Source organism: Streptomyces sp. NBC_00076 (assembly GCF_045041235.1).
Classification (GTDB): domain Bacteria; phylum Actinomycetota; class Actinomycetes; order Streptomycetales; family Streptomycetaceae; genus Streptomyces.
The window spans coordinates 7,876,645-7,931,599 of the sequence record NZ_CP108242.1; the positions used below are offsets into that span (position 1 = coordinate 7,876,645).

Consider the following 54,955-nt stretch of genomic DNA (forward strand, 5'->3'; position numbering starts at 1 on the left):
GGGCGAAGGCGTCCGCGAACTCGGCGGGGTTCTCCAGGAAGCGACGGGAGATCTGCTCGTACACCGGGTCGAAGCGGAGCGACAGGTCGGTCGTCAGCATCTGCGGGGCGTGGGTCTTCGACGCGTCGTGCGCGTCGGGGACGGTGCCCGCTCCGGCGCCGTCCTTCGGCCGCCACTGGTGGGCGCCGGCGGGGCTCTTGGTCAGCTCCCACTCGTAGCCGAAGAGGATCTCGAAGAAGCTGTTGTCCCAGGTGGTCGGGGTGTTCGTCCACGTCACCTCGAGACCGCTGGTGATCGCGTCGCCGCCCTTGCCGGTGCCGAAGGAGCTCTTCCAGCCCAGGCCCTGCTGCTCCAGCGTGGCGGCCTCGGGGTCGTCGCCGACGTTGTCCGCCGGGCCGGCGCCGTGGGTCTTGCCGAAGGTGTGGCCGCCCGCGATCAGGGCGACGGTCTCCTCGTCGTTCATCGCCATCCGGCGGAACGTCTCACGGATGTCACGGGCCGCGGCGATCGGGTCCGGGTTGCCGTTCGGGCCCTCCGGGTTGACGTAGATGAGGCCCATCTGGACCGCGCCGAGCGGGTTCTCCAGCTCACGGTCACCGGTGTAGCGCTGGTCGTCGAGCCAGGTGGTCTCGGGACCCCAGTACACGTCCTCCTCGGGCTCCCAGACGTCCACACGGCCGCCGCCGAAGCCGAAGGTCTCGAAGCCCATCGACTCCAGGGCCACGTTGCCGGCGAGGATCATCAGGTCGGCCCACGACAGGCTCTGGCCGTACTTCTTCTTGACGGGCCACAGCAGACGGCGGGCCTTGTCCAGGTTCGCGTTGTCCGGCCAGCTGTTCAGGGGGGCGAAGCGCTGCTGACCGGCGCCGGCGCCGCCGCGGCCGTCGCTGATGCGGTACGTGCCCGCGCTGTGCCAGGCCATCCGGATGATGAGCGGCCCGTAGTTGCCGAAGTCCGCGGGCCACCAGTCCTGCGAGGTGGTCAGAACCTCGGCGATGTCCTGCTTCACGGCCGGCAGGTCGAGGTTCTTGAACGCCTCGGCGTAGTCGAACTCCTCACCGAGCGGGTTGGCCACGGCCGGGTTCTTGGCAAGGATCTTCACATTGAGCCGCTCCGGCCACCACTGGCGGTTACCGCCGCCCTGGGTCGGGTGCTTGGCACGGCCGTGCACGACCGGGCAGCCACCTGCCTCCTCGGGCTTCTGATCGGTGACGATCGCGTCGTGGTTCTCGGTCATGGGGGAATCCTTCCAACGGGGTGGATCTAAGTACTCAGGAACTGGGGCTTCAGGAACTGGGGGCTGCGGAAGCGAGGGCTGAGGAACCGGGGCTGCTGGAACAGTCGGGGCACAGGCCCCAGTAGATGACCTCGGCCTCGTCGATGGCGAAGCCGTGGCTCTCGGCCGCGGTCAGACAGGGGGCGTCGCCGACCCCGCAGTCGACGTCGGCGACGACACCGCAGGAGCGGCACACGACGTGATGGTGGTTGTCCCCGACGCGGCCCTCGAACCGGGCCGGGCTGCCCGCCGGCTCGATGCGGCGTATGAGCCCGGCCGCCGTGAGGGCGTGGAGCGCCTCGTACACGGCCTGGACGGAGATGTGGCCGACGCGGTCGCGCACACCGGAGGCGATCGCCTCGACACCGAGGTGATCACCGACCCGGACGGTCTCCAGCAGCGCGACGCGGGCGGCCGTCACCCGCAGGCCGGCACCGCGCAGCTCGTCGGCGGTGCTCGAACTCCGGGGTGCAGTCATGCGGCCACCGTACCCCCATAAACACGAACGGTTCAAGAAATGGAATGGGTCCAATTCTCTGGCCGTGTCGTGGACCGCCCGAAGTCCGGAAGTCGTCATGTCCCGTTCACGAAGGCGAGAGGGAGTCCGATGACCTGGGTGTTCGGCGAGAGGGTCGTGGCTCCGCCGGGCCCCGTGCCCGACTCCGGTCACCCGGCCCCTCACTCCTGACAACCGTCCGATCACCCCCGCAGTCGCCGCAGTGCCCCCGCCGTCACCCTCAACGCCGCCGCCCCCGCGAGGCCCGCTCCGGCCAGGGCGAGGTCCTTGGCCGGGTGGCTCGGTGGGGTGGGGCGGGCGCCGGGGGGAGCGCCGCCGCGGGCGCACCCGCGTGGTGCCGGTCGTCAGTACCTCGAAGGCGCCCGGGTACCCCACGGCAGCACCAACCACACGGACCGGCCCTACTCGGCGGCGGAGGGCTCCGTGACGTCGGGCAGCAGCGCCGACATCGCCTCGCACTGGGCGGGTCCCACCACGTGGCCGAACGCCTGGACGACCGTCTCGGAAAGGGAGTCGGAGGCCTCCGTCAGCAGGCGCCGGGCCTTCTCGGTGAGGACGACCTCGACGCCCCGCTTGTCGCCGCAGACCGACTTGCGGGTGACGAGGCCGGCGTGCTGGAGGCAGGCGATCTGGTAGGTGAGCCGGGTCTTGGGGCGGCCCAGGAGCTCCGCGATCCGGGTCATCCGCAGGCCCGCGGGCTGCTCGGCCAGCAGGCACAGCACCAGGAACTCGTCGTGCGAGACGTCGAGCTGCTCCTTGACGGCCGCGCGCAGCCGCTGCTCCACGGCCCCGGTCGCCGCGAGCAGGACCATCCAGGCCCGCAGCTCCGCCGGCAGCAGTCCGCCGCTCTGCGCGGAGGGGCATTCGGGCAGGTCGGCGGGGCGCTCGTCGGGGGCGGTCATGGTCTCGAGTCTACCTGTTGTCCAATTTTGGAGAAGATGGTTGTTCAGATTTGGATAATGGGCTAGCGTGAGGTCATCCAAATTTGAATCACCAGCGTGAACGACCTGAACAGGGGCACACCATGACCGTCGCCGTGGAAACCGGGCTCTGGCAGCTCGACCCGACCGCCACCACCGTCGCGCTGAGGCACAAGACGATGTGGGGCCTGGTCACGGTCAAGGGCACCTTCGCCGGTGTCGCCGGCCGGGGCGAGGTGCGGCCCGACGGGTCGGCCGTCGGCACGCTCACCCTGGACGCCGCCTCCCTGGACACCAAGAACGCCAAGCGGGACACCCATCTGCGCTCCGCCGACTTCTTCGACGTCGAGAACCACCCCGAGATGACCTTCGTGGTCCGCAGCGCCGAGCTCCGCGACGGCGACACGGTCCAGGTCGTCGGTCAGCTGACCGTGCGCGGCATCAGCAGGCCGCTGTCCCTCGGCGCGCGCCTCGTCGGAGCGGACGCCGAGACGCTCACCCTGGAGGCCGAATTCCCCGTGGATCGCGAGCAGTTCGGCCTGGGCTGGAACCAGCTGGGCATGATCCGCGGCCTGACGACGGTCGCCGCCACGCTCCGCTTCACCCGGGCGGCAGCCTGACGTAGCTGCTCGACAGCGTCTGCGGTGAGGCCGTGAAGGCCCGCAGCCGGATCCGCGCGCCCGGCCGGGGCAGACCGTACGTCCCGGTGGGCGGCCGGAGTTCGTACGTCGCCGACGCACGGGCAGGCAGCACGGCCGGCCCCCGTAGGACCGTCCAGTACGGATCCATGCCCTGGCCCCCGGTGAGCGTGAAGTGCGGCCTGAGCGAGCCGTCGTCCGAGTTGGTGACCCGCAGGGTCAGCCGGGAGAGCGCGGTCGCCGAGGCCCGCCGCACCGACGTCACCCGCATCCGCAGCGGCGGCGACCCCGTCACCGCCAGCGCGGCGCTCGTCAGGGCGGGCAGAAGCAGCAGCACGGCCGCCGCGATCCGCGCCGGACGCCGGTGCGGGCCGGACAGCGGGCGCGGGCACGGCTGCCACGCACCGGCGAACTCATCGGCGGGCGCGGTGACCGCCGCGGTCAGCCACAGCGGGGTCATCAACAGGTAGTAGCCGTCCTGCGAACGGGTCGCCAGATAGAAGGCGAGCCATGGCAGCACGGTCGCCGCCGGCCCCAGCCGCCGGACGAACAGTACGAACACCGCCAGCAGACCGCCGAGCAGCAGCACGCTCGCGTGCCCGTACCAGTCGAGCCGGTCGCCGCCGTCGGTCAGGTACAGCGAGACGTCCACCAGGCCCTGCCCGTGCAGCACCGCGCCCTGCGTCAGCGGCAGCGCGACCCCGGTGAACCAGGCACCCGGCTCGCTCACCACGAAGTACGTGTTGATCAGCAGCCATACGGTGACGGCGACCCCGACGACCCGCAGCACCACCAGCGCCGCCGCCCGCGCCCCCAGCTCCCCGCGCCGCACGGCGTAGATCCCGGCCAGCAGGAACGGCGCGAGGAACCACGGCAGTTGCTGCGCCGCGCAGGCCGCCCCCAGACAGGCCGCCCGCGCCAGCCCGGCCGGACCGAGCCGGCCGCCCCGCCCGATCCGCGGCCAGCGCACCACCACCGGCACCAGCAGGGCGAGCGCCAGAACCGCCGGATAGCCGAGCCGGCCGTAGGTGGGGAGCATGCCGAAGCCGAGGCACACCATGGTCGCGCTCGACCGCCACGGCCCGGGCAGCAGCCGCCACAGCAGCACCGCGCCGACGACCAGCGCACCCGTGGCCACCGCCGTCGCCGGAACGCCGCCGGGGCCCAGCCACAGCAGCGGCGCGGTCAGCAGCGGGGCCAGCGGGGGATAGCCGTACGTGTAGTCGTAGCCGCCCGTCACGGTCGGGGTGAGGGCGACCCGGTGGCCGAAGAGCCAGGGCCACGGGTGTCCGTAGACGGCGTGCCCGGCGACCAGCTCCCGGGCGGCCTGCGCGGTGAGGTCCGCCTCGTCGGAGCCGTGGTGGTTCATGACCCAGGTGCACAGGACCAGCGTCACGGCGGTCACCAGCACCACCAGGTCCAGCCGCGCCAGCGCTCGCCGCCGGCGCACCACCAGCACCAGGACCCCGCACACCAGGATCGAGGCGTAGCACACGGAGATCGCCACGGCCACGGGCAGCCGATGGGTCGCCGCCTGTGCCCACACCGACCGGGTCCCGATGAAGAGGCTGATGTCGGCCAGCAGGGTCAGGACGCGATGCCACTGCGCGGGCGGTTCCTCCGGGCCGACGGACACCGCCGACCGCGTCAGTCGGCCGGGCGCCGCCGGCTGCGTATCTGTCAGGAGCACGGCACCGGACGCTAATCGGGCCCGGTGAGCGCGGGGCCGACGGAGGTGAAGATTCCGGTGTGAGGGCGGTAAGAACCATCCATAACGGGCGAAAAGACACCAAGAGGTTCTTCCGGTGAGACCCCGCTCGGTCAGTTGCTCTCAGTAGACGTCCCGCACGTACCGCTTCGCCGCCGCCAGCTGTTTCACCCACGCCGATGCCTCGGCCTCGTCCAGCCCGCCGTGCGCGACCGCGATGTCCCGCAGGGCCCGGTCCACGTCCTTGGCCATACGGGAGGCGTCGCCGCAGACGTAGAAGTGGGCGCCGTCCTGGAGCCAGCGCCACAGCTCGGGGCCGTGTTCGCGCATCCTGTCCTGCACGTACACCTTGTTGCGCTGGTCACGGGAGAACGCCGTGTCGAGGCGGGTCAGAGAGCCCTCGTCGAGCAGTTCGGTGAGCTCCCGCTCGTAGTAGAAGTCGGTGGCGCGGTGCTGTTCCCCGAAGAACAGCCAGTTGGGCGCCCGGTGGCCGAGCGCGCGCCGCTCCTGGAGGAAGCCGACGAACGGCGCGACCCCGGTGCCCGGGCCGACCATCACCATCGGGGTCGAGGCGTCGGCGGGCGGCCGGAAGTGCGGCGAACGCTGCACGAGCACCGGCACCTCGGTGTCCGCCTCGGCGTCGGCGAGGAAGGGCGAGCAGACCCCGCCGCGCGCCCGGCCGTGCAGGTTCTCGTAGCGCACGACGGACACCGTCAGCGAGACCAGCTGGGGGTCGACCAGCGGGCTGGACGATATGGAGTACAGGCGCGGCTGAAGCTTCTTCAGTACGTCCGCCCAGTCCTGCGCGCTCGCCCGCACCGGATGCTCGGCGAGCACGTCCACCGCCTGCCGGCCCCAACTCCACTGCGCCAGACCGTCCTTGTTGTCGGGCCGCAGCAGCCTGCGCAACTCCCGGTCGTCGCGGACGCGTTCGGCGACGAAGCGGAGCAGATCCGGGGTGATCCGGGTGATGTCGAGATGCCGGTGCAGGGCCTCGGTGACGGGGACCTCGCCGACTCCCTCCACCCGCACGGCCGTCGCGCCGTCCAGGCCCGTCACCGCCAGCCACTCCTCCACCAGCGCGGGCGAGTTGACCGGCCGCACACTGAGCGCGTCCCCCGTCTCGTACGTCAGCGGGGACCCGCTCGTGTCGAAGGTGAACCGCCTGACCTCCTTGCCCGCGCCGGCCCGGCTGAGCAGCCGGTTGCCGACCAGGCGGGCGGTGGTGGGCGCGGGCTTCGCGGCACGGGCGGTCTCGGGGGCGGTCCGGGTGGCCGGCTGCGGGTCGGCCTGGGGGGCGGGCTCGGCCGTCTCCGTCCCGGGGTCCAGCGCCGAGAGCACCTGGTCCAGCCAGACGCCGGCGGAGGACTCGTAGTCGGGTTCGCAGTCCGTGCGCGGTGCGAGCCGTACCGCGCCCAGCTCGTCCAGCCGTGCGTCGAGCCGGCGCCCGTGCCCGCAGAAGTCGTCGTACGAGGAGTCGCCGAAGGCCAGGACCGCGTACCGGACGCCGTCCAGGCGCGGGGCCTGCTGCCCGGCCAGCGTCTCCCAGAAGCCGGAGCCGTTGTCGGGCGCGTCGCCGTCGCCGAACGTGCTGGTGATCAGCAGCAGATCGGCGCCGGAGGGCAGGGCGCCGGGGTCGGAGTCGTCCATGCCGACGAGCGTGGCCGTGTGTCCCCCGGCGGACAGCCGGTCGGCGACGGCTCCCGCGAACTCCTCGGCGTTACCGGTCTGCGAGGCCCACAGGATGACGACCTCACGGCCAGGCGCCTCGCCGGACGAGGCCGGTTGGGTCGACGTCCGCGAGTACATGCCGGCCAGCACGCCGTTCACCCACAGCGCGTGCTCGGCGCTGAAGGGCGCGTCCGGCGGAAGCACGGGGACACCGGGGGCGCCGGAGTCGATGCCGCCGAGGAAGCCGGTGAGATAGAGCCGCTCCTGGGCCGTCAGGACGGGCGGCGGAGTCGGGTCGAGTCCGAAGGGGTTCGACCCCGGGGTGACGGCGGTCGGGGTGACGGCGGTCGGAGCGCCGACCGGAGTGTCGACCGCGGGGGCGATCACCCCCGCGGGCCGCACCGGCGAGGCCACCTTCGCCAGCGACACCGCGCACACCTTGAACTCCGGCTGGAACGACACCGGATCCACCGCGTCACTCGTCACCGCGTTGACGCTCAGATACTCCCCGAACAGGTCGTTCCAGTGGAACGGCGCGAAACAGGCCCCCGGCCGCACCCGGTCGGTGACCACCGCGGGCAGTACGGCCCGGCCCCGCCGCGAGGCGACCTCCACCCGGTCGTCGTCCGTGATCCCGAGCGCAGCCGCGTCCTCGGGATGCAGCTCCACGAACGGCCCGCCATTCAGCTTGTTGAGCTTGGCGACCTTCCCGGTCTTCGTCAGCGTGTGCCACTGGTGCTGCACCCGCCCGGTGTTCAGCAGGAAGGGGAAGTCGTCGTCCGGCAGCTCGGCGGGCGGCAGATGCGGGCGCGCGTGGAAGACGGCGCGCCCGTCGGCCGTCGGGAACCGCAGCCCGCCCTCGCCGGACACGTACCGGATCGGATTGCGCTGCGGCCCGTCCTCCGAGGCGGCCGGCCACTGCACGGGCGTCGACCGCAGCCGCTCGTACGTCGCCCCGCGCAGGTCCCAGCCCGTGACGGGGTTGAAGAAGCGCCGGATCTCCTCGAAGACCTGCTCGGCACTGTCGTACGAGAAGCCCTTCTCGTACCCCATCTCCCGCGCGACCGCCGCGATGATCCGCCAGTCCGCCATCGCCTCCCCGGGCGGGTCGGACGCGGCCCGGGTCAGCGTGAGGTTGCGCTCGCTGTTGACGTAGACCCCTTCGGCCTCCGTCCACATCGCGCCCGGCAGGACCACATCTGCGTACGCGTTCGTCTCGGTGTCCCCGAAGACGTCCTGCGTGACGACGAACTCGGCGGCCTCCAGGCCCTCGATGACGGTACGGCGGTTGGCGACCGAGGCGACCGGGTTGGTGCAGATGATCCAGCAGGCCTTGATCTCTCCCTCGGCCATCTTCTGGAACATCTCGACGGTGCCCTTGCCGACCCCGTCCCCCCGCAGGGTGCCCGGCGGCAGCTCCCAGACGTCCTCGGTGAACGTCCGCTCCTCCTCGACCAGCACCGACCGCTGCCCGGGCAGCCCCGGCCCCATGTAGCCCATCTCGCGTCCGCCCATCGCGTTGGGCTGGCCGGTCAGGGAGAACGGCCCGCTGCCCGGACGGCAGATCGCTCCCGTCGCCAGATGCAGGTTGACCAGGGCGTTCGTGTTCCAGGTGCCGTGCGTGGACTGGTTGAGCCCCATGGTCCAGCAGCTCATCCACTCGCCCGCCTCGCCGATCAGCCGGGCGGCCGCACGCAGGTCGTCCTCGGCGACACCGGTGAGCTCCGCGACGGCGGCGGGCGGGTAGTCGGCCAGGAACTCCCCCATCGCCTCCCAGCCCGTGGTGTGCGCGGCGACGAACTCGGGGTCGGTGTGCCCGTTCTCGACCAGCAGGTGCAGCAGCCCGTTCAGAAGGGCGAGGTCGGTCCCCGGCTCGACCTGGAGGAACAGGTCGGCCTTCGCGGCCGTGGCGGTGCGCCGCGGATCGACGACGATGAGCTTCGCCCCCGCCTTGACCCGCTCCATCATCCGCAGGAAGAGGATCGGATGGCAGTCGGCCATGTTCGAACCGATGACGAAGAAGACATCCGCCCGGTCGAAGTCCTCGTACGAACCGGGCGGCCCGTCGGCACCGAGCGACAGCTTGTAACCGGCCCCCGCGCTGGCCATGCACAACCGCGAGTTGGACTCGATCTGGTTGGTCCGCACGAACCCCTTGGCCAGCTTGTTCGCCAGGTACTGCGCCTCCAGGCTCAGCTGCCCGGAGACATAGAACGCGACCGCGTCCGGCCCGTGCTCGTCGATGATCGCGCGCAGTCGCCGCGCCGTGTCGGAGATCGCGTCGGCCGCGGGCACCGGCACCGGCTCCTCGCCCCGGTCGTCCCGCACCAGCGCGCTGGTCAGCCGGCCCGGCGCGGCGAGCATCTCGGCCGTGGTCGCGCCCTTCGTGCACAGCCGGCCCGCGTTCGCCGGGTGCTCCTTGTCCCCGGACGCCTTCAGGACCGTACGCCTGCCGTCCGGCCCCATGCCGACGTCGAGTACCAGGCCGCAGCCCACACCGCAGTACGAGCAGACGGTCCGCACCTGCCGTGTCTGCTTCCTCTGCGGGGGCGTCGTCATGCCGTCGACGGTACGAATTGCCCGTTACGCCTGTGTGACACGGCTTGATCTTGAGGAGTTACGCCCGCTGCACAGCCGTCCCCCGGCCGGTGTGAGGTGCACCGGAGTCGCGGAGCGTGTCGCATTGGGCCGAACGGGTGACCATGCGTAAGAATTGGCCGATGCAGACAGCAGTGCGAGCCAAGGACGGAGCATGCCGGTGAACAGCCACGATGTCACCGACGAACAGTGGGAGGGGCTCGCCCAGGTCGTGCCGCTACGGGGCCGGGACGCCTGGCCGTCCTCGGTCGGCCACCGGTCCATGCCGGAGGCCGAGACGGAGCTGCGGCGCCGCTTCGTCGTGCTGCGCGTCATGGTGTTCGCGGACGCGCGCGAGGTCGCCGAGACGCTGATGGCGGGCATACCCGTGCTGCTCGACCTGACCAACGCCGAGACCGAGGTCGCCAAGCGGGTCCTGGACTTCAGCACCGGCGTCGTCTTCGGACTGGCGAGCAGTATGCACCGCGTCGACCGGAACGTGTTCCTCCTCACGCCGGCCGGCACCGAGGTGACCGGGCTGATGGAGCAGACGGGGGTCCCCGGGGTGTGAGAGGTGCCGGGCGCCCGGCGTCAGGGGCGCGGGTCGTCCGTTCGTAGGAAGGTCCTTCGGGCAAAACGGTTCGCCCGACCGCGGAGCCCTACGGTCCGGACATGACCGTGCCCCCCGCGCTGCTCCCGGACGCCTCGTCGCCCCCGGCCTCACCCGACCACGACGCGGACCTTCCGGAGCGCCCGCGCGTCACCGAACTGCGGCTGTCCGCCTTCGCCGCACACCGTCACGCCCGCCTCCCGCTCGGCCCGCTCACCCTGTTCACCGGACCCAGCGGCTGCGGCAAGACCAGCGCGCTACGGGCTTACGAGGCGCTCGCCGGACTCGGTGGCGGCATCCCCCTCCCCGAGGTCTTCCCGGATCCGCTCGCCTGTGTTCCCGAACGGGCCCGGCCCGACGCCCAGCGCCGCCGCGGCTTCCGCATCGGCTGCACGACCGACGGTCCCGAGGGGCCCATCCGGCTCGACGTCGCCGTCCAGGCCGAGCCCGCGCTGCGCATCGTGGGGGAGCGGCTGAGCGCGGCGGGCGGCCAGGTCCTGCTGGAGACCGCCCTGCGCGACCCGAGCCGCCGCCAGGTGCAGGCGGCCTGGCACACGGCGGGCCAGTCGCCGGTCACCCGCGCCCCGCTGCCCGACGACCGGCTCGGCACCGCCCTGCTCCCGCTGCGCGTGGCCGGCAAGACCGACGGACAGCGCCGGGTGCTCGCCGCCGCCGAACAGACGGTGGTCGCCCTGCGCTCGGTCTTCGCCTGCGAACCCCGTCCCGGCCGGATGCGCGTCCCCGTCCCCCTCGGCTCCGGACGGCTGCTCGGCGGCTGCGAGAACCTCGCCGACGTGCTGTGGCGCACCCGCGCCGAGTGCGCCAAACGGCACGCGCAGTTCGTCACCGCGGTGCGCGCCGGATGCGCCGGCCCCGTCGCCGACGTGCTCGCCGAACCGCTCGCCGACGGGACGGTCCAGGCGCTGCTCGACCGGGGCGACGGCACCCGCACGGACTGCGGGCGGCTGGGCGACGGGGAGTTGCGGTACCTCGCGCTGGCGCTGGTGCTGTTCACCGGGCCTGGCGTACTGGAGGTGGACCCCGTCGGCGAGGTGCCGGTGGCCATGCAGGCGCTGACCGTGCTCGCCGACCACCTCGACCGGGGCCTGGACCCCCGGCAGCGGACCGAACTGCTGCGGCTCGCGGCCCGCATGTGCGACCGAGGGCACATCCGGCTCGTCGGCGCGGTGAGCGACGTGTCGTGGGCGGTCGGGGTGGACGGTGTGACGGTGGTACACCTGAAGCCGTGACAGAACCCCTTGACGTGGCGAAACTGCAGCGCAGGCTGGCCGAGTTCGCGGCGGCGCGCGACTGGCAGCCGTACCACACGCCCAAGAACCTCGTCGCGGCGCTGAGCGTGGAGGCCTCCGAACTGGTCGAGATCTTCCAGTGGTTGACGCCCGAGGAGTCGACGCGCGTCATGGCCGACCCCGACACCGAGCACCGCGTCAAGGACGAGGTCGCCGACGTGCTCGCGTATCTGCTCCAACTGTGCGAGGTGCTCGGCATCGACCCGCTGGCGGCGCTGGACGCGAAGATCGACCGCAACGAGCGGAGGTTTCCGGCGCCGTAGCCGACCGCCCTGCGCCGGAGTCGACCGCCTCGCGTCCTGGCCGACCGCCCTCGCCGGGAGCGATCAACTCCGTTATTACTCTCCGAAGTCAAAAACCCGCCTGAGACCGTTTCGTTGTCCGAAGATTTCCACCTTCCTCTGGTTTTCTGTCTCAAGCGCACTCACTCTGGGTAGTGAACAGGTGAGTTCGGGCGGACGTGCCGACGGCGCGTCGGACAGACGGGGGCAACGCATGGATGCGATGCGGCTCATAGGGATGAGCAGGCGTGCCCTGGCGGGAGGTGGTGACCCGCCTCGGATCATGGCGGAGGTGTGGCAGGCACAGGCCCTGGCGCAGGCGATAGGAAGCCGCCTCGCCGTCACGGGCCCGCCCGAATTACGGGGCGAGGCACTGGGGTTGACCGAACTGGCGGGGAGAGGATGCGGGGTTCTGGACCGCCCGGACATCGACACCGAGGCGATGCTGGCGGCCCGCCTCACCGACCTGGGCGACGCCCGCCAGGCCCTCACCTCCCTGGGCGGCCTCCTCGGCGAGGTGGGCATAGCCCTGGTCGGCCTCGCCTCCGCGGCGGACGACGAGGGCACGTACTGGCAGTGCATGGAGGCGATCGACGCGGCGGACGAGTCGAGGGACAGGGTGCGGGAGATGCTCCGCAGACTGACGGACAGGGATGAGGCGCTACCGGCGTCATGAGCGCCGGTCGGGACCTGTCCTGCCTGTCCTGGCCACGGGCGCCCCGCCGTCCGACTGCGGCAGCCACCGGGAGGAGGCGGCCGGGGGGACCGCCGCGGTCGGTCGTCCCCGCGGCGTGCAGGATGGGGGCATGGATCTCCGCATCTTCACCGAGCCCCAGCAGGGCGCCACCTACGACACCCTCCTCACCGTCGCCAAGGCCACCGAAGACCTCGGTTTCGACGCGTTCTTCAGAACCGGTACCGTATCTACCCATGGAGCTAATCGCCCTGGGGGACAGGGATCAGGACATGATCAGGGCCGTCACGTACGAGCGCCAGAGCCATAAGAGCGAGACCGACAGCCAGGCGTCACCGAAGATGCAGCGTGACAAGAGCGTGGCGTACATCAACAGTCAAGACAACTGGACGCACGTCGATGTCGACTACTCGGACGTCGGCATCTCAGGGTACGACCCTAACGTCTACCGCCCGGGGTTTGAGCGGCTGTTGGAGGACGCTCGGGCGCGAAAGTTCGACGTCGTAGTCATCTACATGCTTTCCCGGCTGACTCGGCAGGGGGCCGCGGAGGCTCTGAAGATCCAACAGGAGTTGGCCAACCACGGCGTCGCGCTCGTGTCGACGCAAGAGCCGTTCATCAACACGTCGGACGACAACCCCTTTGGCGTCGCTTTCTTCGCGCTCATTGCGGGGCTCGCCCACCAGGAATCCAAGAACAAATCCAAGTTCATCCGGGACGCTTTCGCGGAGCTGAAGTCACGAGGCTCGCACTCGTCCGGCCCGGTGCCGTACGGATTCAAGTCTGAGCCCGTACAGGTCGACAACGTCACCATTCGTAAGCTGAGCCCTGGCCCCATTAGCGGCGGTGGAATTGGGCCGAAGTCGACGCCGGCAGACGTCGTTCAGTACGTCATCTCTGAGGCGGAGTCAGGCTCGAAAGCCAACGCCATTGCGTCAGACCTGACGGAGAAAGGCGCCCCTACACCGCTCGGCAGTCTCGACGAGGAAGCCGCACAAGCGCGTCGGGAAGCGTCACAGAGCCGTCGGAAGAGCGGGAAGGGCGACGGCGCCGGTAATGAGTGGTCCTCGACCGTCGTGACGCGCATTCTCCGTGACCCGCGGTTGGCCGGCTTCGCTATCGGCGCCGTGGATCCGAAGTCGAGGCGCCGCACGATCCTCCGCAACGAGGAGGGTCAGCCCGTACAGCCGCATGAAGGCTTCGTCACGCCGACGAGGTGGTACGGCCTTCAGAAGATCCTCGACGGCCGCAAGCGTGAGCGGAACATGGACCGGGCCGGAGCGATGACATTCCTCGGGTCGTGGGGCGTCCTGCGTTGCGGCACGTGCCGGTCCGGGATGACAGTCGCCAACGTCGACGGAACGTACGTTTGCAACCTCCGGCGCAGCGTTGGCGACGCCCCCAAGCACGTTGTCCGTATCGCCATGGGGGAAACGGACAACGTCGTTGCGTCGCTCCTGTGGGCGAAGGTGGCAACGCTGGACCCCGAGGACGACAACGACGTTGCGCTCCTCGCGGCAGCTTCCGAACGCTTCGCAGCCCAAGGTGCGGACCCTGAAGCGGCGGCTGAGCTTGCCGAGCAGGAGGCACAGTTGGAGCACGTCCAGCAGAGCATGAAAGAGCTGTACGAGGACCGGGACGACGGACTGTATGAGGGTCCCACGGGTCGCGCAGCCTTCAGGGACACCATCCGCAAGTACCAGCAGCACGAGGCCCGCTGCACGGAGCGCATCGACGAGCTGCGTGCGTCCGCTACTACGGCCATCCAACTCCCCATGGATGAGTGGTTCGCCGACTCCGACAGTGAAGACCCGCTAGCGCCTGGAGGGCTCTGGAGCCGCTGGGACGTCGCCGACAAACGCTCGTTCCTGTCGCTGTTCGTCGATTCCGTCACCGTCAACCCGTCGACAACGCGGAGGGGAACGTCGTGGGAACGCGCGTTGGGGCGCATTGAGGTCGACTGGGCGACGCCAAGGGAGGCCGATGAGGGTGACGATTCGGTAACGGCGTAGTCGTGGGCGCCCTCCGCGTCGACGTCGAGCCGCGTCCCGCTCGTCCACAGGCGCCTGTGTATAACTCCAGAGGGTGACGGTGTAGCCCATGTTGCGACTCTGCGTAGCCAGTTGAGTCAATCTGAGGTCCAAATGGCCAAACTAACCCCTATTTTCTCTTCTCTACTACGCGCGTTAGAGAGAAAGGAAAAGTAGGGGTTAGTTTGGCGTTTTGGCGCCAGTCTGGCCAGGACGAGGACGCGGACCACTTCGACGGTCCAGCGTCACATCCTGCCCCGATTACGACACTACCTATCCGGGAGGTGGTGCTCGTGAGCGTGTGCCAGACGGAGGGGTGCGGCGGAGTAGCCGTCATAGCCGGGAGATGGTGCCCGGGATGTGCGGTCAGGTCGTACCGACGGGAGACGATCCGGCCGACGAAGCAGAGACGTCCGGTCCCGGTGACATCTCAGCTCTGTGCCGCGGGGCACGGATGCCAGTACCCCGCGGTGGGCGACGACCTGTGCGGGCGTCACAGGAGACAGATGGAGCGACGGGGGAGGACGACGCCGATTGCTCAGCGCCGGCCCCGTGGCGCAGCCCTGGAGCGGGACGAGCAGGGATGTAAGCAGTGCTCTGTATGCCTGACGTGGCAGCAGCTCGACGAGTACGGCGCATCACCCGTCCAGGCAGACGGCTTGCAGCCACGCTGTAAGGGCTGTGTGCGCTTCGCGACGTACCGGGTGACACCTGAGCACTACGCGTCGCTCCTGGAGGCTCAGAGCGGCGTGTGCGCCATCTGTGAGCGTCACTACTCCGCAGGGAAGAGCCTTGCCGTCGACCACGACCACAGTTGCTGCCCCGTGCCCCGGTCATGCGGCAAGTGTGTGCGCGGACTGCTGTGCACCCGGTGCGTTCTGGGCGTCGGACGGCTCGGGGGGAGTGCGGAGCGTGCTGCGACGGCAGCGGAGTACCTGCGTGCGTGGAGTGCCAGGGGCCCGAAGGTCGTCTCACCTCCGCCCCCGGCACCGCGTGACCGTCGGTGGTACGCGTTCAGGCTGACGCCCGACGAGTACGCCGCGAAGCTGGAGACGCAGGGCGGAGGGTGTGCGATATGCGGTCGGCCCCCAGGGGCGCGCGCGTTGACTGTGGACCACGACCACGGGTGCTGCCCACGAACTCCGACGTGCGGCGGCTGCACGCGCGATCTGATCTGCGGCAACTGCAACGTCGGGATGGGGCTGTTCGACGAGGATGCAGTCAGGGTGGATCGCGTGGCGTCGTATTTGAGCGGGGCTCTGACCAGCGCAGACGCGTTTCGATGATCCTGTTTGATTCTCTTACAACATAACAAGGGTGTGGGCAGGATGAGGCGGCCGTAGCGTGTAGCGTGCGGTCCCGCCTGCCCCCTCGACGGCCGGCACCGCTCCCGACGCTCCGTGGCACTCTCCTCCCACGTATAGAGCTCGGTTGAAGCGGTCCGGCCGTCCAAGACTTCCCCCCGCACGGTCTTAGGGCGCGGAGGGCGCGCAACAACCACATAAGCAGGTGCGGCTGATCCCCGCGCCTAGAGCAGCCCCGGTGTCCCTAAGCGCCGGGGCTGCTCGACGTTCTCTTAGGGGTGGACGTGAGTGATTCACGGGAGTGTGCGTTCGACGGGTGCGGTCGCAAGATCAAGGCTCGGGGGTTGTGCGGAACCCACTACGCTCAGCAGCGCAACGGGCTGCCGCTGACTCCGGTTCGGTGGCGGTGGGGTGCGAAGGACGGCGTGGAGTGCTCGTTTGACGGGTGCGGAACATCGGTGCGGTCCGCAGGGCTGTGCAGCGGGCACTACGCGCAGCAGCAGCAAGGTCGGCAGCTGACCTCGTTGAGGGTCGTGCAGCCTCGTGGGTCGGCATGTGAGTTTGGTGCGTGCAGCCGACCATGCGCGACGGCGGGTCTCTGCACGGGGCATTACGCGCAGCGCAGTGCTGGGAAGTCCCTGACCCCACTGAGGGAGATGCGTGACCCTCGTCTTCGCGACGAAGACGGTAACAAGCAGTGCCGGGGCTGTGATTCGTGGCTGCCTGAAGATGCCTTCAGCCGTAACCGCAGGTGTTCCGACGGGTTCGCCGTTTACTGTGGGAGGTGTGTCCGCGACGAGTACCTTCGGCGTCAGTACGGCATCACGGCTGATCAGTACGACACCATGGCGGACGCACAGAGTGGCGTGTGCGCCATCTGTAAGGCTCCTGACCCGGCAGGGAAGGGACTCGCGGTCGACCACGATCACGCTTGCTGTCCCGACCCCGCAAAGTCCTGCGGCGCGTGCGTTCGCGGCCTCCTGTGTTGGCCGTGCAACGTCGGGCTCGGGCACTTGCGCGACGACCCGACGATACTCAGCGCTGCTGCCACCTACCTGACAGCAGCGTAAGTTACTTGCTGCACCCGGACGGACGCTTAGTCAGCGACCCTCGTCCCGGGGCAGAGGGCGCGGCGGGGTGACACCCACGCAAACGCGCGGCGTCCATGACGAGCCGGAGCAACGGGGATGGCGGCATGTCCGTGCGGTCCGCCGGCTCGTCACGTTTCCTCGCTGGTGTAACCGGCAACACGCCCGCCTCTGGAGTGGGTAACTCTGGGTTCGAATCCCGGGCGAGGAGCAAGGGGCGTCAAGCGCCGCGGGCTCTCTCGCGGAGAGCCTCTGACGTCCGAGAGTCCCGGAGCGATCCCTGTAGCCCGCAAGGGCCGATCACATCGCCGGGGCCAAGCCTCCGTAGCTCAGTGGCCAGAGCGCCGCTCTCGTAAAGCGGAAGTCGCGCGTTCAACTCGCGCCGGGGGCTCCACGACGGCTGACCCGCCTTCGGGCCACTCGGCCGATCTTCGGGACGTGGCCAAGTTGGATCAAGGCACCCGCTTTGGGAGCGGGAGATCGTGCGTTCGAGCCGCACCGTCCCGACCACATGACACAGCCCCGCCGCGGAGGACGACTCCCGCGAGCGGGGCTGGCTACGTTCAGGACTTCGGCATCGTCACCGTGAACACGGGCCCTTCGGCCTCAGGGTCGTCCGACGCCACGTAGCTCACCGTCCCGCCCTTGCGCGTAATGTCGAGGATGATCTTCCCGGTGACGGACTGACCCGGTTTGTACGTCGTGTCGAGGTCCGGACCGTCGCCTACGCCTTCGAGCGTCGTCGCATCCTGTGCGGCCGTCTGCTCGTCCTCCCACTGCATCATGCCGTAGGACGAGAACTTCGCCGGCGCCTTGCCGACGTTCTTCACCGTGAGCGTTAGCTCCGCATACTGGCCCTGCTCGGGGTCGCTCGTGTCCAGCTCTGCGGCCGTCAGGTACTTCGCACTGACGACGGTGACTTCCAGCTTGGACGTGACCTTGTAGTTCTCCCCGTACTCATCCGTCTTGCCAACGTCGAACGTCCCCGATTCCCCAACCCCCAACTTCGGGGCCGGGGCGGACGAGGACGGCGTCTCTGACGGTTCCGCGGACGTCTCCTCGACGACGGGCGGAGCTGAAGCGTCTGCCTTCGGCTCAGTCGTAACGGCTGACGAGCAGCCCGTCAGAAGTACCGCGGATATCAGCACTGCCGGCACGCAGGCACGGCGAATGTAGGCGCGCATAGCGCATCCCCCCATGACTCAGTGGCCTCCCCTGGCCACGTGGAGCGACAAGCGTAAGGCACAGACGGAGGGCAGGGAGGCGCAATGTCGTGGCAAGGCAGCACGCGCAGAGCCCGCCTTCCGAAGGACTGGGCTCGTACACGACGCCGCATCCTGAGGCGCGATGGTCATGCATGTCAGACCCGCTTCTCTGACGGTCGCATGTGTGGCGCACCTGCGAATCAGGTGGATCACGTGGTGCCAGGTGATGACCACAGTGACGCCAACCTCCAGGCCCTGTGCCAGTGGTGCCACACCCACAAGAGCAGTAGTGAGGGTGGCACAGCAGCGGCTCTCACACGCGTGCGCACGGACAAGCCCAAGCCAGCCCACCCAGCACTGGAGGACTAGCCCATGAGCGGTGCCCATGTGGTGCTGGAGGAGGCAGACGACACAGGCGCAGACGGAGTCGTCGTGACTCGCGTGTCTGTGAACGGCGTTGATGTCGGCAAGCTCGCGAAGGCACCGAAGATCAGCGTCGGACACGACCGCACGTGCACAACGATCACGCTCACGCTCGTGCCGGCTCGCCTGGAGATCAAGGGCGAGCTGAGCGACGGTGAGCATCGAGAGCCTCGCGCCGGCTTCGCTGCGAAGATCAACTGACCATGATCACCAGGGGGGTAATCCCCTCCGGGTGATCTAGAGAACCGTAAAGGTGCTGGGCGTCGCTGTCTGTACGGGTCTGGGGATCCCAGATGTAACGGCTAGACCCCTGAAGCTGGGAGGCCGCGAGACGGCCGCACAGGGCTTCCTAGGGGCATCTGAGGGCCGCGCGAGGGCCTAGGTGTTACTCGCCGGCTGTGCCTGACGGATGTGAAACTCCCTGGTCAAAAGCCTGTAGCCGTTACACGCCGCAAGCTACAATGGAGCCATGATGAAGACGGAGCGCAAGTGCACGTGGTGCGAAGTCGACATGCCTTTGGCCGCACGAGCCGACGCGCTGACGTGCTCCACCCGGTGCCGAGTCGCTGCACATCGCGCGGCGAAGAAGCGCGTGTTCCCGCTGGAACTGACGACCCGCGGCAGGTGGGTGCGTCGAGCCGGCGACAAGCGTCCACTGACGACGACCGGCAGGGCCGCGTCAAGCACTGACGCCCGAACCTGGAGCACGTACAAGAACGCCGCGGAGTCCGTGGCGGGCGTCGGACTGGGATTCGTCCTCTCCTCCGACGACGACGTGGTCTGCATCGACCTGGACCACTGCTTGAATCCGCTAACCGGGCGACTCGCCCCATGGGCAGCAGCCATCATCCGCGACGCGGGCACCACCTACGTAGAGGTGTCCCCGTCCGGCGACGGCCTGCACATCTGGGGCCGCGCGGACGTCCGACAGGGACGCCGCATCCGACGCCCCGACGGAACGGCCGTAGAGGTTTACGGAACCGGCCGATACATCGCAATGACGGGTCGCCGACATGGCTCTTCCCCGTCCATCCTCGCGGACCTCTCCGCGGTGGTTTCCAAGCTGACGGCGTAGCTCCCGACATGGGCGGCGTCTGCCGTTCCAATATCGGGAGGTACCCGCATGGCTGGACGAGGTCCCGCCCCGAAGGATCCCGCAAAGCGGCGCCGGCGCAACGCCACCGACCCCGAGACCGTCATCGTCAACGACGGCGAACTCCGCGGCCCTGAGCTACCGGAGGGCGTGCTCCCGGGTGACGAAGAGTGGCACGAGATGACCGTTCGCTGGTGGCACACCTGGCGCGTCTCTCCGATGGCCTCGACGTTCCTTGAGACCGACTGGGCGTTCCTCCTCGACGCTGCGTTGATGCACCACACGGCGTGGACGAAGGGTAAGTGGGAGTTCCTCTCCGAAGTGCGCATGCGCTCCGCGAAGTTCGGCGCCACGCCTGAGGACCGAGCGAGGCTGAAGCTCAAGGTCGACGACCCCTCAGCTGCCCCTCAGAGGGCCGTTCAGCGAGCCGACAACGTCTCGGACATCAACTCGCGCAGAGCGCGTCTCACAGGCTAGGAGACCGCGTGCCGCACGTCACTGTGCGCGCCCCCGGTCACGATCGCTCCCGCTCTCTCGGGTGGATGGCGGTCGCATGGATGGAGTACTTCGTTGTTCACGGTCCTGGCGACGTCCAGGGCGAACCGGTACGCCACGGTGACGAGTACACGGGTTTCGTCGTGGACTGCTACGCGGTCGACGACCCCGCCGGGAGGATGCTGTACGACAGCGCCTTTTTCTCCCGCCCGAAGGGCTGTGACAAGAGCGGTTTGGGCGCCCGCATCGGCCTCTTCGAAGCCTTCGGCCCGTGCCGTTTCGCCGGCTGGGCTGAGGGCGGTGAGGTCTACCGCGACCCCTGGGGACTCGGCTTCGAGTACGTCTACGAGCCCGGTGAGCCGATGGGCCGACCGGTCCGCGTCCCTTACCTCCGAATCATGGCGACGGAGGAAGGCCAGACCGGCAACGTCTTCGACACCATCCATTTCAACCTGACCGACGAGGCGTCGCCGCTGAGTCAAGTCCCCAACGTCGACGTTGGGTTGACCCGAATCATCCTCCCCGACGGTGGAGAGATCACCCCGTCAACTGCTTCGTCCTCGTCGAAGGACGGCGGCAAAGAGACGTGGGTCTGTTTCGACGAGACCCACCTCTACAACACGCCTGAGCTGCGGCGCATGTACGCCACGGTGACCCGTAACCTGCGCAAGCGTAAAAAGGGCGCGCAGACGTGGTTCTTGGAGACCACGACCATGTTCGCCCCGGGGCAAGACTCCGTCGCTGAGCGCACGTACGAGGAAGCCGAAGCGATCCGTGAGGGTAAGAAGAAGCGCGGTCGCGCTCGTCTCCTCTACGACCACCGTTACGGCGTCTGCAAGGACCTCAAGAACGAGGAGGCCCTCAGGGCCGCGCTCCTCGACTCCTACGGCGACGCCATGGAGTGGATGGACCTCGAAACGCTCGTAGACGACTTCTACGACCTGCGTAACGACTCCGCGGACGGCAAGCGCTACTTCCTCAACTCCCGTACGAGCAGCTCTGACGCGTGGATGGATACAGACGCGTGGGAGATCTGCCGACGGCCGGAGGAGCTAGCCCCTGGCGACCTGATCACCCTGGGCTTCGACGGCTCTATTCGCGACGACGCAACAGCGCTGACAGCGTGCCGCGTATCTGACGGGCACCTTCAGCTACTAGGCGTCTGGGAGAAGCCTGAGGGCCCCGAAGGTGAGGGTTGGCAAGTCGACCGCGAAGCCGTCGACAACGCCGTTGCGCGGGCCTTCGACAAGTACGAAGTTGCCGGGTTCTACTGCGACCCCCCGCACTGGCAAGACTACGTGGACAAGTGGACGTCGGAACACGGCGAAGACCTTCAGGTGAGCGCTACGCAGGCTCGCCCGCTGGAGTGGTGGACCAACCGCCCGACGGCGATGGAGCACGCGCTAGACCGCTTCGTCGAGGCCGTTGACGACAAGGCGTTGTCCTTCGCCGGCACTGACAAGGCCGACGACGAAGCCACGTTCTCGAAGCTGGGCGCCACGCTCACCCGCCACGTGCTGAACGCCAAGAGACGCCCGATGGGCCGCAACCACATGGGCATCGGCAAGGAACACGCGAAGTCGCCGAAGAAGATCGACGCCGCCATGAGTGCGGTGTTGGCCTACGAGTGCCGGGCCGACGCCGTGGCAGCAGGAATCACCAAGCGTAAGAAGCGCTCCAACCGCCTAGTCGCCTTCTGAGGGAGGTCCGTAAGTGCCTGTCAATGCTGAGAAGGTCGAGTCTCCCGGATGGTGGCTGCAACGGCTCGGTAAGAAGCTCCTCGACGAGCGTGACGACCACACCGACGCCGACGGCGAGACGGAGCCAGGGCTCGACACCCTGAAGTCTTTCGCGGAGAACAAGGCGCCGCTTCCGAAGGTGCCGGGCGTCGACCCGCGCGAGGCTCGCGAGTGGATGCGCGACGCACGAACGAACTGGACAAGCCTCGTCATCGACTCGCCGGTTGAGCGAATGCATGTCGATGGCTTTCGCTTCGGCGAACCGGACGACGACAGTGACAGTGCGAAGACTGGTGACAAGGACGCTAACCGGGTCTGGCAGGAAAACAGCCTCGACGCGGACGCGGACCTGATCCACTACGGCGCCCTCTCGCAGCGACGTGCCTTCGCGCTCGTCGAGCGTGGCGACGATGGCCGTCCGGTCATCACGCACGAGACACCCCGCCAGGTCGCCGTGGAGCACGAGCAGGGCAGCCGGCGGAAGCTTGCCGCTGGTCTGAAAATGTGGCGGGACGACTGGACGGGCAACACCCGCGCGACGCTGTGGACCCCTGACCGGATCTACGACTTCGTCACGAAGACGGACGCCCCGACGTTCTCCGGTCGCGCGGCTCAGCTCCGCGGCTGGGACGCCTTCGCGCTCCCCAACCAGGGCGACGGCGAGCGTACGAACGAGCTGGGCGTAGTCCCACTCGTCCCCTTCATCAACCGCCGTAACCGCAGGTTGACGGGCTTCGCGGAGCATGAAGACGTTCTGACGATCCAGAACCGCATCAACCTGTCGCTCATCAACCTGATCGCAGCGATGAAGTACGGCGCGTTCAGGCAGCGTTGGGCCGCAGGTCTGGAGGTCGATGAGGACCCCCTGACGGGCGAGAAGATCCAGCCGTACAAGCTCGACATCAAGAGCCTGTGGACGTCCGGCGACCCCGACACGAAGTTCGGTGAGTTCGCCGCAACGGATCTGAAGCCGTACGTTTCGGCAGTTCAGTCCGCCGTTCAGGATCTCGCAGCGATCAGCCGAACGCCCCCTCACTACCTGATCGGGGCCGTGGTCAACGTGAGCGGCGACGCCCTCAAGGCCGCGGAGACTGGTCTCGTCTCGAAGGTCCGCGACCGTCAGCGCACCTTCGGTGAGTCGTGGGAGGAAACCATGAGGCTTGCCTTCCGCGTGCTGGGCGACGAGACGCGAGCGACGTCCTACAGCGCTGAGACGATCTGGCGCGACCCGGAGTCACGCTCCATCGCGGAACTTGCCGACGCTGCCGTGAAGAAGAGCACCGCGGGTGTCCCGTGGCGTCAGCGCATGGAGGACATGGGTTACACGCCCGCGGAGATTTCCCGCATGGAGATCGACCGTGCCGCCGACGCCCTGAACGCGCAGGCTGCTGCCGAAGCTGCCGCTCCTCAGCCCACGTCCCTGGACGACGCCCGCACGGCTCGTGAACAGCGGACCGTGGTTGGTCGAGGTGATGATGTCCCTGACGCGGCTTGACCGGCAGTACGGCTCAGCAGTCCGCGGCGTGTGGGGGAGCGTCCTCGGGAGGGTCAGCCGATCCTTCACAGGTCTCGGATCCTGGCGTGAGGCCGACGCTAGTCGGTTCCAGCGCCAGGCGCTTCCCATCATCCTCGCCGGCGAACGGCAGATAGCGACGCTCACGGCGTCCTACCTGGAACAGCTTTACAAGGACGTGGATCCCCGCGGGCGACGGGTCTCCCTGGACCTAGACAACGTAACTGGTAAGGCACTCCGCGGGGTGGACCCTTCGGAGGTCTACAGGCGCCCGTTCAAGGAAGTCTGGACGGCGCTCTCTGACGACGAGTCCCTTGACGCAGCGGTTGACTTGGGGACACACCGTCTGGAGACGATCGTCAAGACGGATCTTCAACTCGCCCGCACACACACGGTGCGAGAAGTCGCGGACGACATGCCGCGCTTCACCTACACCGTGCGCGAGCTACAGGGCGAGTACGACTGTGCGCTCTGCATGATCGCCTCGACGCAGCGCTACCACAAACGCGACTTGGCGCCGATCCATCCCGGTTGCGACTGTCTCGTCAAGGTGGTCACAGCCGATTACGACCCCGGCCAGGTCATCGACGAAGACAAGCTTGATGCCATTCACCGGGCCGTGGATAAGGCGCTCGGAACTCACGACCGCGGAGGCCGCGCAGTCGACTACCGGCAGATTCTCATATCCAACGAGCATGGGGAGATCGGTCCGGTCCTTAGTTTCCGCGGACAGAAGTTCACGGGTCCCGACGATCTCGGAAACCACAGCTCCAGCGATGCCGATCACACGTCCGTACCCGACGTTGCAGCGTCGGAGCCAGCAGCCCCGAAGGCGTCCGTATCCGACGAGCTTCGTGCGCAGCTTGACAGCACGAGAGACGCTTTGCCGACGACTCGAAGTGACTGGACGGAAGACCGGATGTACTGGGACGCCGACGCCGGCAAGTGGGTGATGACCTACCGAGGCACGAACCTTGGCGGACACAAGCTCCCTCCGGAGAAGTATGAGGCGCACCTCGACGCAGTTCTAGACGTTGGCCGATCGCTGTACGGCGAGTTGTCCAGAGCGATGGACGATGACGAGACGCTTCAGCAGCTCCGCCAAGCGTTCGACGCGTTGGGACCTGACAGTTCCGTGGACGAACTCCGCTCGGTACGCCAGGCCATAGCAACCCGGGAGTCTGCGTTCGTCCACGCGTACGTATCCAGCATCCGCGAGATGGGCGGCAACCCGCCTGCGGAGCTTGGAGACGTTGGCGAGTTGGGGATTTCAGGCACTCACGGCGCCCCCCTTGACTGGGAGGCGCAGTTGGAAGAGTCGTTCAGGCACTTCCCGGCGGACTGGCTGAGCGTCATGCAGGGCAAACCGCTGCGTGTCGTTGGGAGTCAGCGCGCGTTCTACCGAACGTCTGACGACGTCATGGCACTGTCCACGTGGGACTACTCGACATACGACGGAGCGTTCAGCTCTGGCGCCGTTGAGGTTGCAGCCCACGAGCTTGGCCACCGTATGGAGCAGTACATCCATGGTCTGAAGCAACTTGAGTACACGTTCGTCAGGCGCCGACACATGATGGGCGACATGCTCCCTTCGCCTCAGAACATGGCGAATCTCCTCCCGCACTACGACCGCGCGGCTAAGGAGATGACCTATGAGGACAAGTGGGCCGACCCCTACACGGGCAAGACTTACGAGATGGCCCATGCGTCTCTGATGGAAGACCCCGCGGGGGGACCGTCGGAAGTCTTCCAAGTAGGACTGCAAGACCTTTACGGTAGGGGCACGAAGAAGTTCGGTGATGACGAGTTGCAAGCATTTGTGCTCGCGCTCCTGGCGCTGCTCTAAGGAGGGTCGGCAATGACCTGGCGAATCGAGTCCCGCACCGACCCTGAGCGGTGGGCGGAGTACACTGTTGACGGGCTGACCTCGGACCGTCAAACAGCGATCGCAGTCAAGCTGTTCGCGTCGGGTGAGATCCCCCTGACGCCGACTGGACCGCTGTACGCACCGACCGGCGACGGTGACGAAGTGGCGCTCTTCCTGGCGTCCGTAAGGGCCATCCCTGCTCCTAGCGTCACCGGGCAGCCGCCACCCGTACCGCGGGTCACGGACACACCTGGCGACCACATTTTCTGACCGAACACAGACCGCCAAAAGTGACCCGCTCTAGCAGTGGGTCACTTTCGCGTGCCCGACATGGGCCCAACTCCCGACAGGGGAACTCCGCATGCCTAAGCGCACTCGCGCTCGCTCCGCGCTGCTCACGTTCGCTGCTCAGCCCTGGACCCTCTTCGAGGATGACCCGGGCGCCGGCGGTGGCGGTGGGGGCGGTGGCGCTCCGACGGTCAACGAGCACGGCTACCCGGAAGCGACTCCGGTCGCCGACATGTCGTCGGAGCATCAGGTCGCGTACTGGAGATACCACTCGAAGAAGTGGGAGACGACCGCCAAGGCAGGACCGGACTCGTCCGAGCTGGAACGTCTGCGCGCGGCTGAGACCGAGCTGAACACCCGCAAAGCCGCGGAGCTGAGCGAGACGGAGCGACTCCAGGCAGAGCGGGACGCAGCTACCGCAGAAGCAGCGACGGCGAAGGCAGAGCGAGACGCAGCGGCTCGTAAGGCGCTCGTCCTGGAAATCGCCGCGGGCAAGGGTCTGACGCCCGCTCAGGCTGCCCGACTCCAGGGCTCCACGAAAGAGGAGCTGGAGGCCGACGCTGACGCCCTGAAGGCGCTGTTCGGCACCTCCAACGACGGCCAGGGCAGCGGCAGCACTCAGCACCGCTCCGGCGGAAACCGCGGGGGCGACGTCGGTAACGCCGCATCGATCACCGCAGGCGAGGAGCGATACCGCGCTCGCCACGGCAAGTAACCACTACACGGAGGGATCCGTATGGACCTCAGCCTGAAGACTGAGAGCTTCGTCCAGGACCGTCGGGATTGGCTGGGGTCCGCCCACGGCACCGACGCTCCAGTGAGCGTGACTCTCGATGTCACCAAGTTCACGGCGAACACGCACTACCCCGCCGGCTTCATCAAGAGCGGCATTCCGCTGGGCAAGGTCACCGCGACCGGCCTCTACGGACCGTACGACAACGCGGCCTCTGACGGCCGTGAAACCGCCGTGGGCTTCCTCTTCACCGCGCAGGACGTCAACGCTCGCGCGGTGACCTCGACGAAGGTCGTCGGCTCGATGCTCCTGCACTGCTTCATCCGTGAGGCGAAGCTTCCCGTTTCCATCGACGCCGCCGGCAAGACCGATCTCGGCTCCCGCGTCGTCTTCGTCTGAGAGGTAGAGCATGCAGCTCATCACTGAGTACGCGACTCCCGCGGAGCTGACGGGTTACGCCCGTGCCGCGCTCCGGGATCGCGAGGAGAACACGTTCAGCCTGAACCGCTGGCTCCCGAACGACACGATCAACGATCTGGTCTACCGGTTCAACAAGGGTGGCGGTGGTCTCGTCGAGGCGGCCGTGTACCGCGCGTTCGACGCTGAGTCGGACATCGGTTCCAGGTCGGGGGCCGCGCGGGTGTCGGGCGAACTGCCTCCCATCTCCCGGAAGTACCCGCTGAGCGAGTACGACCAGATCAAGATGCGGAACGTGGACACCCAGAAGGCGGAGATCCGCGACGCGATGGAGGCCGACTCCATCAAGGGCGTGACCGCCATCGCGGCCCGTACCGAACTCGCGCGCGGTGACGCCATCTTCAACGCTGGTGTCACGATCAACGAGAACCGCGTGTCGGCCGGCGTCGACTACGGCCGCAACCCGGCCCACTCCGTGACGGCCGCAACTGTGTGGTCCAGCACGGAGACGGCGCTCGCGTACGACAACCTCATGGCGTGGCTCGACGTCTACAACGACACGAACGGCGACCTCCCGGCGTTCACGCTGATGTCCCGCAAGATCTACAACTTCCTGCGGCGCAACAAGCAGATCCGGGAACTGGCCTACCGTGGCGCCTCGACGTCTCCGACCGTCCTGACGCGCGACGACCTGAACAACATTCTCGGGGACTTCGACATCCCGCCGGTTCAGATCTACGACGCGAAGGTGTCCGTCGACGGCGTGGCCACGCGAGTCACCCCGGAAGACAAGATCTGCTTCATGCCGGCGCAGGGCGACGCTCTGGGCAAGACGCTGTGGGGCGTGCCCGTCGAGGCGAACGACCCGCGTTACGGCCTGGCCGGTGACGCCGCGGGCGTGGCCGTGGGTGCCTACAAGAGCGAAGACCCACAGACCGTGTGGACGCGCGCGACTGCGATCGTCCTCCCCGTCGTCGGGGCTCCCGACCTGACGTTCGTCGCCGACGTCCTCTGACCTGAAACGCGAGGCATTCACGCATGGCAACCCTGGCAACGAACGTCCACGTGACGGACGCCGACGGCGTGAGCCACGTGTTCGGCCCCGCGGACGAGGTCCCCACCTGGGCACAGGCGCTCATCACGAACCCGAAGGCATGGGCGGAGGCTCCGGTGACCGCTTCGCGGACGCAGGAGCCCGCACCTGTGGCGAAGGCTCCGGCGAAGCGCGCAGCCCCTCGACGGAAGGCGGCTGGTGGTGGCGCTGTTCAGCCCGACTGAGCTTCGGGTACTCCTGAAGCGTCCCCTGACGGATGCGGAGTGCGAACTCGCCCACGACCTCACGGAAGACGCGTTCTTCGGTGAGGTCGGGGACCGTCTGACCACTCCTCCTCAGCGCGGAGTCAAGGCCGTCGCTCTGAACGTCGCATGTCGCGTACTGACGAACCCCGGAGGGCTCCGCAGCGAGCAGGCCGGCGGCATGCTCCAGTCCTACGCAGACGACGAAACAGGCGTGATGCTCTCGGACGACGAGCGGCGTCGCCTGCGACGTGCTGTCGGCATGGCGTCGGGAGCTTCCTCGCTGAGCATCGCTCCCGAGGAAGCCTGTTCGCCCGTGACCGTGTGGAGGGCGCAGTGAGTCTGATAGCTCAGCTCATGTCCGAGACGCTCATCATCGAGCGTCCGGGGGCGCCTGTACGGGATTCCACGGGATCTAAGGTTCCGGGGCCTCCCGTACAGATCACCGTCCAGAACTGCACGATCATGAGCCCGTACGGCGTGCTGATCGGCAGTTCTTCGGAGACCCACGACGCATCGACCACCGTCGAGACGCGACGCGTGTTCGCCGCTCCGCTCGGCACCGACGTCCGGCCGGCTGACCGCATCATTCGCGGCACTGAGAAGTGGCAAGTCATCGGTGAGCCGCTGATCTTTCCTCTCACGTCGCTCGCGCGCGTGGAGGCGGCCGTAGAGCGGGTGACGGGCTGATGGCATCCCGAGCCACTTACAGAGGTCGCTACACCGGCATTGGCCGCATGTTTCAGCGGCCGTGGATGCAGCGAGGCGTGAGGCAATCAGCCATCGCGATGAAGGGCATCGCAGAGTCACTCTCGCCCGTCGGTGACCCGGCGGGCGGTGACCAGCACCCGGGGCAGTACAAGGGCAGCTTCGACGTTGTCCCGCTGTGGAAGAACATCCCCTTCCAGGGCAAGCCTAGGATGCGTGCCGGCGCTCGACTGATCAACACATCCCCGCATGCGCGGATCGTCGAGCACGGCAACAGCAAGACGCCCCGGCACGCGACGCTCAGCAAGAGCATCGACGTGATGAAGGCGGCTCACCGTGCCTGACATCGAAGCCGTGTTGGCGCCGTGGGCTGAATCCACGTTCGGAGTGTTCAGCGCGGCTGAGACTCCGGCCGACCTGGAGGAACAGCTCCCCGTCATCCGCGTCGAGCGTGGCGGAGGCCCCGACGAGATGTTCTCTCGGCACCCCAGGGTGTTCGTCGACGTCTTCGGGCGCACTGCTGACGAGGCGCGAACCCTGGCGAACAACGTCCGTGACGCACTCCTCGCCCTCCGCGGCCCGGTGAACGGCGCAGTGATCCGGCACGTCCGGTGCGACTCCGGACCCTCCCGGCAGCCCTGGGCAAACGAAGCCGTCCATCGTCGAGGCGCCACGTACACCGTGAGCCTCCGGGACGCGTAAACCACTGACACTCTGACCCGTCGCCGACTGAGGCGCGCGGGCCTCTCGCATGCCCTGGAGGGCTCATGGCGGACACCCGCAATGCCGATCTGACTTTCGGCGCAACCGACTACCTCGTCTACATGGCGGCCGTGAACACCACGTCGCCGACCGACTTTGCCGACCCTGCGACCCCGTGGCAGATGCTCGGGTGGGTCACCACGGAAGGCGGGCTCTTCAAGGTCGAGGAAGAGTCGAAGGACATCGACGCCGCTGGCTCCCTGGAGCCGATCCGGACACTGATGACCAAGAGCACGAAGAGCCTTCAGGTCACTTTCCTGGAGGGCCTCAACCCCCTCGTCCGGTCGCTCTACGACAACGTCCCGATCCTCTCCCTGAAGCCCGACACGACGTCGGGCGTCGCGTCGTACGCGTTCCCCGACAAGCCCAACGACCTCCGATACGCCTTCTGCTTCGACACGATGGACGGCGACAAGCGGATGCGGCTCTTCATGCCGAACGGCAAGGTGGTCGAGCGCGGAGACGAGCAGCCTCAGACCGAGGACGTCATGCCCGTTCAGCTCACCTTCCGCTTCTACAAGGGAACCGGTGCGGCGGCTGTGACGCGCTCGATCGACTACGGCGCGGTCGACGTGAGCGGCTTCTTCCCTGCCGGCGGCTGACGCCAATGACTAGCGGGGCCCGTATCTGCGCGGGTCCGGGCCCCGCTCCAGCTCCACCACGACCCGCGCAAAACGTTTCACGCACCGACATAGGAGACCCGCGCGCATGACTGAGACCACGACCCCAGCTGAGTCGCAGGAGATCGAGGCCACCGAGGAGTTCCGCACGGCGACGCTGGACGGCGTCGACCTGCGAGTCAAGACGATCAATCAGTGGCGCCCCTCGTACCTGCGAGCGCTCCGGCAGAGCGACTTCGACACGTGGGCCGCTGGTGTGCTGCACGAGGACGATGTTGCGACGTTCATCGACCTGGACCCGACCTTCGACGAGATCAACACTTTCGTCGGCCGCGCGACCGAAGCCGCCGGGGAGGCGCCGGGAAAGTCCAGTGGACGTGCCAAGTCCTCGCGGACCACGCGGAGGCGCTAGAGGCGGACATCCCGCGGTACTACCCGGGCGCGCGAGTGCTCGACGTGTACCGCGGGACGCTGTCCCTCCGCACGCTCCGAATCTGGATCGAGCATCTACCGCCGGAGAGCGCGACGAAGACGGCCCTCCGGAATGCCGTGACGCCGGAGGAGCTGGAGCGCGCGACCGGTGAGGGTCGCCCTGACCAGGCTCCATGGAGCGGCACAGAAACGCTCCTCGCCCAAGTCAAAGACGAGGTACGGCTCCTGCGCTTCACGCTGCTGGCCGTCAACGGGAACAAGGCGCCCGAATTCACACCAACGCCACGTCCCGGAATTCCCCCGAAGTCCGCCATTACGAAGCGGTCGGGGATGTCAGACGAGCAGCGCCGCGCGCTTGACCCGCGGCTGAGAGACCAGCCGAAGGAGGCGTGATGGCCAACGACCTGGACATTGTCGGTGTGGTCGGGGTCGATGTCGTCCCCGTCGCACCGAACTTCCACACGCACCTGAAGGCCATGGTTCTCCCAGCGGCCGTCAAGGTCGGTGAGGAAGCCGGCGAGAAGATGGGCGACGCGATATCACGCAAGATCGTGATATCGATCCCGTCCGCCATCACGCAGGGCGGCAAGGCGGGTGTCAGGGCCGCAGGCCGGCAGGGTGACAACGCGGGTGGGGCGTTCGCTAGCTCCATCCGGCGGAAGCTCGAAGCTGCCTTCAAGGCCATGCCGAAGCTCGACGTCAAGCTCAGCGACACAGGCGTTGACGCCGAACTAGCACGCATCCGCGCGAAGCTGGAGGCGCTCTCCGGCAAGCGGATCGGAATTGACGTCAGCGCGGCGGACGCGGAAGCGGAGATTGTCCGCCTGGAGGCAAAGCTCCGTGAGCTGGGGGCGCAGCACCCGAACGTGGCCGTCCGCGCCGACACTGCGACGGCACGTGCGGCACTGGCGGCGATCCGGGCGGAGATTGCGGCCGTAGGCGGTCGACAGACTGTCGCCATCGAGGTCGACGGCGCTTTCGGCGCGAAGCTGCGTGCGGTGGTGGCGGAGGCTCAGGCGTCCATCCCGGACATAAACGTAGACGCGGACACCGCACCCGCACGCGCTGAGATTCAAGCGCTCCGGGGGCGTCTCGCGGCTCTCGCAGACGCGCGCGTCGGGATCGACATCGACGCAGGCGACGCGCTCGCGGAGATCGAGGCCATACAGACGCGCCTGGAGATCCTGTCGATCCAGCGCCACGACATCGACGTCCGGGTTGACGCGGCTCGCGCTTCGGCGCAGCTTGCCGCACTGCGTGCGGAGGCCGACGGAGTAAAGCTCTTCCGCATCAAGGCTCTGGCCGACACGTCGCAGGCGTCGTCCGCGCTGATGGGTCTGGGAGTTCAGATGGCCGTTCTGACGGCGATCCCTCTTGGTCCCGTCCTGGCCGCTGGCATTGGCGCCGTCACGTCCGCTGCTGTAGCCGCCGGCGCGGGTGTCGGAGCCGTGGCACTCGCCGCTATTCCGGCGATCAAGGGCGTCACGAGTGTCATTCAGGCGAAGACGGCCGCGGACAAGGAAGCCGCGAGCGCGACGGACAACAGCGCAGCCGCCAACGTCCGTGCGGCACAGAGTGCCCTTCAGATGCAGAGCGCTCAGCAGGCTCTGTCGTCCGCCCACCGGAACGCCGCGCGCTCCATCGCGCAGGCCAACCGCCAGGTGGAGGACGCCAACCGCGCCGTCGGTGACGCCGAACGTGCCGTGGCCGTTGCTGCGCAGCGTGCCGCAGAGCAGCGACGCCAGGCAGCCGAGTCCATCGAGCGCGCGGAGCGTTCCCTCTCCGACGCCAAGCGCCAGGCGCAGCAGGCTGAAGAGGATCTGACGCGAGCCCGCGTCGACGCTGCTCAGCAGCTCGCAGCCCTGAACGATCAGTTGGAGCGCGGCAAGCTCGACGAGCGTGACGCGACCCTCCGCGTTCAGGAGGCACAGGAGCAGCTAAACCAGACGCAAGCTGAGTACGACGCCGGCAAGGCGACGGATCTCCAGCTCCAGCGCGCGCAGCTCGCCTATGACCAGTCCGTTCAGGCTGCCAAGCAGCAGAAGAAGGATTACGCGCAGCTCCAGCAGGACGCGAAGGCAGCACAGACCGCGGGCGTCAACGGCAACGAGGACGTCAGGCGCGCGACGGAGCAGGTAGCTGACGCTCAGCGCAACGTTCAGGATCAGACGAAGGCCCTGGCCGACGCCCACCGTGACGCCGCGAAGGCGGAGACTGAGTCAGCCCGCGCGGCCGTCGATGCGGCTCAGAACGTGTCCGACGCTCAGCGTGCTCTCGCGGACGCCGTATCCAGTGCCGCAGACACTCAGGTTCAGGCTGCGGACTCCATCGCGTCTGCTGAGCGTGGCGTCGAGTCGGCGCGACTGTCGTCCCTCGACACCACGGCAAAGGCCGTGACGAAGGCGGACGAGTACCGCAAGGCACTTGCGAAGCTGACGCCCGAACAGCGCGACCTCTACGACGCCCTGGTTGGCCCGAAGGGGCTGACGAAGGCGTTCAAGGCGTGGTCCGCGGAGCTTCAGCCCGACGTTCTCCCACTCTTCACGCGGGGAGTCAACGGGGCGAAGAACACGCTCCCGGGACTGTCGCCGCTCGTCGTGACGGCCGCGGACGCCATTGGGCAACTGATGGACCGTGCGTCGGCAGACCTGAAGCGGCCGTTCTGGCAGGGCTTCAAAAAGGACATCCGCGAGAGCGCTGAGCCCGCCATTGTCGGTCTGGGCGTCGCCTTCGGAAACGTCCTCAAGGGCATGGCCGGCATTGTCGACGCTTTCTTGCCGCACATGGACGGCATTTCCGAGACGATGCAGCGCATAACCGGTCGGTTCGCCAACTGGGGCGCTAACCTGAAGGGCTCTCCGGAGTTCGAGCACTTCCTCAAGTACGTCAAGGACACTTCCCCTGGCCTGGCGGAATTCTTGGGCAAGCTGCTGGGCACGACGCTAGACCTGGCGCAGGCTCTCGCACCGCTTAGCGCCCTCATGTTCAGCGTTATGGGGCCGATCCTCGACGGACTCTCATGGATCGCGAAGAACGCCCCATGGGCTATTCAGATCCTGTGGGGACTGTACTCCGTCCATAAGGCCATCCAACTCGGCATGGCAGCTTTCGCGGTCGCCATGGGTGTATATCAAGTGGCAGTAGCCGGCGCCACGCTGGCCACCTCCGGGTGGGCCGCAGCTATCCAGGCAACCGGGATTGTTCCCGTAATCGAAGCAATCGTCATTGCGGTTGCTGCGCTAGCCTTGGGGATTTACTGGGCGTACAACAATGTCGGGTGGTTCCGCACTGCCGTCGACGCTGCCTGGTCCGGAATCAAGGCGGCAACTACGGTCCTTTGGGGCGGTGTCCTGAAGCCTGCGTTCAGCGGAATTCGAACCGGATTGACGGCCATCGGTACGGCGGCTGTATGGCTATGGAAAACCATCCTTGCCCCAGCCTTCGAAGGCATCTGGCTTGCAGCCCGGATCTTGTTCGCGGTGCTGGTCACAGCCGTGATCACGCCGATAATCCTAGCGTTCAGGCTCTTCGGAGCTATCGCCATGTGGCTGTGGACGGACGGCATAAAGCCATCATTCGAGGGAATTGCACTCCTCGCGACGTGGCTATGGGCAAACGCGCTTCAGCCGGTATTCGGCTGGATCTGGCAGGGCCTGAAATGGGTTGGCGACAAGTTCGTCTGGCTGTACAACAACGCCGTTTCTCCCTCCGCCGGCTGGATAGCCGATAAGGCGAAATGGCTGTGGGACAAGGCGCTAGGCCCGGCGTTCCGGTTCATCTGGGACGGACTGAAGTGGGTAGGCGACAAATTCCGCTGGCTCTACGACCACGGAGTTAAGCCTCCTGTCGACTGGATCGCGGATAAGGCTGGCTGGCTCTACGACAAGGGCCTCAAGCCTGCGTTCGACAAGATAAAGACTGCGGTCGGCCTAGTCGCTGACGCCTTCGAGACGGCGAAGAAGGCAATCGGAATTGCTTGGGATAAGGTCTCCGGTATCGCCAAAAAGCCTGTGAACTTCATTATCGAATGGGTTTACACAAAGGGCATCAAAGCCGTCTGGGATAAGGTGGCAAAGTTCGTCAACCTCGACCCGTTGCCTGCCGCTCCTAAGCTTCTGGAGGCGGGCGGAACAGTCGGAAACGGCTGGGGTCCGGCAGTTCCGATGAAGACGAGCAAGCCGACGGCAATCGTCGGTGAGGGAAACCCTCGATATCCCGAGTACGTCATTCCGACGGATCCCAAGTACAGGAGTCGAGCCCTCTCGCTGCACCGTGCGGCGGGGACGCAGCTCCTCGAATCCGGGGGCATTCTCGGCGGCTTCGAAGCTGCATGGGACTGGACGAAGGACACCGTCTCTGACGTCGTCGGCAAGGGAATCGACTGGGCGAAAACCGGTGCGGATCTCCTCGTCAACCCGTCGAAGATCTGGAACACGCTGACGAAGCCGATCCTGTCGAAGGTCGCGGACGGCGTCGGAACTTCGCCCATGGCGAAGGCCCTGACGAAGTACCCGACCAACATGGTCGGCGGTCTGAAGGACAAGATCGTAGACGCGGTCACGTCCATGTTCTCCGCCGGAGGCGGTGGAGGAGGCGGGCAGTGGATCAAGCCCGTCAACGTTCCGTACGGCACGAAGTTCGGCGTAGCCGGACCCATGTGGTCCTCAGGGCATCACACTGGCCTCGACTTCCCGGCGGCCGTCGGCACTGCGGTGAAGGCCGTTGCTGCGGGTCGCGTCTCGATGGCGACGTCAGGCGGACCGTACGGCAACCACATCATGATCGACCATGGCGGAGGACTCCAGTCCCTCTACGCGCACCTCTCGAAGATCCGCACGACGGTACCGAAGGCGCAGAACGCCGGCGACCGCATCGGCGACGTGGGCGCGACGGGCAACACCACGGGCCCCCACCTCCACCTGGAGGCGCGACTCAATGGCAAGGCCGTTGACCCCATGAAGTACCTGACGGGAGGCGGAGGCGGCTTCAACGCCAACGCCGTCGGAGCGGCACAGCAGTACGCGAAGAGCATCCTCTCCAACTACGGATGGGGACCATCCCAGTTCGGCCCGCTTAAGAAGTTGTGGCAGGGCGAGAGCGGATGGCGCTGGAACGCGGATAACCCCACGTCAGACGCGTACGGCATTCCGCAGGCTCTCCCGGGGTCGAAGATGGCGTCTGCCGGAGCGGACTGGCGGACGAACTACAAGACACAGATCCGTTGGGGTCTCGGCTACATCAAGGGACGTCCCGACTACGGATCTCCGTCCGCGGCCTATTCCAAGTGGATGGCACGTTCTCCGCACTGGTACGACGACGGCGGTTACCTCCAGCCGGGGCTGAACCTCGTCGCCAACGGTACGGGCAAGCCAGAGCCCGTGTTCACGTCCGGCCAGTGGTCCGACATCCGCACCTCGAAGGGCTCCGGCTCGACGCAGGTGCAGGCGGACGTACGCGTCTACGTCGGTGACCGAGAGATAACGGACATCGTCCGAACGGAGATCAACACGTACGACTCCGAAACCGCTACTGACCTCGACAACGGAAGGTGGGGCTAACTAATGCCTGACGAGCCAACTGAGGGCGAAGTAGTCCCGCCAATTGTGGACTACACGCCCGAAGTCGTCGTTCCGGAGCCCGAGCCGGAGCCGACGACGCCCCCGTCTGACGACGGTAGCCCGATCATCTCCGGCCCAACGTACCCCGCTCCGGGGGAGGGTGAGTAGTGGCGATCACGGGCAACCTCCTGCCCGCCAACGCGGAGTCGGCCGAAACGGACGGCTCCGCGTGGTCGGCACTGGTCAACTCGACGAACCCCCTGAGGGGGACGGGCGGAACTCTCGGCTCGTATTGCTTGTCGTTCAAGTCGGTCGCTTCGGGTGATGTCCAGATCGGACTAGCCGCGCGAGTGACTGTCACACCTGGCGCGGAACACTGGGCGTGCGCGTCCGTGTTCCCGCCCGGTGCGGGCGCACAGTCCCGGATCGAGATCCGTTGGTACACATCGGGCGGGTCGCTCATCAGCACCTCACAGGGTCCGCTGACGACGCCCCCGTCCGTCACCTGGCATCAAGTCGGGGTCGTCGCGACGGCTCCGGCAACTGCTGCGACGGCGAACGTCGTGGTCCGTCCGACGGCTACGGCGGCAAACCAATCGTGGTTCGCCGACAGGGTCTTCCTAGGCGCCACGGTGCGTTCAACGGGCAACATCCTCCCATGGAACACGGAGACCATCGAAGCCGACCGCTCCGGCTGGGGCGCGTCGACAAACTGCACGCTCGACGTCTCCACGTCGTCGTACAACTGGTATCAGTCGATGCTACTGACGTCGTCCGCGTCGGGTGACTGCCTTGCACGAAGCCTGATATCGGAAGCGCCGGCGGTGACGCCGGGGGTTGAGTACGTAGCGCAGGCTCAGGTGTCCCCGGGCGTCAGTGGGCTGGCGTTTGCCATGCAAATTCGATGGCGGGACGCGTCCGGGGCGGAGATAGCTATCTCGTCCGCGCCGTATGCGCCGACCACCGGGCAGTGGACGCGCTGTTCAGTCGTCGCGACGGCTCCCGCTGGAGCTGTGACGGCTCGTGTCGGGCTCGCTCCCACGGCGACGGCCACCGGACAGCAGTGGGTGTACGACCGCATAGTCATGGCTCCGACGAGCGCTCTCATGACTGCGGGCAACCTCCTGCCGTACAACACGAGCGACATCGAGCAGGACGCGTCCGGGTGGACGGTGACCGGCGGAACGAAGGCGCAGACGACGGAGCAAGTGCTAGGCGGAGGCTACTCGCTGAAGCTCGTTGCTGACGGTGGCGACTTGGTGGCCACGACCACGGCCCCCGTCGGAGGCGTGCAGGAAGGCTTGGGCTACCAGTTCGCTCCCTGCGTCTACAAGCCGTCCACCCGCGTCTACCAGACCCGCATTGAGTGGCTGAACGCTGACGGCGTCGCAGTCCGCACCCGGTGGCAGTCATGGTCCGGGGCCGCGGGTGGCTGGGCTGTAGCAAGCATGGGGGACCTGGCGCCCGAGGGCGCAGTCTCCGTGCGACTCAGCCTGATCATCCCCGACGCAACAGCCGGCGAGATCTGGTATCTCGACCGCGCGGAGTGGCGCATTGGCGGGCTCACCGTCAAGGCCGAAGCCGCGGGAGGTGGAGGCGCCGCAATCACCGTGCGCGGGCTGACGACTGGAGGGCCCACTTACACGTGGTCGCTCGTGCGGATCGTCACGGGACGAGGCACAGAGCCTGTCCGCGGATGGTCTGGCGACCTGCTCGCTCAGTCTGTGGTCGGAGACATTGCCGTAGCCGCAGACTACGAGGCGCCGCTAGGCGTACCCGTGCAGTGGCGAGCCATCCTTACGGACGCCGGCGGGGTTGTCCGGCTGTCGTACACGTCCGATCCGGTCACCCTCGATGCGGAGATCACGGACGTATGGCTGAAGGATCCGGGACTCCCACAGCGGAGCTGCAAGGTCACCGTGGCCACCCCTCTACCGACGTGGGCAACTCCCGCGCGGCAGAGTGTGAGCCGTGTGCAGGGCCGGAGGCTCCCCGTCGTCATCAGCGACGTGCGTGGAGGCAAGTCCGGAGACCTGACGGTCGTCACAGAAACTACCGCGGACCGGGAGGCCCTCGATTGGGTGCTCTCGTCCGGTAGTTCGCTTCTCCTCCAGTGGCCTCCCGGGTGGGGCGAAGAGGACATGTACGTCTCCATTGGCGACGTACAGGCGGCTCCCGTCGTCGACTACTCCGAATTCCATGACCGCACATGGGTGCTTCCGCTGACGGAGGTTGACCGCCCAATCGGTGGCGTCACCGGCAGCGCTGACCGCACTTGGCAGACCGTCAAGGACGACGGCTCGACGTGGTCTGAAGTCCTGTCCGGAGCCACGACATGGCTCGACGTCTACTCGGGAGCGTGAGGCGTGTACCCCGTCAGCTCGACGTTCCTGAAGACCCTCGCGACGTCACACACGATGCTCGCGAAGGTCGACGTCTACTACAACGGGACCCTCAAGGTCGCCAACCTCCCGTTCGACAGTGGCTCAGTCACCGTCGACCGGGGGAGCAAGACGCGTCGGACGATCTCCCTGACGGTCTCCGACCCGAAGTTCATGCCGTGGCTGGAGACGGACCCTTTGGCTCCCTACGGTCAACAGTTGGTCGTATCGCGCGGGATCCGCTACTCCAATGGTGCGGAGGAGTGGGTCCCGCTCGGGACGTTCCGTCTCAATGAGCCAAGCGGAGACCTCCACTTCGGCCCGGTGAACGTCACGGGCGCCTCCTCGGAATGCTCCGTCATCGACGACAAGTTCACATCTCCGACGACCACCCGGGGATACGGAGGATGCGTCGACGCCATGGAGGCGCTGATCCGTCAGACGCTACCGTCGGCGACGATCGTCAATCTCACGGCCGGAGCCCGCAATCCGTCATGCGCCGTTGCGACATGGGACGCCGGCGCAGACCGTTGGGACGCCGTTCAGCAGATAGCCCGCGCCATGAGTGCCGAGATCTACGTTGACGCCCAGAACCGGTTTGTAATCGTCGATCTCCCTGACGTCATAAACGGCGCCGTTGCGTGGGACATCGCAGAGGGAGAGGGAGGAACGCTCATCTCCTCCACGCGCTCCATGCCAAGAACGGGCGTTTACAACTGCGTTGTGGCGTCAGGCGAGAACGCGTCATCAGGTTCGGCTCCGGTTAGCGGGACTGCGAAGGACTTGGATCCTTCTAGCCCGACGAGATGGGGCGGACCATTCGGCAAGGTTACGAAGTTCATTTCGTCGGCGCTATGGATTAGCTCTGGTGACTGCACTTCGGCAGCCGAGTACGCATTGTTCGACGCCATAGCACCGAACGTGCAGACCTCTCTTGAGTCTCTCCCGAACCCCGCGTTGGAGGGCAACGACATCGTCCGCCTTGTCCACGTGGGCCGGAAGGAGCGCTATCTCGTGCAGTCACTGACCATCCCGCTCACGGCTGATGGCGCCTTCGCAATTGCCCTCCGCGGAGGGAAGGAGGAGACGGAGTGAGGCTCTCCAAGCGGCTCATAGACGCAGTTCAGCGGCTTGCGATCCAGACCGTCGAGCAGCGCGGAGCGTCATGGGGCCTGGCCTCAGTAACGGCCGTCAACGGAGACGGAACGGTCAATATATCGACGGCTCGCGGCCCCGTCGACAGCGTCCGCCGGCTGAAGGCGTATTCGGCTCCAGCGGTCAATGACGTCGTCAAAGTATCCCGCAACGCGGACGGCAATTGGATTGTCGACGGAGCGCTTGCGTAAGTCGGAATTCATGATGCGCAGGAGGCGCCTTAACCATGCCCAGAAGTGACGCGTACAGCCAGGGAGTTCAGTATCCGGTAATGGGAGACGCACCGGATATGGAGGTCGCGACTCAGACCATCGTAAACGGTGTCGTTCCCAAGCTCGTCATGCGTTTCGCTGACGCCAACGCACGCGCTGCGGCGTTGACCGGGACAACGAAGCCCGTTCCCGGAATGCTGACGTACCTGATTGCCGAAGACCGGTGGGAAGGACGTCAGGCTGACGGTACGTGGCTGCTGCTGAGTGACGGACCGTGGCAGCCGTTGACGTTCAAAACGGGCTACAACGCACTGGCCGGATCGCCGGGTTGGCGAAAGAAGGCCGGTGGAGGAATCGAACTCCGCGGGCGCGTCAAGCGCACTTCCGGCGGCAACCTCGACGACGGCCCCGACGCGATCCAGTTCGCGTCCATTCCGTCATCCGTCGCCCCCGCCACGCTCCGGTTCTTCATCGTCCCGACGAACCGCCAAACGATTAGCGGTGTGACCCGCTGGACCGGGCGCCTCGAAATCGCGTCAGACGGAAACCTCGGGATCATGATCGAGTCCAGCGGTGGCCAGGGGACGACGGGTAGCCCGGCGTGGTTCGGCCTCGACGGCGTGATGTTCAGCCCCGCCGGCGACTAATCCCGCGCACCACAAGACATTCACGCCTCGCAGCAGCGGGGCGATTTTTCATGCCCTGGAGGGATCACGCATGGGTGAGATCTGGATCAAGGAAGCGGAGAGACTGGGAGACGGCAGTGTCGGGGGAGCGATGGACACGCCGTCGTCCCCGGGCCGCGTCGTCTGGCACACCACGGAAAGCGGCACGGGCAACGCGTCCTTCAACGCCGTCGGGAAGTACCTGATTGACATCGGCGCGGAGCCGCACATCCTGTACGACCCGAGCACTGACCGGCTCGCGCAGTACGGCCCGCTCAACCAGAGTGCCCGCGCGCTGAAGAACGACGGGCTGACGAGGACGAACCGAACGGGACGCGTCTGCATTCAGATCGAGGTCCTCGGGCGTGCCGGCTCTCCCTTCACGAAGACGTGGAAGCCGGGCAAGAACTTCAAGGCCCTCATGCGCGCCATCCGCTCGTGGGGCGTGCCGGACACCTTCCCCATGGGGGCTCCGGCAGCGTCGTCGGCTGTAACGAAGCGCAACCGCACCACGTGGGCGAACAAGGGCGGTCACTACGGGCACTGCAACGTGCCAGGTAACGACCACTGGGACCCGGGCGCCATCTCGACGAGCGCGCTCTTCGCCGCAGCCCCGAAGACGTCGACGCCCGCCCCGTCCACGCCGGCGAAGCCTTCGACGCCCGTGAAGCCGTCCGTCTCCGTCGCGCACCTGAACGCCGCTCGCGCGAAGGACATCCCAGCCCCGACCGGCCACACGACCTACAAGACTGAGGTCGACATCGTGGAGGAGGCGCTCGTCGCTGAGGGTCTCCTGGAGAAGCGATACGCCGACGGCTCTTGGGGGACGAAGACCGACGAGGCGTACAACGCGTTCCGCCGGAAGGTTGGCTACACCGGGGACGCTGCGAGGGGCTCCGTCGGTCTGGAGTCCCTGAAGAAGCTCGCTGCGCGCCGTGGCTTCACGGCGAAGGCGTGAGTCCCGAACTCCAGGTCGCACTGATCGCAGCCGCGTCAGTCATTGGCGCGGCTGTGGTCGCCGCTATCCCCGCACTGCTCACGCTCCAGCGCCGCACCACAGGCGCCGTAGCGGCGGAGGGGACGGCCACGCGAGAGGCCCTGGACACCATCGCGCGAGCACTCAACACCCGAATCGACGACGTCCGTGACGACGTCGCCCGCGTCAGGGAGTGGCAGGCAGGCCACGACGCGGAGCACGTGCTGATCGGCAGACAGACACCGCGAGGGGATACGTAATGCCTGAGGTGCCCAGCAGTATCGCGAGTGTCCTGCTCTCCGGGCAGTACATCCGCCCTGACGGAACGCCGCTCACTGGAACGCTCACCTTCGAGCCGCCCTCTCACCTGGCGTTCGCAACCGCGGACATCATCAGCGCCGGATCCGCCACGGTGGAATTGGACGCGTCCGGCTCGTTCATGGTCACGCTGATCGCGACTGACGACCCCGGGACACAGCCGACCGACTGGACGTACACCGTCACAGAGCGGCTCCGCCACGCTCCGGGGCGGACGTATCACATCAGCCTTCCGTCGACGTCGCCCACTGCCAACCTGGCAGACATCGCGCCCACCGATCCGGCTATGGGCGACTACGTCCTCGTTGCTGGCCCCGCGGGCAAGGACGGAGCGGCGATCCTGACGGGCACGGGCGCCCCGTCCAACGGTGCGGGCGTCAACGGTGACTTCTACATCGACACCACTCCCGGCGCCGTGAAGCTCTACGGGCCGAAGGCTTCGGGCACCTGGCCAGGCTCGGGCGTCACGCTGAGCGGCACGAGTCTGATCACTGCCGTCAACGGGAAGACGGGGAACGTCTCCCTGAACGCCGCAGACGTCGGCGCCGTTCCCTCGACGGGCGGAACGGTCACTGGGGACCTCGACGTCACGGGACGTCTGTCGGCCGCAGGATTCGCACTTCCCGCCATCCCTCAGGCAGCGTCTCGCCCTGCGTGGCGCACTGCATCGTGGTCCCAGATCTTCCAGACCAGCCACGGGTGGACGGCGACCGGATCCGGCGTCGCATCGTCCAACATGAACGACACGACGACCTATTGCCGCGGGACGCAGTCGGCACAGGTCATCACGACGGGCACCGGGGCCGTAGCGAACGTGCGGAAGTTGGCGAGTGCGCTCCCCGACATGACAGGCAAGGCCCTCCGGCTCGTCTTCCGCGTGAGCGACGTGACGCACCTGAATCAGATCAACGTGCAGGTGGGGTCGGCGTCCCTGGCGAATTACTTCCAATGGCGCCTGCACACCCACGCGACGACGGCTGAGAACCAAGTCCTGAGCGGCGAGTGGACCGTCATGACTTTGTCATGGGCCGACGTCCGGTCCGCGGCAGGCACCTACAGCATCAACGCCAACGGCGTACCGTCGACGACCAGCGGGTTTACGGATCTCCTGATTCAGGTGGTGGACGACAACACGGCGGCCCCTGTGACGGTCAACCTCCAGGCTGTAGAGATCATCAGCGACAGCTCAGAGACTTTCCCGGGCGGGGTGGTGAGCATCACGTTCGATGACTCCTACGCCAGTCAGCACACCTACGCGCGGCCGAAGATGGACACGTTGGGGTACCGAGGAACGCTCTACACCATCTGTGACGTGATCGGCGCGACGCCGTCAACGTACCTGTCGCTGCCGCAGCTTCAGTCGGTACAGAACATGTCCGGGTGGGAGGTCGCTGGACACGCCTACTCCGTCGCGACCCACAACGCGAAGTACAACACTTTGAGCGCGTCGGTGGTGGAGGACGACATCCGCCGAACGCGGCTGTGGATGATCGCGAACGGCTTCACGTCGGACAGTTTCGCTTACCCGGGCGGATGGTTTTCCCGGACGACGGACAACGTTTCGATCGAGGCCCTGACGTGTCGCTACTTCTCCTCAGGACGAGGCATCTCGTCGGCCGACACCCTGGAGAGCTTCCCTCCGCCGGCCCCGTTCCGCATGCGCTCCATCACGGGCATCGGATCCCTGGCCGGAGGTGCGGCTCGCGGCTTGCCAGCGAACCTGACCGGCACGGGCGGGTCGCTTGACCGGTGCCAGGCGGAGAGCAACTGGACCATCTTGACGTTCCACGAGATCGTCACGGGCACTGCCACCACCACCAACCAGTGCAGTCAGGCTGACTTCAACTCAATCATGGACGCCATCGCAGCGCGAGGCATTCCCGTTCTCCCGGTGGGCTCCGTCCTCCGGCGCTACAGCTAGGGAGGACGAGGGATGACCCTTCAGGACATCGACTTCAAGTACGTCGGTGGCGTGTTGACCACTGGTCGCAACATCCGGACGACCGGCAACCTGACTGTAGACGGCACGGTGACCATTGGCGGAGCGACGAGCACGTCAAGCCCCGCGGTACCAGTCCCGGGCGACCACGGCCTAGCTGCGTGGTCCTACGACCCAACCGTTGCCGTGAGCACGCTGACCCCGACGCTCGGTACCGTCTACCTGTCCGCCGTCTACCTGAGACAGCCCACCACGATCAGTAAGTGCTGGTTCCTGCTCGGCACGGCAGCGGGCACCCCGACGTCAGGGCAGAACTGGGCTGGGCTGGTCAACTCGTCCGGGACCGTGCTTTCTACGGCGAGCCTGGACACTGTCGTCACAGGCAGCAACACGCCCAAATCCGGGACGCTCAGCACCCCTCAGAGCGTGGCAGCGGGGACGTACTGGGTAGCGCTGCTCTTCAATGGAACAACGGCGCCAGTCGTCTACAAGACGGCAATGCCTTTCACTGGCTTCGCCAACGTCAACCAGACGGCAGCCACCTACCGTTACGCGACGGCAGGCACCGCACAGACCACGCTGAGCAACATCACTCCGTCCAGCAACGGAGCGGGACAATCAGTGTGGGTAGGCGTCTCCTGACGGCGCGGAAGAGAAGTAGCCACCCCCGCGTCACATCCCCCTCCGATTACGACACAACCCCGGTGTCGTCAGTCGGAGGGGAGCAGGCATGAACATCGGGATCATCGGCCGCGCGAGGGTCGGCAAGGACACCGCGGGCAAGTGGCTCGTCGACGAGCGGGGCTACCGGCGCGTGGCGTTCGCGGACGCGCTGAAGGCTGCGGCGCTGAAGTCGGACCCGGTCATCGACGACGGAAACGTTGGGTACAGCTTCAGCGCGATGCGACTGTCAGAGGTCGTCGGCGGGTACGGGTGGGAGCGCGCTAAGGAGATCGGAGACACCCGCCGCATCCTCCAGGAACTCGGCTCCGCCATGCGCGCCGTGGACCCTGACATCTGGATCCGCCCCGTTCTCGCGAAGGCTATTGCGGCCAACGACGCCGGCGTCCCGGTCGTCGTCACTGACGTCCGCTACCCCAACGAGGTCGACTCGCTGAAGCGCGCGGGGTTCAGGCTGATCTACATCGAGCGACCTGGAGTTCCGCAGCTCAACCACGAGTCGGAGAACTCCCTCACGGGGTCGGACGCGGATTACCACATCGTCAACGACGGCGCGATCAGCTCCCTGCACACCACCCTCGAAGCCATCTGGGAGGACATCCACGCCCTGGAGTCCGCCCGTCAGGCACTCCGCCACTAACGAAAGGCACTCATGAGTCTGCTCACGTATCTGTCCATCCTCCGCGCAGTCCTCGTCGCCAAGCTTCAGACGTTCGCCGCGATGGAGCCCGTCCGACTGCGCGCGGCCCTGACGTCGCTCGTTCTCGCCGGCGCGTTCCTCGTCCCCGCCCTGGCCAACCAGGACGTCGCTTCGGCCATCGCGGGTGTGGGAGCTGTGTTGCTTCCGGTGCTCGTCGGTGAGGACGCGCGACGGAAGGTCTCGCCTACCGTGTGAGCCTGGACACATCCCAACCGCCTGCCCGGTTTTCAAGCCAGGCTTACCTAACCTCAACAACCCTGCAACGCAGCCTCAGAGCCCCGTTTCCCCCTTGTGGGAGGCGGGGCTTTTTGCGTTTCCATGGGTAACCGGCCAGAACGAAACGGCACACAGTGGCTGACTTGTTAGTAGCTGGGGCGGCCGACATAACCCCTATACTCCGGCCATGCCGACCTCACCCGGCCCGCTATTGACCGTCCTCGACGCTCTATGGGAGCGACTGAGGGCCGACGTACCGGAGCTACCACGGATTCGACCAACCGTGTCCCCCACGACAAGGCGACGAGACCACGGACCGGAGCGATGGACGAGCGACGACGACGGGAGCGTCTCGGGATTCGTCGCAACGGCCGACGTCCTGAGCGACGGGGCCGACGCCGTCCTGACCATGGTCCTGCACGAAGCTGCTCACGTGCTGAACTGGGTTCGCGACATCAAGGACACCACCATGCGTGGCGCCTACCACAATCAGGCGTTCCTGGCTGCCGCGGAGGAGGTGGGACTCCTGTGGCACAACGACGCTCAGCGAACCGCGGGACGCGGGTATGAGGGCGTCGCCCTCAGCAGCGAAGCAAGAGAGCGGCACAGGGAGGACCTGGACGCTTTAGGGGAGACGATCCCCCTCGTCCTCCCGCATCTGGAACTACCGACGTCATCGAGCGCCGGCCGTGTTGACCGGCTGACGCTGCGGTGCTCCTGCGATCCCGCCCGGTCCTTCCGCATCTCTCAGACTGTCGCCGCAAAGGGACCGATCCTGTGCGGCGTCTGTGGGGCACCGTTCACGGAGGAGTGATCACTTGCCGCTGACTTGTTGTAAGGTCTGCCTTCACTAAACGTTTTGCGCTACCTTCAATAGGACAGCGGCATCCCCGAGAGGTCAGGACCGAGATGAGTTCCAGCGAGATCGAGCGTCGTACGGCCGGCAAGGCGGCGCGCGTGGACGTGAATGACCCGCGTCAGCTGGAGCTTGACGACATCCGGGACGACCCGGAGGAGGCGCTCATTGCCCGCGGAGCCGCCTACGCCAAAGAGTGGGCGCGCATCGAGCAGCACCCAACGATCATGCTGCGCAACATCGCGGCCGTGGTCGTCGAGTTGCGACGTCAGCACGACGACTGGCTAGGACGTGACGGCGAGTACCGTAAGAAGGTCGCCGACATGTACCGCCGTGCCGGCGTCGACGAGGACCGGATCAAGGCGTCAGTCCGCTACCACATCAACAACCTCTTGCGCCGCACCCTCACGGCCCGCGAACTGAAGAGGCTCGGGCTCCTTCCTGAATCCGCCCTGGAGCGTCAGCAGGACACCCGAGCGACGAATCAGGCGATCATCAACGCCACGAAGCTCACGGCCGCGATCGAGGCCGGCCCCGTGCGGAAGGTCGCCGCGAAGAAGACCCGCGCGAAGGGCGACGTGAAGGCGGAGGTCGTCGAGAAGCGGTCACCGGGGACGAGGGTGAAGGCAACCGCGGATCAGCTCCGTCTAGCGGAGGTAGCGGGCGGGATCGTGGGTCAGCTACGCCCAGAGGTCATCGACGTCGACATGACCGACGGACAGCGTGCCAAACTTGACGAGCACCTCGCAGCGATGGAGAAGACCATCCGAGAACTGCGCAAGCACCTGAAAACCAGCAGGTCAGGTCGCTGATTGCCCGTCGACGTCGCGCGCCTCCTCGTCCTCCGGCTGGTCGAACTGGCCAAACTAACCCCTATTTTCTCTTCTCTACTACGCGCGTTAGAGAGAAAGGAAAAGTAGGGGTTAGTTTGGCGTTTTGGCATGCAGTCTGGCCGACGGGGACGCGGAGGAAGATCTCTGACGTCGCGCGTCACATCACCCCGGCATTACGACATAACCCATGTGTCAGCAGAGAACGACGACACAGGGAGCCACATGGCCGGCGTATCGACCATCAAGCGCGGCGGAAGCCGCTTCTACATCGACCCCGATGACGGCGCGATCAAAGTCCCGGGCGTGACGTCCGTGGTGGGTCAGCTCCCGAAGGACTTCCTGACGTTCTGGGCGGCGAAGGAGGCCGCGGAGGCGGCCGTCAGCAACTGGGACATCGTCAGCGAGCTGTGCAAGCGTGACCCGAAGGGCGCCGTCGACTACCTGAAGTCGGCGCACCGACGGAAGTCGACAGCCGCGAGTGACTTGGGGACAGCAGCGCACGACCTCTTCGAGCGCCTGGCGCGAGGGGAGACGGTCAACGACCGGCACGTGCACATGGACGTCAAGCCCCACGTCAGGTGGTTCCGGGAGTTCCTCGAAGAGGTGCAGCCGGAGTTCGTGCTGTGCGAGGAGACCGTCTGGTCTGACACACACGCCTTCGCAGGTTCGTTCGACGCGATAGTCAAGATCGACGGAGAGACCGTCATCCTGGACTACAAGACGTCGAAGGCGGTCTACGACTCCGTGGCCCTCCAGCTCAGTGCCTACCGCTACGCGGACCGCATCATTCTGGCGGAGTCGGGGGAGAGCGTCGACGTCCCTGCGATGTCCGGCGGGGCGGTTCTCCACGTTCGCCCTGAGGGCTGGTCGCTCGTCCCCGTGAAGTGCGACGAAACGGTGTTCGAGACGTTCCTCAGCCTTCGCTCCGTATTCGATTGGGAGTCGGAGGGGAAGAAGCGGGTCGTCGGCAAGCCCGTTGCCGCCGGCGGGGAGTTCGTCACGGGCACTCAGCGGAGGGCGGCGTGAGGACGGCTTGGATATCGCACCCGTCCGGGGAGTACAGGCGGGAAGGGCAGACGATCCATGTGCGCCTGCGGAGCACCCCAGGTACGACGGAGGTCTACGACATCCCGGGGCCGGAACTCGTCGAGGGCGTTGACTGCTCGCCGCGGAACGTGCGCTGTCTGCGCAAGTCCCTCGACGACGCTCTGAAGGAGGCACAGCGTCTCTCCGACGACCGCGACCACTGGGAGCAGGAAGCGGAGAATCTGAAGCGGGATGCGGAGCCGATCAGGCTGCGCATTTCGTCGCTGGGCACGATGTTGACGGCGTTCAGCAGCGAGCGCACGAAGCACCGCGATCCCGCGATCCGTGCCAGCGTCGACCGGCTGCAACTGGCGGCCGAAGTTGCCGTCTACAGGGAGAACGAGCAGGGAGGCCACGCCCGTCAGGTCGTCGCCAAAGTCGCCCGCGTTCTGGGCGTCGACATCGACGAGGGTCCCGGACACCGCTGGGACCCGGACCACATGGCACGAGTGGTCGCGGTTGCGGACCAGATACGGGACGAGCGCGACGAGGCGAGGGAACAGGCTGAGCTGTGGAAGTCCCTGGCTCAGCGCCAGGACAACACGGCTCCTGTCCGCCGTGCGCTTCGTGTTGCGGAGCGCGAGCGGGACGAACTGAGGGGGATGGTTAGCCACCTGAAGTATCAGGTAGCGGGCCTCACCTCGTCGGATGATGTCGAGGAGCTGGAGGCCACCATCGTCCGCCAGGCGCGCGAGATCACGCAGTTGAAGGGGGAGAGCGAGTGAGCACGCTGGAAGAAAATCTCAGCGACGTGTCGCGGCACATCGACTACGACGACGCGGCCGACATCCCGAGCGACGTGTACCACCTTCTGAGCGCACTCGTCGAGGAGGTCAAGGCGCTGAAGGAGACGGCCCCGAGTGCGGCAGTGGCGGAGACCGGCGGCATGTCCCGCGTCGACGCCCTGAAGGCTGCGCGAGAGCACGTCGAGGCCATGAGCACGAACGGGCGCGGCTATCAGGACGGCGTGAAGCTGTCCGACAAGGTCCAGGCAGTCGACCGCTTCGCGCGGTTCCTGATGGGGGAGAGCGAGTGACCGACACACGCAAGACGCCGGCACAGCGACGGGACGAGGCGAAGCGGGAGGCGCTCGTCAACAACGCGCTCAAGTTCGCCGCGAACGTGGCGCTCCTCCCGCTGCAAGCGTGGGTCCTCATGCTCGTGCTGGGCGCCGTTCACAGTGTGGCGGCTCCGGTGGCGGCCGTCGGCTACGGGACATCGCTGCTGTTCATCCTGGGGACGGATCTGCTGGCCGTGACAGCGAAGAAGTTCCGCAAGTAACACCAGCCACTCACACACGGGGCGTCCACATAGGGCGCCCCGCTTCGCATGCCCACGGGAGGAGAGAGCGTGCACGAGTTCATCGAATGGCCGAAGACGAAGCGCCTGTTCCGGGACATCGTCGTGACGGAGAAGCTCGACGGGACGAACAGCGCGATCCACATCAGCAAGGGCACGGCCGTCGAGTACCCGAGCACGACGTTCGACGCGTACCCCCTGAAGTCCGGTGAGTTCTACGTCGACGGTCACGTCTGGCGCGTCACCGCGCAGTCCCGACGCCGCATCATCACGCCCGGCAAGACGACCGACAACTACGGCTTCGCTGCGTGGGTGCACGACAACGCCGCGGACCTAATCCACATCCTTGGGGAGGGCGTCCACTTCGGAGAGTGGTGGGGCCGCGGGATCCAGCGCGGCTACGCCCTCGACGGGAAGGTCTTCAGCCTCTTCAACACCGCACGGTGGCGGGAGGTCGACGAGTCCAACACGTCGCCGGAGATGCGCGCGCTGGACTCTGGCATCGGTGCGGAGATCGGCGCCGTGCCTGTGCTGTACGACGGCCCGTTCCGAGAGGTCAGCATCGTCAACGCGCTGGACCGGCTCCGTCTCACGGGGTCCGTCGCCGCTCCCGGCTTCATGACCCCCGAAGGTGTCTGCGTCTTCCACACGCAGACCCGCAACGTCTTCAAGGTCACTCTCGACAACAACGACTCCGGCAAGTGGGAGACAGCAGCATGAAGACTCTGGGCATCGCCATCTTCCTGGCCCTGCTCGTCGGCCTCACGGTCGCCGCGTGCCACGACCCGAACGCTCCGGCGTCCCCGACGCCCGTGGAGATCGACATCGACCACCACAGCGGGACGCACACGAAGCCGAGGACGAAGGCGCCGGCGTACAAGGCTCCGGCCTACCGCGCGCCGTCGACGACCCGGAGACGCTGACCCATGGAGGGCGCAGGGGTTCTCATCCTGATCGTGCTCGTGCTGCTCGTGGCGTCGGGCAAGGACAGCGGGGAGGGGAAGTGATGGAACTGCTCTGCCTCGTCGTCGGACTCATCATCGGTTTCGGCCTCAGCAAGGCTGCCTGACGGAGGGACGCGCATGACCCTGGAAGAGCACGCCCGCGCGATCGCAGACGCCATCGAGGCGGCTGCGGACGAGGGATTTCACCTGGACAACGGGAACGGCAACGGCGTCCGCACGCTGGAGCTGAACCACTGCGACGACTACGGCGACCCGCGGGAGTGGGTGCCTCTCCAGCTCCCGCATAACCCGATGGACTAACACAAGTCACACACGCACTACCTAGCCCCCGGTTGCTTCGGCGCCGGGGGCTTTCGGCGTGTAACCACACGAGAGGAGAGCCACCGTGATCAACGGCGGACGCACCATCCCCACGGCTGACGGCTCGTCGGTCACCATCACGCCCCGCGGTATCGAGTACGACCTCCACCTCCGGGACGCCGCTGGCCGTTCCATCGCGACGGTGGAGATGAACGAGGACGACGTCAAGGCGCTGATCGCGGAGGCGGAAGCGGTGGTCTACGAATGACCCCTGAGCCGCTGAACGACGAGCAGCTGTCGCACCCGCCAGAGGACTGGCCGGAGGAGCTTCGGGGCGCGTTCTGGAGCGCGGTCAACGCCCCGACGTATGCGGAGTCGTCGGCCCTGACGCTGAAGTTCGTGCACGCGTTGGCGGAGTACATCCGCAGCGACCCCGAATGCGAAGTCGGCGGCTACGGTGACGGGCTCCTCGACGCGTCGCTGATGATCGACCCCGAGGAGCTGACGTGAGCGCTCGCGAGACCCTCACGACCACCCTGACGAACCTCCTCGCCCGCACCCGGAACGGCCGGCTCGACGCCCACTGGCGGGAGGCGGAGCGGCTGGTGAGCGAGGCGCTGAAGGAGCACGCGCACGAGTTGGCGGACAGCGTCAGGTCGTTGGACCGGGGCGTAATCCGCATGGCAGGACGGCGGGTGACCGACGTCGACCTGATCGCCGACATGATCGCCTCGGAGGAGAGCCAGTGAGGTACATCGACAGCAGTGGCGACACGTGGGAGGACGCCGGAGACGACTCCGTCCGCGTCGTTGCGATCGAGGGGAACTCCGTGGCTGACAGCGAGCCCTGCTCGCGCGAGGCCGCTGACGAGATGTGGGGTCCGCTGCGTCCCGTGGCGGAGGTCGTGGGCGACGCGGAGGAATGGATCATGCCGCTTCCCACCGTCTCCGAAGTCATGTCCCGCGCGAGTGTCTTCCAGTCTGCTCACGACCTCGTCTCGGGGCTGAAGTGGGGCGAGAGCGAGAGCCCGTCGGTCTACGACGTGCTCCAGGTCGCGAAGTGGCTGGGGGAGGGCGAATGAGCGTGTTCGGACCTGTGACCCCGCCCACTCCGGCGGAGCTGAAGGCACAGATCACAACGGCAATGCTCGACATGGCCGGCGTTCTCGAACCTGTCTACGACGCCGCGGACGGCATGAAGCGCGACCTCGAAGAGCGTGGGTGGTCGCCAACCGTGGCAGAGCAGTGCGCGGGGATGTGGCTCGCGTCGACGCTCTCGACCATGGCCGGAGGCGGACGTTGAAGCGCAAGCCGCTCACTCTCGCTGACCACGTCGAGATTCTTGCCCTGATCACGTCTCTTCGCGCTCTCGGCAAGCCGCTTCACCTAGACACCTACTGCTGCCAGGGAGGGGCGTCGAAGGGCTACGCCGACGCCGGTTTCACGGTTCTGGGCGTCGACATAGACGACCAGACGCACTACCCCTTCGCTTTCGTCCAGGGTGACGCCGTGGAGTTCATCCGGAGGTACGGCTACCTCTTCGACTCCATCAGCGGCTCTCCGCCGTGTCAGCTCTACAGCAAGACGCAGAGGATCCAGAAGAACGATCACCCTGACCTGATCGCACCTACGAGGGCCGCGATGGAGGCGACAGGGAGGCCGTTCGTCATCGAGAACGTCATGGATGCCGCGCCTGAACTCCGCGACCCCGTGACGCTCTGTGGCGCCATGTTCGGGCTGGAGACCTACCGTCACCGGCTCTTCGAGACGGGAGGCGGCTTCACCTTCGTTCCGCCCACACATCCGGAGCACGTCGCGAAGACGACGAAGATGGGGCGCCGTCCGGTGCCCGGGGAGTTCATGCACATCGTCGGCAACTTCACCGACGCTGACAAGGGTCGTGAGGTCATGCGGATGCCGTGGGCAACGCGCGACGGCCTCCGCGAAGCCATTCCGCCGGCGTACTCGCAGTACATCGGTATCCGGCTGGGCTGGCACCTCGGCTATGCCCTGGAGGAGTGGGGCCCAGATCCATGCCTGGAGGCCGCATGACCTACACACTCGCTGACGCCATTCGCGCGCAGTTCGAGCGCACCCACCCGGGCGGGAAGAACACGCTCCTGTGCGACCAGTGCCGGCGTCGGAAGGACCGGAAGGATTTCCGCGAGACCCCGTGGCACGGTCGCGCGGCTGACTGCAAGTCCTGCGAGGGAATGCGGTGGGTCGACGAGTTGCGGCTCCGCCAGACGTGGGAGCTGGAGCAAGAGCGGGCGAAAGTGGTCATGCTCATCCGCCACATTCAGCGGCTCAGGCTTCAGCGGATCATTCCGCGCGACGTACGCACCTTCCAGACGTGGGCTGGCGACGTCATTCGCACCATGCCCGAGCCCGAGCGACGCCGAAAGCGCGCACGGCTCACGCTGAAGATGGAGAGGAAGAGATGAGCCAGGACGCCGACGAGTACAACCGAGACGAGCGCATCGAGACGATCTATCAGGGATGGGGTGCGCGTGAGATGGCGGAGCGCATCGTCGACCTGGAGGACGAGCTAGGGGAGGAGGTCGACGGCATCTGCACGGGGATGCACGCTGACGTGGCGGAGGCGTGGTCGGAAATCGAGCGTCTGAGGCTCTCGCTCGCTGACTGCGACCGTGCGCGCGAATCCGCGGGGAACCTGTATCTGATGTTCCGCGATCTCCGTGATGAGGAAGCGGACCGTGCTGACCGCTACCGCTCCGCCTGGCTCTCCGCCCGTCGACGTGCCGCGGACGAAGCCAACTTCGGCATGGAGGCGCTGGAGCTGAAGGAGCGGGAGGTCGCTCGTTGGCGATCCGGGCACGAAACAGCGGAGGCGCAGCTCGAATGGAGGCGACGGGAGACCGCCCGGCTTCGCGCGGAGCTGGACGACGTCCGCAAAACGTTTGACGCCCCTCGTCTCGAACCCCTCGACGACGGCGAAGGCGGGCAGGTCTGGCGTCTGGTCGGCTCCACGTCGGACGGCGCCGACGTCTACATGGCGCCCGCCGGCACTCCGGCCCCGAAGGTCCGCTGAAGTCCCGCGTCACATCCACCCGGCATTACGACATAACCCATGTGTAAGGCCGAGCAGAACGGCCGCACACGGACACGCACACAGTCAACGAAAGGCATTCACGTATGGCGAATCACCTCAAGGCCATCTGGGACGCCGACCCGGACGCCGCTCCGCGCGAACAGTCCACCTTCGAGAACGACATCGTGGGACGCTTCCGGTCCGGTCGCCTCGTCAAGGTCGGCAAAACCGAGACGCCGGAGAGCCTGAACGAGTGGCGCGTCACGACCGGCGACCCCACGGTTGCCGCGAAGGTTGCGGAGCTGCTCGGGGGCGAGTCGGAGCCGTGGGAGACCGACAACGAGGACAACCTCCAGGTTCTCACCAACTCGAAGACGGTTCAGATCATCATCGAGCCGGACGGCGTGAGCGCGAGCTTCAAGCAGTTCATCCCCGGATCCGGCCTCGTCCACCACTGCGACGGCTTCTCCTTCCTCTCCCCGGACGAGGACAGGGGCGAACCGTGCCGCTGCCCGTCGCTGATCGCTGAGCGCAAGTTGAAGGCGACGCAGGGTCGGGGCCCGAAGCCGTCCGTCGACGTGGAGTTCCGACTCCTCGACGCTCCGGACCTCGGGAAGTTCCGCTTCAACTCCGGCTCGTGGAAGTTGGTCGAGGCCCTCGCCCCGCTGTTCGAAGCGCTCGACAAGTTCGGCAACGAGGGGACGGAGACGGAGCCGGGCAAGCAGGTACGCGCCTCGATCACGATCGAGAACGTCAGCTACGTCCCGAAGAAGGGTCCGCGCGCCGGCCAGACGGTCTCGTACAACAAGCCCGTCATCAAGGTCTTCGGTCCGGTCGAGGCCGCGGAGACGGCCGACCTGGCGAAGGCTGCGTGAGCTACACGCGCTAGCTCAGCAACACACTGCGCCCGCTCCTCCCGAATTGCGGTCGGGAGGGGCGGGCGTCACTCACGATTCTACGCACACAGTAGCGGAGGAGAGCAATGGGCAAGGCCCGACTGACTGACTACACCGGAGCAGAGATCCGACCGGGATCCCTGGTGTCCTACGCGTCGCGTCAAGGCAACGTCGTCCGCCTGTCGGAGGGCGTCGTCCTGGAGCTGGAGAGCAACAAGGCCGCCGGGGTCGTCGTCCCGAAGGTCAAGGTGAAGCCGACGGGACGTGACTCCGGATTCATCGCACGTAAGACGCTCGCGGTGCAGACCGTCGCCGCAGACCGCATGGTCGTCATCGGCGACACGAACACGGGGGAGAGCAAGTGACGAAGTTCGAGATCGGCGAAGAGATCACGCTGACCACCCGGGGATCGCGAGCAACCGTCGAGTACGGCCCGTTCGACGACAGGGACGTCTACGTCGTGAGGCTCGTCGACGCGCCGGCCGACCCGAACGACGTCCGCACGTTCACGGCGCTGTCCTGTGCGATGCGGAGGGTGCCCGCCTTCTCCGTGGGCGACAAGGTGACGTCGACCGTCTCCTTCCGCGGGGAGGTCGGCACCCTCGCCGCTGGCCCGTTCGTCAGCCGCTTCTCTGGCGTGCCGTTCTGGGTGA

63 protein-coding genes, 3 tRNA genes and 1 pseudogene (2 of these 67 running past the window's edge) are annotated in these 54,955 nt (G+C 66.9%); 61 read left to right on the forward strand and 6 right to left on the reverse strand.

The features are described 5' to 3' along the window. From katG to OHA64_RS35375, 3 genes are all read right to left on the reverse strand, one after another. Window positions 1-1,237, reverse strand: partial view of a catalase/peroxidase HPI gene (gene katG / locus OHA64_RS35365; RefSeq protein ID WP_405620177.1) — the 5' portion only. 986 nt of this gene lie to the left of the window's left edge; 1,237 of the gene's 2,223 nt are visible here — the first part of the coding sequence; it begins with the start codon at window positions 1,235-1,237; the stop codon falls past the left edge of the window. A 49-nt stretch (window positions 1,238-1,286) separates the two neighbouring features. After that, a complete protein-coding gene (locus OHA64_RS35370) occupies window positions 1,287-1,754 on the reverse strand; it encodes a Fur family transcriptional regulator (protein ID WP_405620179.1) in 468 nt (155 codons plus the stop codon). A 440-nt stretch (window positions 1,755-2,194) separates the two neighbouring features. Further along, entirely contained in the window at window positions 2,195-2,695 is a 501-nt protein-coding gene (locus OHA64_RS35375) for a MarR family winged helix-turn-helix transcriptional regulator (protein ID WP_405620181.1), read from the reverse strand. A 122-nt stretch (window positions 2,696-2,817) separates the two neighbouring features. Between OHA64_RS35375 and OHA64_RS35380 the strand changes: the two genes are divergently transcribed. After that, entirely contained in the window at window positions 2,818-3,333 is a 516-nt protein-coding gene (locus OHA64_RS35380; protein WP_405620182.1) for a YceI family protein, read from the forward strand. Here OHA64_RS35380 and OHA64_RS35385 read toward each other — a convergent pair. Both OHA64_RS35385 and OHA64_RS35390 read right to left on the reverse strand, forming a co-directional pair. After that, on the reverse strand, window positions 3,314-4,987 hold the full coding sequence (locus tag OHA64_RS35385; RefSeq protein ID WP_405624247.1) for a hypothetical protein: 1,674 nt from the start codon (window positions 4,985-4,987) through the stop codon (window positions 3,314-3,316). The genes OHA64_RS35380 and OHA64_RS35385 overlap by 20 nt on opposite strands. Before the next feature lie 195 nt (window positions 4,988-5,182). Beyond that, window positions 5,183-9,289: a molybdopterin-dependent oxidoreductase gene (locus OHA64_RS35390; protein WP_405620184.1), complete on the reverse strand. Its 4,107-nt coding sequence runs from the start codon at window positions 9,287-9,289 to the stop codon at window positions 5,183-5,185. Window positions 9,290-9,482: 193 nt separating this feature from the next. Here OHA64_RS35390 and OHA64_RS35395 point away from each other — a divergent pair, with 193 nt between their 5' ends. The 11 genes and pseudogenes from OHA64_RS35395 to OHA64_RS35445 all read left to right on the forward strand — a co-directional run bounded on the left by OHA64_RS35395 (window position 9,483) and on the right by OHA64_RS35445 (window position 17,134). Continuing rightward, entirely contained in the window at window positions 9,483-9,878 is a 396-nt protein-coding gene (locus OHA64_RS35395) for a cell division protein SepF (protein ID WP_405620186.1), read from the forward strand. Between the two features lie 101 nt (window positions 9,879-9,979). After that, a complete protein-coding gene (locus OHA64_RS35400; RefSeq protein WP_405620188.1) occupies window positions 9,980-11,167 on the forward strand; it encodes an AAA family ATPase in 1,188 nt (395 codons plus the stop codon). Next, entirely contained in the window at window positions 11,164-11,490 is a 327-nt protein-coding gene (locus OHA64_RS35405; RefSeq protein WP_405620190.1) for a nucleotide pyrophosphohydrolase, read from the forward strand. Before OHA64_RS35400 ends, OHA64_RS35405 begins: the two co-directional genes overlap by 4 nt. A 232-nt stretch (window positions 11,491-11,722) precedes the next feature. Continuing rightward, entirely contained in the window at window positions 11,723-12,184 is a 462-nt protein-coding gene (locus OHA64_RS35410) for a DUF6099 family protein (protein WP_405620192.1), read from the forward strand. A gap of 130 nt (window positions 12,185-12,314) precedes the next feature. After that, window positions 12,315-12,422: pseudogene (locus OHA64_RS35415) on the forward strand (LLM class F420-dependent oxidoreductase); the annotation flags it as partial. A 16-nt stretch (window positions 12,423-12,438) separates the two neighbouring features. Further along, the gene (locus tag OHA64_RS35420) at window positions 12,439-14,214 is read left to right on the forward strand and encodes a recombinase family protein (RefSeq protein ID WP_405620194.1); all 1,776 of its coding nucleotides are present in this window, start codon (window positions 12,439-12,441) and stop codon (window positions 14,212-14,214) included. 524 nt (window positions 14,215-14,738) lie between these two features. Beyond that, the gene (locus tag OHA64_RS35425) at window positions 14,739-15,518 is read left to right on the forward strand and encodes an endonuclease domain-containing protein (protein WP_405624249.1); all 780 of its coding nucleotides are present in this window, start codon (window positions 14,739-14,741) and stop codon (window positions 15,516-15,518) included. Window positions 15,519-16,192: 674 nt separating this feature from the next. Further along, window positions 16,193-16,606, forward strand: coding sequence for an endonuclease VII domain-containing protein (locus OHA64_RS35430; protein WP_405620196.1), 414 nt, complete (start codon window positions 16,193-16,195; stop codon window positions 16,604-16,606). Between the two features lie 156 nt (window positions 16,607-16,762). After that, a tRNA-Gln gene (locus OHA64_RS35435) sits at window positions 16,763-16,835 on the forward strand. A 107-nt stretch (window positions 16,836-16,942) separates the two neighbouring features. After that, window positions 16,943-17,018: transfer RNA gene (locus tag OHA64_RS35440), tRNA-Thr, on the forward strand. Window positions 17,019-17,056: 38 nt separating this feature from the next. Then, window positions 17,057-17,134: transfer RNA gene (locus OHA64_RS35445), tRNA-Pro, on the forward strand. Window positions 17,135-17,187: 53 nt separating this feature from the next. On the opposite strand, the gene OHA64_RS35450 is transcribed toward OHA64_RS35445, so the two are convergent. Beyond that, the gene (locus OHA64_RS35450; protein WP_405620198.1) at window positions 17,188-17,808 is read right to left on the reverse strand and encodes a DUF4352 domain-containing protein; all 621 of its coding nucleotides are present in this window, start codon (window positions 17,806-17,808) and stop codon (window positions 17,188-17,190) included. A gap of 201 nt (window positions 17,809-18,009) precedes the next feature. On the opposite strand from OHA64_RS35450, the gene OHA64_RS35455 reads away from it, so the two are divergent. The 49 genes from OHA64_RS35455 to OHA64_RS35695 form a co-directional block, all read left to right on the forward strand. Further along, on the forward strand, window positions 18,010-18,198 hold the full coding sequence (locus OHA64_RS35455) for an HNH endonuclease (RefSeq protein WP_405620200.1): 189 nt from the start codon (window positions 18,010-18,012) through the stop codon (window positions 18,196-18,198). Between the two features lie 3 nt (window positions 18,199-18,201). Continuing rightward, on the forward strand, window positions 18,202-18,453 hold the full coding sequence (locus OHA64_RS35460) for a hypothetical protein (protein ID WP_405620202.1): 252 nt from the start codon (window positions 18,202-18,204) through the stop codon (window positions 18,451-18,453). Between the two features lie 391 nt (window positions 18,454-18,844). Further along, on the forward strand, window positions 18,845-19,327 hold the full coding sequence (locus OHA64_RS35465; RefSeq protein WP_405620204.1) for a bifunctional DNA primase/polymerase: 483 nt from the start codon (window positions 18,845-18,847) through the stop codon (window positions 19,325-19,327). 48 nt (window positions 19,328-19,375) lie between these two features. Beyond that, window positions 19,376-19,822: a hypothetical protein gene (locus OHA64_RS35470; RefSeq protein ID WP_405620206.1), complete on the forward strand. Its 447-nt coding sequence runs from the start codon at window positions 19,376-19,378 to the stop codon at window positions 19,820-19,822. Between the two features lie 80 nt (window positions 19,823-19,902). Further along, window positions 19,903-21,540 carry a terminase gene (locus OHA64_RS35475; RefSeq protein WP_405620208.1) on the forward strand — a complete coding sequence of 546 codons (1,638 nt, stop codon included), beginning with the start codon at window positions 19,903-19,905 and terminating at the stop codon, window positions 21,538-21,540. 178 nt (window positions 21,541-21,718) lie between these two features. Beyond that, on the forward strand, window positions 21,719-23,074 hold the full coding sequence (locus tag OHA64_RS35480) for a phage portal protein (RefSeq protein ID WP_405620210.1): 1,356 nt from the start codon (window positions 21,719-21,721) through the stop codon (window positions 23,072-23,074). Further along, complete coding sequence (locus OHA64_RS35485) at window positions 23,040-24,938, forward strand: hypothetical protein (protein WP_405620212.1); 1,899 nt, start codon at window positions 23,040-23,042, stop codon at window positions 24,936-24,938. The genes OHA64_RS35480 and OHA64_RS35485 overlap by 35 nt, the downstream gene beginning before the upstream one ends. Before the next feature lie 12 nt (window positions 24,939-24,950). Continuing rightward, entirely contained in the window at window positions 24,951-25,229 is a 279-nt protein-coding gene (locus OHA64_RS35490; RefSeq protein WP_405620214.1) for a hypothetical protein, read from the forward strand. Window positions 25,230-25,320: 91 nt separating this feature from the next. After that, window positions 25,321-25,962, forward strand: coding sequence for a hypothetical protein (locus OHA64_RS35495; RefSeq protein ID WP_405620216.1), 642 nt, complete (start codon window positions 25,321-25,323; stop codon window positions 25,960-25,962). A gap of 21 nt (window positions 25,963-25,983) precedes the next feature. Then, window positions 25,984-26,379 carry a head decoration protein gene (locus OHA64_RS35500; protein WP_405620218.1) on the forward strand — a complete coding sequence of 132 codons (396 nt, stop codon included), beginning with the start codon at window positions 25,984-25,986 and terminating at the stop codon, window positions 26,377-26,379. A 10-nt stretch (window positions 26,380-26,389) separates the two neighbouring features. Further along, on the forward strand, window positions 26,390-27,412 hold the full coding sequence (locus OHA64_RS35505; RefSeq protein ID WP_405620220.1) for a major capsid protein: 1,023 nt from the start codon (window positions 26,390-26,392) through the stop codon (window positions 27,410-27,412). A gap of 23 nt (window positions 27,413-27,435) precedes the next feature. Beyond that, window positions 27,436-27,675: a hypothetical protein gene (locus tag OHA64_RS35510; protein WP_405620222.1), complete on the forward strand. Its 240-nt coding sequence runs from the start codon at window positions 27,436-27,438 to the stop codon at window positions 27,673-27,675. Continuing rightward, window positions 27,653-28,033 (forward strand): hypothetical protein, encoded by a 381-nt coding sequence (locus OHA64_RS35515; protein WP_405620224.1) that lies wholly within the window; start codon window positions 27,653-27,655, stop codon window positions 28,031-28,033. The genes OHA64_RS35510 and OHA64_RS35515 overlap by 23 nt, the downstream gene beginning before the upstream one ends. 17 nt (window positions 28,034-28,050) lie before the next feature. Beyond that, window positions 28,051-28,383, forward strand: coding sequence for a hypothetical protein (locus OHA64_RS35520; RefSeq protein ID WP_405620226.1), 333 nt, complete (start codon window positions 28,051-28,053; stop codon window positions 28,381-28,383). 77 nt (window positions 28,384-28,460) lie between these two features. Further along, window positions 28,461-28,745: a hypothetical protein gene (locus OHA64_RS35525; protein WP_405620228.1), complete on the forward strand. Its 285-nt coding sequence runs from the start codon at window positions 28,461-28,463 to the stop codon at window positions 28,743-28,745. Beyond that, window positions 28,738-29,103, forward strand: coding sequence for a hypothetical protein (locus OHA64_RS35530; RefSeq protein WP_405620230.1), 366 nt, complete (start codon window positions 28,738-28,740; stop codon window positions 29,101-29,103). The genes OHA64_RS35525 and OHA64_RS35530 overlap by 8 nt, the downstream gene beginning before the upstream one ends. A gap of 65 nt (window positions 29,104-29,168) precedes the next feature. Continuing rightward, complete coding sequence (locus tag OHA64_RS35535) at window positions 29,169-29,765, forward strand: phage tail protein (protein WP_405620232.1); 597 nt, start codon at window positions 29,169-29,171, stop codon at window positions 29,763-29,765. A 106-nt stretch (window positions 29,766-29,871) separates the two neighbouring features. Further along, window positions 29,872-30,195, forward strand: a complete 324-nt coding sequence (locus OHA64_RS35540; RefSeq protein WP_405620234.1) for a hypothetical protein — start codon at window positions 29,872-29,874, stop codon at window positions 30,193-30,195. A 35-nt stretch (window positions 30,196-30,230) separates the two neighbouring features. Then, on the forward strand, window positions 30,231-30,608 hold the full coding sequence (locus tag OHA64_RS35545; RefSeq protein WP_405620235.1) for a hypothetical protein: 378 nt from the start codon (window positions 30,231-30,233) through the stop codon (window positions 30,606-30,608). Further along, complete coding sequence (locus tag OHA64_RS35550) at window positions 30,608-35,773, forward strand: peptidoglycan DD-metalloendopeptidase family protein (RefSeq protein WP_405620237.1); 5,166 nt, start codon at window positions 30,608-30,610, stop codon at window positions 35,771-35,773. Before OHA64_RS35545 ends, OHA64_RS35550 begins: the two co-directional genes overlap by 1 nt. Before the next feature lie 167 nt (window positions 35,774-35,940). Further along, window positions 35,941-38,136, forward strand: a complete 2,196-nt coding sequence (locus OHA64_RS35555) for a hypothetical protein (RefSeq protein ID WP_405620239.1) — start codon at window positions 35,941-35,943, stop codon at window positions 38,134-38,136. A gap of 3 nt (window positions 38,137-38,139) precedes the next feature. After that, window positions 38,140-39,249: a DUF5047 domain-containing protein gene (locus OHA64_RS35560; RefSeq protein ID WP_405620241.1), complete on the forward strand. Its 1,110-nt coding sequence runs from the start codon at window positions 38,140-38,142 to the stop codon at window positions 39,247-39,249. A 331-nt stretch (window positions 39,250-39,580) separates the two neighbouring features. Further along, the gene (locus OHA64_RS35565; protein ID WP_405620243.1) at window positions 39,581-40,168 is read left to right on the forward strand and encodes a hypothetical protein; all 588 of its coding nucleotides are present in this window, start codon (window positions 39,581-39,583) and stop codon (window positions 40,166-40,168) included. A gap of 70 nt (window positions 40,169-40,238) precedes the next feature. After that, the gene (locus tag OHA64_RS35570; RefSeq protein WP_405620245.1) at window positions 40,239-41,144 is read left to right on the forward strand and encodes a peptidoglycan-binding protein LysM; all 906 of its coding nucleotides are present in this window, start codon (window positions 40,239-40,241) and stop codon (window positions 41,142-41,144) included. Further along, window positions 41,141-41,422: a hypothetical protein gene (locus OHA64_RS35575; RefSeq protein WP_405620247.1), complete on the forward strand. Its 282-nt coding sequence runs from the start codon at window positions 41,141-41,143 to the stop codon at window positions 41,420-41,422. Before OHA64_RS35570 ends, OHA64_RS35575 begins: the two co-directional genes overlap by 4 nt. Further along, complete coding sequence (locus tag OHA64_RS35580; RefSeq protein ID WP_405620249.1) at window positions 41,422-43,401, forward strand: polysaccharide deacetylase family protein; 1,980 nt, start codon at window positions 41,422-41,424, stop codon at window positions 43,399-43,401. Before OHA64_RS35575 ends, OHA64_RS35580 begins: the two co-directional genes overlap by 1 nt. Before the next feature lie 12 nt (window positions 43,402-43,413). Beyond that, window positions 43,414-44,061 (forward strand): hypothetical protein, encoded by a 648-nt coding sequence (locus OHA64_RS35585; protein ID WP_405620251.1) that lies wholly within the window; start codon window positions 43,414-43,416, stop codon window positions 44,059-44,061. Window positions 44,062-44,149: 88 nt separating this feature from the next. After that, on the forward strand, window positions 44,150-44,740 hold the full coding sequence (locus OHA64_RS35590; protein WP_405620253.1) for a hypothetical protein: 591 nt from the start codon (window positions 44,150-44,152) through the stop codon (window positions 44,738-44,740). A gap of 12 nt (window positions 44,741-44,752) precedes the next feature. After that, window positions 44,753-44,995 (forward strand): hypothetical protein, encoded by a 243-nt coding sequence (locus OHA64_RS35595; protein WP_405620255.1) that lies wholly within the window; start codon window positions 44,753-44,755, stop codon window positions 44,993-44,995. A 208-nt stretch (window positions 44,996-45,203) separates the two neighbouring features. Beyond that, a complete protein-coding gene (locus OHA64_RS35600; RefSeq protein ID WP_405620257.1) occupies window positions 45,204-45,830 on the forward strand; it encodes a hypothetical protein in 627 nt (208 codons plus the stop codon). Window positions 45,831-45,925: 95 nt separating this feature from the next. Then, window positions 45,926-46,684 (forward strand): hypothetical protein, encoded by a 759-nt coding sequence (locus tag OHA64_RS35605; RefSeq protein ID WP_405620259.1) that lies wholly within the window; start codon window positions 45,926-45,928, stop codon window positions 46,682-46,684. Window positions 46,685-46,927: 243 nt separating this feature from the next. After that, window positions 46,928-47,731, forward strand: a complete 804-nt coding sequence (locus OHA64_RS35610) for a PD-(D/E)XK nuclease family protein (protein ID WP_405620261.1) — start codon at window positions 46,928-46,930, stop codon at window positions 47,729-47,731. Further along, on the forward strand, window positions 47,728-48,516 hold the full coding sequence (locus OHA64_RS35615; protein ID WP_405620263.1) for a hypothetical protein: 789 nt from the start codon (window positions 47,728-47,730) through the stop codon (window positions 48,514-48,516). The genes OHA64_RS35610 and OHA64_RS35615 overlap by 4 nt, the downstream gene beginning before the upstream one ends. Then, entirely contained in the window at window positions 48,513-48,827 is a 315-nt protein-coding gene (locus OHA64_RS35620; protein WP_405620265.1) for a hypothetical protein, read from the forward strand. The genes OHA64_RS35615 and OHA64_RS35620 overlap by 4 nt, the downstream gene beginning before the upstream one ends. After that, window positions 48,824-49,072 (forward strand): hypothetical protein, encoded by a 249-nt coding sequence (locus tag OHA64_RS35625; protein ID WP_405620267.1) that lies wholly within the window; start codon window positions 48,824-48,826, stop codon window positions 49,070-49,072. The genes OHA64_RS35620 and OHA64_RS35625 overlap by 4 nt, the downstream gene beginning before the upstream one ends. 69 nt (window positions 49,073-49,141) lie before the next feature. After that, complete coding sequence (locus OHA64_RS35630; protein WP_405620269.1) at window positions 49,142-49,810, forward strand: RNA ligase family protein; 669 nt, start codon at window positions 49,142-49,144, stop codon at window positions 49,808-49,810. Next, a complete protein-coding gene (locus OHA64_RS35635; RefSeq protein WP_405620271.1) occupies window positions 49,807-50,013 on the forward strand; it encodes a hypothetical protein in 207 nt (68 codons plus the stop codon). The genes OHA64_RS35630 and OHA64_RS35635 overlap by 4 nt, the downstream gene beginning before the upstream one ends. Before the next feature lie 159 nt (window positions 50,014-50,172). Further along, a complete protein-coding gene (locus OHA64_RS35640; RefSeq protein WP_405620273.1) occupies window positions 50,173-50,355 on the forward strand; it encodes a hypothetical protein in 183 nt (60 codons plus the stop codon). 85 nt (window positions 50,356-50,440) lie between these two features. Then, window positions 50,441-50,623 (forward strand): hypothetical protein, encoded by a 183-nt coding sequence (locus OHA64_RS35645; RefSeq protein WP_405620275.1) that lies wholly within the window; start codon window positions 50,441-50,443, stop codon window positions 50,621-50,623. Continuing rightward, complete coding sequence (locus tag OHA64_RS35650; protein WP_405620276.1) at window positions 50,620-50,865, forward strand: hypothetical protein; 246 nt, start codon at window positions 50,620-50,622, stop codon at window positions 50,863-50,865. The genes OHA64_RS35645 and OHA64_RS35650 overlap by 4 nt, the downstream gene beginning before the upstream one ends. Next, window positions 50,862-51,104, forward strand: coding sequence for a hypothetical protein (locus OHA64_RS35655; protein WP_405620278.1), 243 nt, complete (start codon window positions 50,862-50,864; stop codon window positions 51,102-51,104). Before OHA64_RS35650 ends, OHA64_RS35655 begins: the two co-directional genes overlap by 4 nt. Further along, window positions 51,101-51,436: a hypothetical protein gene (locus tag OHA64_RS35660; protein WP_405620280.1), complete on the forward strand. Its 336-nt coding sequence runs from the start codon at window positions 51,101-51,103 to the stop codon at window positions 51,434-51,436. The genes OHA64_RS35655 and OHA64_RS35660 overlap by 4 nt, the downstream gene beginning before the upstream one ends. Then, window positions 51,433-51,657, forward strand: a complete 225-nt coding sequence (locus tag OHA64_RS35665) for a hypothetical protein (protein WP_405620282.1) — start codon at window positions 51,433-51,435, stop codon at window positions 51,655-51,657. The genes OHA64_RS35660 and OHA64_RS35665 overlap by 4 nt, the downstream gene beginning before the upstream one ends. Before the next feature lie 44 nt (window positions 51,658-51,701). After that, entirely contained in the window at window positions 51,702-52,406 is a 705-nt protein-coding gene (locus OHA64_RS35670; protein WP_405624251.1) for an SAM-dependent methyltransferase, read from the forward strand. Further along, complete coding sequence (locus OHA64_RS35675; protein WP_405620284.1) at window positions 52,403-52,798, forward strand: hypothetical protein; 396 nt, start codon at window positions 52,403-52,405, stop codon at window positions 52,796-52,798. Before OHA64_RS35670 ends, OHA64_RS35675 begins: the two co-directional genes overlap by 4 nt. Beyond that, on the forward strand, window positions 52,795-53,406 hold the full coding sequence (locus OHA64_RS35680) for a hypothetical protein (RefSeq protein ID WP_405620286.1): 612 nt from the start codon (window positions 52,795-52,797) through the stop codon (window positions 53,404-53,406). The genes OHA64_RS35675 and OHA64_RS35680 overlap by 4 nt, the downstream gene beginning before the upstream one ends. A gap of 104 nt (window positions 53,407-53,510) precedes the next feature. After that, a complete protein-coding gene (locus OHA64_RS35685; protein ID WP_405620288.1) occupies window positions 53,511-54,281 on the forward strand; it encodes a hypothetical protein in 771 nt (256 codons plus the stop codon). Window positions 54,282-54,388: 107 nt separating this feature from the next. Further along, a complete protein-coding gene (locus OHA64_RS35690; RefSeq protein WP_405620290.1) occupies window positions 54,389-54,667 on the forward strand; it encodes a hypothetical protein in 279 nt (92 codons plus the stop codon). After that, window positions 54,664-54,955, forward strand: the 5' portion of a protein-coding gene (locus tag OHA64_RS35695; protein ID WP_405620292.1) for a phiSA1p31-related protein. It continues 464 nt past the right edge of the window; 292 of the gene's 756 nt are visible here — the first part of the coding sequence; the start codon lies at window positions 54,664-54,666; its stop codon lies beyond the right edge, outside the window. Before OHA64_RS35690 ends, OHA64_RS35695 begins: the two co-directional genes overlap by 4 nt.

What these genes read in the sequence shown, in the direction of transcription:
- OHA64_RS35640 (WP_405620273.1), top strand. Translation starts at nt 50,173, where the DNA reads ATGACCCTGGAAGAGCACGCCCGCGCGATCGCAGACGCCATCGAGGCG.
- OHA64_RS35685 (WP_405620288.1), top strand. Translation starts at nt 53,511, where the DNA reads ATGGCGAATCACCTCAAGGCCATCTGGGACGCCGACCCGGACGCCGCT.
- OHA64_RS35420 (WP_405620194.1), top strand. Translation starts at nt 12,439, where the DNA reads ATGGAGCTAATCGCCCTGGGGGACAGGGATCAGGACATGATCAGGGCC.
- OHA64_RS35595 (WP_405620255.1), top strand. Translation starts at nt 44,753, where the DNA reads ATGAGTCTGCTCACGTATCTGTCCATCCTCCGCGCAGTCCTCGTCGCC.
- OHA64_RS35675 (WP_405620284.1), top strand. Translation starts at nt 52,403, where the DNA reads ATGACCTACACACTCGCTGACGCCATTCGCGCGCAGTTCGAGCGCACC.
- OHA64_RS35460 (WP_405620202.1), top strand. Translation starts at nt 18,202, where the DNA reads ATGAGCGGTGCCCATGTGGTGCTGGAGGAGGCAGACGACACAGGCGCA.
- OHA64_RS35450 (WP_405620198.1), bottom strand. Translation starts at nt 17,808, where the DNA reads ATGCGCGCCTACATTCGCCGTGCCTGCGTGCCGGCAGTGCTGATATCC.
- OHA64_RS35680 (WP_405620286.1), top strand. Translation starts at nt 52,795, where the DNA reads ATGAGCCAGGACGCCGACGAGTACAACCGAGACGAGCGCATCGAGACG.
- OHA64_RS35635 (WP_405620271.1), top strand. Translation starts at nt 49,807, where the DNA reads ATGAAGACTCTGGGCATCGCCATCTTCCTGGCCCTGCTCGTCGGCCTC.
- OHA64_RS35455 (WP_405620200.1), top strand. Translation starts at nt 18,010, where the DNA reads ATGTGTGGCGCACCTGCGAATCAGGTGGATCACGTGGTGCCAGGTGAT.
- OHA64_RS35370 (WP_405620179.1), bottom strand. Translation starts at nt 1,754, where the DNA reads ATGACTGCACCCCGGAGTTCGAGCACCGCCGACGAGCTGCGCGGTGCC.
- OHA64_RS35535 (WP_405620232.1), top strand. Translation starts at nt 29,169, where the DNA reads ATGGCGGACACCCGCAATGCCGATCTGACTTTCGGCGCAACCGACTAC.
- OHA64_RS35520 (WP_405620226.1), top strand. Translation starts at nt 28,051, where the DNA reads ATGTCCGAGACGCTCATCATCGAGCGTCCGGGGGCGCCTGTACGGGAT.
- OHA64_RS35380 (WP_405620182.1), top strand. Translation starts at nt 2,818, where the DNA reads ATGACCGTCGCCGTGGAAACCGGGCTCTGGCAGCTCGACCCGACCGCC.
- OHA64_RS35430 (WP_405620196.1), top strand. Translation starts at nt 16,193, where the DNA reads ATGCGTGACCCTCGTCTTCGCGACGAAGACGGTAACAAGCAGTGCCGG.
- OHA64_RS35580 (WP_405620249.1), top strand. Translation starts at nt 41,422, where the DNA reads ATGCCTGAGGTGCCCAGCAGTATCGCGAGTGTCCTGCTCTCCGGGCAG.
- OHA64_RS35410 (WP_405620192.1), top strand. Translation starts at nt 11,723, where the DNA reads ATGGATGCGATGCGGCTCATAGGGATGAGCAGGCGTGCCCTGGCGGGA.
- OHA64_RS35470 (WP_405620206.1), top strand. Translation starts at nt 19,376, where the DNA reads ATGGCTGGACGAGGTCCCGCCCCGAAGGATCCCGCAAAGCGGCGCCGG.
- OHA64_RS35585 (WP_405620251.1), top strand. Translation starts at nt 43,414, where the DNA reads ATGACCCTTCAGGACATCGACTTCAAGTACGTCGGTGGCGTGTTGACC.
- OHA64_RS35570 (WP_405620245.1), top strand. Translation starts at nt 40,239, where the DNA reads ATGGGTGAGATCTGGATCAAGGAAGCGGAGAGACTGGGAGACGGCAGT.
- OHA64_RS35495 (WP_405620216.1), top strand. Translation starts at nt 25,321, where the DNA reads ATGCCTAAGCGCACTCGCGCTCGCTCCGCGCTGCTCACGTTCGCTGCT.
- OHA64_RS35690 (WP_405620290.1), top strand. Translation starts at nt 54,389, where the DNA reads ATGGGCAAGGCCCGACTGACTGACTACACCGGAGCAGAGATCCGACCG.
- OHA64_RS35400 (WP_405620188.1), top strand. Translation starts at nt 9,980, where the DNA reads ATGACCGTGCCCCCCGCGCTGCTCCCGGACGCCTCGTCGCCCCCGGCC.
- OHA64_RS35590 (WP_405620253.1), top strand. Translation starts at nt 44,150, where the DNA reads ATGAACATCGGGATCATCGGCCGCGCGAGGGTCGGCAAGGACACCGCG.
- OHA64_RS35475 (WP_405620208.1), top strand. Translation starts at nt 19,903, where the DNA reads ATGGAGTACTTCGTTGTTCACGGTCCTGGCGACGTCCAGGGCGAACCG.
- OHA64_RS35540 (WP_405620234.1), top strand. Translation starts at nt 29,872, where the DNA reads ATGACTGAGACCACGACCCCAGCTGAGTCGCAGGAGATCGAGGCCACC.
- OHA64_RS35390 (WP_405620184.1), bottom strand. Translation starts at nt 9,289, where the DNA reads ATGACGACGCCCCCGCAGAGGAAGCAGACACGGCAGGTGCGGACCGTC.
- OHA64_RS35605 (WP_405620259.1), top strand. Translation starts at nt 45,926, where the DNA reads ATGAGTTCCAGCGAGATCGAGCGTCGTACGGCCGGCAAGGCGGCGCGC.
- OHA64_RS35490 (WP_405620214.1), top strand. Translation starts at nt 24,951, where the DNA reads ATGACCTGGCGAATCGAGTCCCGCACCGACCCTGAGCGGTGGGCGGAG.
- OHA64_RS35565 (WP_405620243.1), top strand. Translation starts at nt 39,581, where the DNA reads ATGGGAGACGCACCGGATATGGAGGTCGCGACTCAGACCATCGTAAAC.
- OHA64_RS35425 (WP_405624249.1), top strand. Translation starts at nt 14,739, where the DNA reads ATGGAGCGACGGGGGAGGACGACGCCGATTGCTCAGCGCCGGCCCCGT.
- OHA64_RS35500 (WP_405620218.1), top strand. Translation starts at nt 25,984, where the DNA reads ATGGACCTCAGCCTGAAGACTGAGAGCTTCGTCCAGGACCGTCGGGAT.
- OHA64_RS35665 (WP_405620282.1), top strand. Translation starts at nt 51,433, where the DNA reads ATGAGCGTGTTCGGACCTGTGACCCCGCCCACTCCGGCGGAGCTGAAG.
- OHA64_RS35650 (WP_405620276.1), top strand. Translation starts at nt 50,620, where the DNA reads ATGACCCCTGAGCCGCTGAACGACGAGCAGCTGTCGCACCCGCCAGAG.
- OHA64_RS35510 (WP_405620222.1), top strand. Translation starts at nt 27,436, where the DNA reads ATGGCAACCCTGGCAACGAACGTCCACGTGACGGACGCCGACGGCGTG.
- OHA64_RS35610 (WP_405620261.1), top strand. Translation starts at nt 46,928, where the DNA reads ATGGCCGGCGTATCGACCATCAAGCGCGGCGGAAGCCGCTTCTACATC.
- OHA64_RS35505 (WP_405620220.1), top strand. Translation starts at nt 26,390, where the DNA reads ATGCAGCTCATCACTGAGTACGCGACTCCCGCGGAGCTGACGGGTTAC.
- OHA64_RS35600 (WP_405620257.1), top strand. Translation starts at nt 45,204, where the DNA reads ATGCCGACCTCACCCGGCCCGCTATTGACCGTCCTCGACGCTCTATGG.
- OHA64_RS35550 (WP_405620237.1), top strand. Translation starts at nt 30,608, where the DNA reads ATGGCCAACGACCTGGACATTGTCGGTGTGGTCGGGGTCGATGTCGTC.
- OHA64_RS35375 (WP_405620181.1), bottom strand. Translation starts at nt 2,695, where the DNA reads ATGACCGCCCCCGACGAGCGCCCCGCCGACCTGCCCGAATGCCCCTCC.
- OHA64_RS35395 (WP_405620186.1), top strand. Translation starts at nt 9,483, where the DNA reads ATGCCGGTGAACAGCCACGATGTCACCGACGAACAGTGGGAGGGGCTC.